Raw genomic sequence first — 55134 nt, forward strand, 5'->3', positions numbered from 1 at the left:
TCTTCCCACATGACGTGGAGTGCTCCGCAGCCGACAACCTCGGCGTCTTCGTCGCGCTCGGCCACCCAGAACTCCTGGATGTCCTCGTAAAGCGTGACGGTGGCTTTGTCGAGCAGGATCCCGTCGCGTGAGTAGGAGTCGATGAGGCGGCGTACGGCCGGTACATCGCTGGTCCTGGCCCGGCGGACGGTGAGGCCTTTTGAATGCGGAGGCATGCCGGGACGCTATCGCCCCTTGCCGGTGGCGTTCGCCCCGGGCTCATCCCCTTCGGCGGGCCCGGCTTCATCGGCCCCTTGCGGTGCCGCTTCTGCCGCGGGTTCTTCCGCCGGCGTGCTCTCTTCCGTCTCTTGTGCCGGTTGTTCCGGGTCTTCCGCCGGTTCGTCGACTTGGACCATCCGTACGGCATCGCGCAGGGCATGTCGCTGTTCCGGCGACATCATGCCGAAGAAGGCGACAAGAGCGGCCGCGGGGTTGTCGCTGGCGGACCATGCCTCGTTCATCAGTGCGGCCGCGTAGGCGGCGCGAGTGGAGACCGCCTCATATCGATAGGCGCGGCCTTCTGCTTCGCGGCGCACCCAGCCCTTCTGGTGAAGGTTGTCCAATACGGTCATGACCGTGGTGTAGGCGATGGACCGTTCCTTCTGTAGGTCTTCCAGGACCTCGCGAACGGTGACCGGGCGGTTCCACTCCCAGACCCGCGTCATGACCGCGTCTTCCAGATCACCCAAGCGTCTCGGCACACAAGAACAATAGTGGGAGATGTCGTGAATGCCCGTTGATCTCGTTGCGTTTGTGCCGGAAAAAGGATGTACGACCCGGGACGGTCGATCCCGGGTCGTACGGTGCGCGCGGGCCGCCGAAAGGGCGGCGGGCGGCTCAGGCGCCGTGTGCCGTGGGCTCCTGACCGGCGGATTCGGCTCGCGCCAGGGCGGCGTCCACGGCGGCGTCCTCCTTGGCCTTGTTCTCGCCGCCCTGGCTCTTGATGATCGTCACGATCAGGGCGGTGAAGGCCACGGCCATCACTACGGGCGGGAGCAGCGCTGCGACGTAATCCATGGCGTTTGGCCTCCTTTGGGGCGTGAGATTCCAGAGTACGCAGCGCTCAGGCGGTGCGGCTCTCGGGGGGCGGGGCGGGCTTGCGGCGGGGCGGGAAAACCTCGCCCGGCGTGGGGATGGGCCGGTCCCGCTGCGGGCGCTTGGGCTGCGGCGCCGGCGCGGGCTCCGGTTTGCGCTCCGGCTTCGGCTCCCGCTCGGGCTCCGGCTCCCGCCCGCCGCGGGTCGCCGAGCGGCCGCCTGGCAGCGCGCGCAGCCGGGTCCGTACGGATTGTTCGGCGAGCTGCTCGCAGTGGCGCAGCAGGGCGCTGCGGCGCTCGCACTCGGCCTTTCCGCCGGAGCGCGGCAGCGAGCGGAGGGCGGCGAGATCGTCGGGGCCGGGGACATGGCCCACTGCCAGCGCCTCCTTGAGCTGCGCGAGATAGCCGGTGGCCGAGCCGGGCAGGGCCGCGCGATAGCGGGCGAGGTCGGCGAGGAGGAAGGTGCGCAGCCGGCCGCCTTCGCGGACCGCCTCGTCGACCGCCTCGGCCAGCCGGAGGTATTCCTGGATGTCCTGGGACCACTCGGGCCCGAGGGCGCCGAGCGGGGCGGACGGGGACGTCGTCTTCAGGGCATGGGCGAGGGCGCGACGGAGCACACGCAACTCATCGGCGCTGAACGCCATGCCGCCGCGGGTTCCGTTTGGCATTGGCATGTGGCGACTTTACGACCAATTCCGACAAAAGCCGCTTAATTCGTGAACGGTGGCGCGGCAGCGAGCCGCACCACCGATCATCCGGCGCGGGAATGGCGTCCGCGGACCGGGCGGTTTCCGCTAGGAGCGGGCGATATTCCGCTCGTAGACCAGCCGCAGACCGATCAGGGTGAGCCACGGCTCGTGCTCGTCGATCTCCGACGACTCACCGAGCACCATCGGCGCCAGCCCGCCGGTGGCGATCACGGTCACGTCGTCGGGGTCGTCGGCCAGCTCCCGCGCCATGCGCTGGACCACCCCGTCGACCTGACCCGCGAACCCGTAGAGGATGCCGGACTGCATGGCCTCCACGGTGTTCTTGCCGATGACGCTGCGCGGCCGGGCCAGTTCGATCTTGCGGAGCTGGGCGCCCTTGACGCCCAGCGCGTCCACGGAGATCTCGATGCCCGGGGCGATCACGCCGCCGACGTACTCGCCGCGCGCGCTGACCGCGTCGAAGGTGGTGGCCGTACCGAAGTCGACGACCACCGCGGGCCCGCCGTAGAGCTCGACGGCTGCCAGGGCGTTGATGATCCGGTCGGCGCCGACCTCCTTGGGGTTGTCCATGAGGATCGGCACGCCCGTCTTGACGCCCGGCTCGACCAGGACGGCCGGCACATCGCCGTAGTAGCGGCGGGTGACCTCGCGCAGCTCATGGAGGACGGAGGGCACCGTGGAGCAGATGGAGATGCCCTCGATGCCGTCGCCCAGGTCGTCGCCGAGCAGCGGGTGCATCCCCATCAGGCCCTGGAGCAGGACGGCGAGCTCATCGGCGGTGCGCCGGGCGTCGGTGGAGATCCGCCAGTGCTCGACGATCTCCTCGCCGTCGAAGAGGCCGAGAACCGTATGGGTGTTTCCTACGTCGATGGTCAGGAGCATGGCGGTCAGCGGTCCTCACGCACATCGTCGGCTGCGCCCCGGTCGCCCTGCCCGTCGTCCTCGCACAGGTCGAGGCCGATGTCGAGGATCGGGGAGGAGTGGGTGAGGGCGCCCACCGCGAGGTAGTCGACGCCGGTCTCGGCGTAGGCACGGGCGTTGTCGAGGGTCAGCCGGCCCGACGACTCCAGCATCGCCCGGCCGGCGACCAGGGCCACGGCCTCCCGGGTCTGCTCGGGGGTGAAGTTGTCCAGCAGGATCAGGTCGGCACCTTCGGCGAGGATCGGCGGGATCTGGTCGATCCGGTCGACCTCCACCTCGATCGGCACCCCGGGGAACTCGGTCCGTACGGCCGTGAACGCCTCGGCGATGCCGCCCGCCGCGACCACGTGGTTGTCCTTGATCAGCGCCGCGTCGGACAGCGACATCCGGTGGTTGACGCCGCCACCGCAGCGCACCGCGAACTTCTCCAGCGCGCGCAGCCCCGGCGTCGTCTTACGGGTGTCGCGGACCTTGGCCTTCGTCCCTTCGAGGACGTCCGCCCAGGCCCGGGTCGCGGTCGCGATGCCGGACAGCAGGCACAGCAGGTTGAGCGCGCTGCGCTCGGCGGTGAGCAGGTCGCGGGTGCGGGTGGTGACGCTCAGCAGCTTGGTGCCGGCCGCGACCCGGTCGCCGTCCTCGACGTGCCGCTCGACCGCGAACTCTTCGGTGCAGACGAGGGACAGCACCGCCTCGGCGATCCGCAGACCGGCGACCGTGCCGGCCTCGCGGGCGGTGAAGTCGCCGGTGGCGACGGCGTCCTCGGGGACGGTCGCCACGGTCGTGACGTCCACGCCCTGGTCGAGGTCCTCCTCCAGGGCGAGATGGGCGATCTCCTCGACCTGGACGGGGTCGAGGCCGGCGGCCACCAGGAGCGCGGCCAGGTCGGGGTCGAGACCGCAGCTCAGCGGGTCGAGTTCGAACGAGCTGTCGTCGCCGCCGCAGCCGCAGGCATCGCCGCAGCCACCGGCGGAGGCGCCGCCGGTGGGCCCGCCGATCTGGAGGAGGGGGAGGTCGTCGGGGGTGCTGCTCACGGGGTGGGCTCCGTATTCGGGGAGGTGGGGTGTGCGGTGCGGTCTGTCTTGGCGGGCGGTGGGAGCGGTGGCTACGAGGTGGCCGTCGGCGGGAACTCGGCGGTCGCCGTCGTATGCAGGGTCAGCGCGCGGTCCGCATCCAGGGTGATGCGGAAATGGCGGCGCCAGGAGACATCGTCCCGGTCCGGGTGGTCCTCGCGCCAATGGCAGCCGCGGGTCTCCGCCCGGCGCTGCGCCGCGGCGACCAGCACCCGGGCCACGCACAGGAGGTTGGTGGCCTCCCAGGCTTCCACGCCGGGCTCGGGGGCCTTGCGGTCGGCGGGGCGGGCGGCGCTCCCGGTGGCGGCCGCACCGGCCGGTTCGCCGCCGGCCGGCGGGACGGCCGCCGGGCCGCCCGCCACGGTCGCCTCCCGGTGGAGACGGTCCAGCTCGGCGGCCGCACGGGCGAGGCTCTCCGCGCTGCGCAGCACTCCGGCACCAGCGGTCATGATCCGCTGCACGGCCGTACGGGCCTCCGGGGCGAGCAGCGGGAGGGCGGTGCGGGGCGCGGACGGGGCGGGCTCGGGCGCGGGGCGCGCGCCGTCCGCCGGGGCCTGCGGGGCGGGGGTCCCGGCGATGTCCGCGGCGATCCGCTCCGCGAACACCAGGCCCTCCAGAAGGGAGTTGGAGGCCAGCCGGTTGGCGCCGTGCACGCCGGTGCAGGCGACCTCGCCGCAGGCGTAGAGGCCCGGGACCGTAGTGCGCCCGCGCAGATCGGTGCGGACGCCGCCGGAGGCGTAGTGCGCGGCCGGGGCGACCGGTATCGGCTCGGTGACCGGGTCGATGCCATGGCTGCGGCAGGCGGCGAGGATGGTCGGGAAACGGGTCTCCCACATCTGCGCGCCGAAGTGTCGGCCGTCCAAATACATGTGCTCGACGCCCTGTTCGTGCGCCTGCCGCATGATCTCCTTGGCGACGATGTCGCGCGGGGCCAGCTCGGCGAGTTCGTGCCGGCCGACCATGAAGCGGGTGCCGTCGGCGTCGACGAGGTGGGCTCCCTCGCCCCGTACGGCCTCGGAGATCAGCGGCTGCTGGCCTTCCGCTTCCGGCCCCAAATACAGGACGGTGGGGTGGAATTGGACGAATTCCAGGTCGGAGACCTCGGCGCCGGCGCGCAGCGCCAGGGCCACCCCGTCGCCGGTGGAGACCGCCGGGTTGGTGGTCGCGGAGAAGACCTGCCCCATGCCCCCGGTGGCGAGCACCACCGCCGGGGCGTGTACGGCCCCGACCCCGTCGTGCTGGCCCTCCCCCATGACGTGCAGGGTGACACCGGCCGTACGGCCCTCGGCGTCCGTGAGCAGGTCGAGGACCAGCGCGTTCTCGATGGTGCGCAGCCCGGCGGCGCGGACCGCCTCGACGAGCGCACGGGAGATCTCGGCCCCGGTCGCGTCGCCGCCGGCGTGCGCGATACGACGGCGGTGGTGGCCGCCCTCCCGGGTGAGCGCTATCTCGTCGCTGCCCGGTGCGGTGTCGAAGCGGGCTCCGGTGCCGATCAGCCGGTGGACGGCGTCCGGGCCTTCGGTGACCAGGGTGCGTACGGCGGTCTCGTCGCACAGTCCGGCGCCCGCGACGAGGGTGTCGGCAAGATGCTGCTCCGGGGTGTCGCCGTCGCCGATCGCGGCCGCGATCCCGCCCTGTGCCCAGCGCGTGGAGCCGTCGTCCAGACGGGCCTTGGTGACGACGACGGTCCGGCGGCCGGCCGCGGCGCAGCGCAGCGCGGCGGTCAGCCCGGCCACCCCGGAGCCCACCACGACGACATCCGCCGTGATGGACCAGCCGGGGGCGGGGGCGGTCATGCGTATGCCGGTGCCTGCTGCGGGGCCGGGGCCGGTGCCTGTTCCGGTGGCGGTCATCGAGTCGCTCCGAGGGGGCCTTGGTGGGTGGGGGGAGGTGTGGCGGGTGCGTCGGAAGGGGCGGCGTCCGTGCCGGTTCCGTCCTGGTGGGCGGGCGTCGGTCCGGAGCGCCCGGCTCCGAAGTGGAGACGGATGTTGTCGATCAGCCGGGTGGTGCCGACCTTTGCGGCGACCGCGAGGATGGCCTCGCCCTCGTAGCTGTCCGGGATCTCGGTGAAGTCGGACGGGTCGACCAGCGCCAGGTAGTCCAGGGCGAGCGGCGGTTCGAGCCGGGCGGCGTCGTCCAGGACGGCATGGGCCGCGGCGCGGGCCACGGACGGGCCGTGCGGGGGTCCCGCGGCGGCGTAGGCGACAGCGTGCGCGTCGGCGGCGGCCCGGTCCTCGCCGAGGGCGGCCAGCGCCGCGGCCCGGTCCTGCGCCGCGTGGCCCGTGGAGACGGCGCGGGCGCGCAGCGCCTCCTCGGCGGTGAGCCGGTCGCGGGCCGCGAACAGCGCGGCGGACAGCGCGAGCGCGGTGCGCCGCTCCGGGGCGGAGAGGTAGCGGTTACGGCTGGAGAGGGCGAGGCCGTCCTCCTCGCGCACCGTGGGGACACCGATGATCTCGACGGGGAAGTTGAGGTCGGCGGCCATCCGTGTGATGACGGCGAGCTGCTGGGCGTCCTTCTGCCCGTAGAAGGCGAGGTCCGGCGCGGTCAGATGCAGCAGCTTGGCGACGACGGTAAGCACCCCGTCGAAGTGCCCGGGGCGGCTGGCGCCTTCCAGGAGGGTGCCCATGGGGCCCGCGGCGACCCGGATCTGCGGTTCTCCGCCCGGGTAGACCTCGTCGACGGACGGGGCGAAGACGACGTCCGCGCCCGCGGCGGCCGCCAGCTCCGTATCGGCGTCCAGGGTGCGCGGATAGCGGTCCAGGTCCTCGCCCGCCCCGAACTGGAGCGGATTGACGAAGACCGTGACGACGACCTGGCCCTGCGGGCCGACCCGGCGGCGGGCGGCGCGGATCAGGGTGGCGTGGCCCTCGTGGAGCGCGCCCATGGTCATGACGACGGCGCGGGCGCCGGTGCCCCGGGGCTGCTCGCGGAGGGCAGCGGCGGTGTGGAGGAGCTGCACGGGCTGGGTGCGGGCCGGGGTCGGGCGACTCTCGTCCATGGGCTGGTCCGGCTCCTGGTTGACGGGCTCCTGGTGCACGGACATCTCCGGTGCCGGAGCGGCGTCCGGGTGGGGGCCCGGCTCGGGGGGCGGGCTCAGGGGCGAGGCGGTCATCGGTCGCCTTCCTCGGGGCCGTGGCCGGGGGCGTCGGGGTCCGGGCCGGAGGGGTCGGGGGCGCCCGGGGCGGTGCCGGGGCCGTCGCCGGAGTCGGCGAGCACTTCGAGCAGGTCCTCGGCCAGCTCCGGCTTCAGCAGACCGTGGACCAGCGCCCGGTCCGCGGTCGTACGGGCCATCGCGAGATACCCGGCGACGCTCTGCGGCGCGTGCCGGCGCAGCTCGGCGATATGGGCGGCGACGGTCCCGGCGTCCCCCCGGGCGACCGGGCCGGTCAGCGCCGCGTCACCGGACCGGAGCGCGTTGTCCAGGGCGGCGCCGAGCAGCGATCCCAGCATCCGGTCCGGGGCCTGCACCCCGGCCTGGTGGAGCAGTTCCATCGACTGGGCAACGAGCGTGACCAGGTGATTCGCGCCGATGGCCAGCGCTGCGTGGTAGAGCGGACGGGCGGATTCCGCGATCCACTCGGGTTCCCCGCCCATCTCGATGACCAGCGCCTCGGCGGCCATCCGCAGCTCGTCGGGCGAGGTCACCCCGAACGAGCAGCCGGCCAGCCGCTGGACGTCCACGGAGGTGCCGGTGAAAGTCATGGCCGGGTGCAGGGCGAGCGGCAGGGCGCCGGCGCGGGTGGCCGGGTCCAGGACCGCCGTTCCGAACCGCCCCGAGGTGTGCACCAGCAGCTGGCCGGGCCGTACGGCACCGGTCTCGGCGAGGCCGCTCACCAGGCCGGCCAGGGCGTCGTCGGGGACGGTCAGCAGGACCAGGTCGGCGCGGGCGAGGACCTCGGCCGGGGGGACCAGCGGAACGTCGGGCAGCAGCTCGGCGGCGCGGCGTACGGAGGCGTCGGACACGCCCGAGACGGCAACCGGGTGGTGCCCCGCGAGCTGAAGCGCAGCGGCCAGGGCGGGCCCGACACGGCCCGCGCCGACGACCCCGACGGTCAGCCGGGCGGGGCGGTCCTGGGCCTCGAGGGGTGGGAGTGCATTCACGCGGCGATGGCCTTCCGTTCCAGTCCGCGGGGGGTACCGGACGATTCATCGCCATGCTACGCGAGTGTTTCCGGTGACTTTCAGAGCTCTACGGAAGGTGAGACCGGGGTCTCTTCCGGGAGTTATCCACAGGGGTCGCGGCGTCGCGCGGGGCTGGGCGACCATCGATGCGACGGCGCGCGAAGGCGCGGGGCAAGGGCAGGACCGGGGGTGCGAGGCGGATGAGGGAAGCAGGCGGGCGCGGCACGGATGAGGGCTCGCGGGGGGCTTCGGGCGGGGCGCCGGGCGGGACACCGAGCGGGGCTTTGAGCGGGGTCGCGCGGGAGGAGTCGGGCGGGGGCTCGGAGGGCGGCGGGGTCGGTGCGCCCGGCGGCGCCGCGGCAGGGGGCGCTGCGGCGGGCGGCGCCGCGGCCGGGGCGGGTGGCGCTCGCGTGGGGCCGGAGCGGTTGCGAGCGGCGTTCCGCGGCGCGCGGCGGGTGCTGCCGGCCGGCGGCAGGGAGACGGTCCGCGAGCGGCTGGACCGCCTGGTGGCCGCGGCCCCGGCCGCCTACGACCTGGACGACTGGACGGACCTCTACGGCAACGACGACGGCATCATCGGCGAGCTGGAGCGCCGGACCGCCGGCGCCCTGGGCACCGAGGCCGCCGTCTTCTTCCCGACCGGCACGATGGCCCAGCAGGTGGCGCTGCGCTGCTGGGCGGGGCGTACGGGCAATGCGACGGTCGCCGGCCATCCGCTGTCGCACATGGAGGTGCATGAGGGCGATGCCTGGGCGGTGGTCAGCGGGTTGCGTATGGTGCATCCGACCCACGCGCCGCGGGCGCCGACCGCCGCGGAGATCTACGACCTGCCGGAGCCTTTCGGGGCCCTCGCCCTCGAACTTCCGCTGCGGGACGCCGGCTTCGTGCTGCCGACCTGGGACGAGCTGACCGCGACGGTGCAGGCCGCACGGGACCGTGAGGCGGTGGTGCACTTCGACGGGGCCCGCCTGTGGGAGTGCGGCCCGCACTTCGGCCGCCCGCTCCCGGAGATCGCGGCCCTCGCGGACAGTGTGTACGTCTCCTTCTACAAGTCGCTGGACGGCATCTCGGGTGCCGCGCTCGCGGGCACCGAGGACTTCGCCGAGGAGGCGCGGGCCTGGCGGCACCGGTACGGCGGCCGGCTGTACCAGCAGTGGCCGGCCGCGCTGGCCGCCCTGGCCGGGCTGGACCGTGAGCTGCCGCGGCTGCCCGAGTACGTGGCCCACGCGAAGGTGGTGGCCCGCGCGCTGGGCGAAGGCCTGGCCGAGGCCGGTGTGCCGTGGTTCCGGGTGCACCCCGGGGTGCCACACACCCACCAGTTCCAGCTGTGGCTGCCGCACCCGCCCGACCTGCTGAACGAGGCCGTCGTGCAGCAGGCGGAGCACACCGGAACAGCGCTGTTCCGGCACTGGGACGAGCCCGGGCCGGCCGGCCCGCCCGGGGTGGCGATGACGGAACTCATGGTCGGCGCCGGTGCCCTGGACTGGACGGACAACGACATCCGGTCGGCGACCGGGGAGTTCGTGGACTTCGTGCGGCGCGCGGGAGGGGGTGAGGCGGGCGGGCGTGACAAGGGCTGAGGTGGGTGGGCGCGGCAAGGGGTGAGGTGGGCATCAGGAACCGAGGCGAGGCGTCAGGAGCTGAGGCGGGCGGGCGCGCCGTCCCGGGCTCCGGCGGCGCCGGTCTCCCGGCGGAGCAGGGCCGTGGCGGCTGAGCGTACGGCACGGCGGATGCGGGACGGCAGGCGGTCGACGGGGGCCGTGACGACGGCTCGGAAGTGGTGCCACTGCTGGATCTCGCGGGCGGTGCGGACCGCGTGGGTGCCCGGGGCGGGCGGTGCGGCTTCGCCTCGCTGGGCGGCGCGATAGAGGTCGAGGAGGTGCTGCTGACCGGCGTTCATGTGCCTCACTGTGCGGCGGTCCGGCCGCTCGGGGCGCGTCGATTGACGAGAGCCGTCAATCGGCGTCCGCGCAGGTGGGAGCCTCGCGCATGATGGGCGCATGGCCAACGTCATCGACATCACCGGGCTGCCGCCGGAGCGCGTCGTCTTCACCCCGTCCCCCTTGGCGGAGCTGGGCGCCGCACTGCATGCGCTGTCCGAGCCGGGCCACCACCCCGGGCTGCACGGCTGGGTCACCGCCACCAACGCGGCGCTGAAGACCGACCTCGCCGACCGGCTGTGCGAGGCGGACATCCTGTGGCGGTCCTCCCGTTCCGACATCCTGCTGCCGGCCCGCCCCGGGGCGACGCTGGCCGAGGACCTGGACGAGCTGGACAAGATCGACGACGAGCGGTTCGTGGCCGCCGCTTTCGAGATCACCTGCTCCCCGCGCTACACCCGCCCCACCCCGTCACCCCTGGTCGACGCGGGCGAGCGGGCGCGCATACGAGAGATGGCCGCCGCGCGCGGCCCCCGGCAGGCGGCCTTCACCGACCGGATGCTCACCGACCCCGACGGCCTGCGGGTATGGCTGCGCCGCCTGTTCGAGGACTGCGAGGAGGCGTTCTTCGGGGACATCTGGCGACGGGTGGGCATCCAACTGGCGGCCGATGCCCGGCACAAGACCGAGTTGCTGCGCCGCAAGGGCCTGGCCGAGACGCTCCGTGCGACCTCACGGGCACTGTGGCTGGAGGGCGCGCACGACGGCGGCGGCAGCGCCAGCACCCGCATCGTCCTCGACAAGCTGGCCCAGGGGCGTACGACGGCCTTCGCGGACCCCGCGGATCCGGGCGTCACCTTCCTGCCGACGTCGTTCGGCTGGCCGCATCTGGTGTTCGCCCATGCCCAGGGCTGGCGCCCGGTGCTCCAGTACCCCGTCGCGAGCCCGGAGTTGCCGGCGCCGGCCGCGCTGGAACTCGTCCAGCAGCGGCTGGAGGCGCTGGGCCACCCGATGCGGATGCAGCTGTGCCGGACGCTGTCGCGGGGGCCGCATTCGACGGGGGAGCTGGCGGAGGCGTTCGGCATCACCTCGCCGGAGGTCTCCCGGCATATCGCGACGCTGAAGAAGGCCGGGCTGATCCAGACCCGGCGCCGCGGGCGCTATGTGCTGCACCAACTGGACCTCCAGGTGGTGGCCCGCCTGGGCAGCGACTTCCTTGAGGGTGTGCTCCGCTGAGCACGAGGGCCTGGGGCGGACACGCCCTAGCCGGCTCCGGCTCCGGTGCCACGCCCAACTGGCACCGCGCCGCCGGGGCCCCTACCGCCCCTGGCCACTCGACGCCGGCCCAATGACGTCAGCCCCTAGAAGCGGGCCCCTAGCTCCCCGTCCCCCCGGCCCGCACCAATCCCGTCTCATAGGCGAGCACCACCGCCTGGACCCGGTCGCGGAGGCTCAGCTTGGTGAGGATGCGGCCGACATGGGTCTTGACCGTGGCCTCGGAGAGCACCAGACGGGCCGCGATCTCGCCGTTGGACAGGCCCTGGGCGACCAGTAGCAGTACCTCCCGCTCGCGATCCGTCAGCCGGTCCAGTTCGGGGCGGGACGGTTCGCCGGAGGTGGCGGGCAGCATCGGCGTGAAGCGGTCCAGGAGCCGGCGGGTGGTGGACGGCGCGACGACCGCGTCGCCGCTCTCCACCGCCCGGATCGCGGCGAGCAGTTCGCTCGGCGGCACATCCTTGAGCATGAAGCCGCTGGCCCCGGCCTTCAGCGCGGAGAAGGCGTACTCGTCCAGGTCGAAGGTGGTCAGGATGAGCACCTTCGGGGCGTCCTTCTTCTGCCCGCCCTCGCAGATCCGGCGGGTGGTCTCCACCCCGTCCAGATGCGGCATGCGGACGTCCATGAGGATCACATCGACCTGGGCGCCGCGCAGCACCTCCAGGGCCTCCACACCGTTGCCCGCCTCCGCGACGACCTCCATGTCGGGCTGTGCGGCCAGCACCATCCGGAAACCGGTGCGCAGCAGCACCTGGTCGTCGACGAGCATCACGCGGATGGTCATGTGCAAGGGTCCCTTCGGACAGGAGTGGGGCTGAGGGTACGGGGTGGGTGCGAGTGGCGGGTGCGTCGGTGGTCCGCACCCAAGGACGCCGTCCCGGCCGGACCGGTTGGCATCCTCACCGGGCCGATTTCAGCGGGAGCACGGCGCTGACCCGGAAGCCGCCGCCCGGCCGGGGCCCCGCGGTCAGGGTGCCGCCGACCATGCCGACCCGCTCGCGCATCCCGATGAGGCCGTGGCCGAGGCCGTCCGCCCCGCCCTCCTCGTAGAGCTCGCGCTGCGCGCCGCGCCCGTCGTCCTCGACGAGCAGATCGAGATCGTCGTCCCGGTAGGAGAGCCGGACGGTCGCGCCGACATGGGGGCCACCGTGTTTGCGGGTGTTGGTGAGCGCTTCCTGGACGATGCGGTACACGGTCAGTTCGACACTGCTGGGCACCTCGCGGGGTTCGCCCTCCCGCCGGAAGTCGACCGGCAGTCCCGCGCTGCGCACCTGGTCGATGAGGTCGGTGAGCTGCTCGACGCCCGGCTGGGGGACGTATTCGCCGCTCTCGGGCTGCTCGCCGGTGCGGAGGACGCCCAGCAGGCGGCGCATTTCGGCCAGTGCCTGGCGGCCCGTGCCGGAGATCGTCTCCAGGGCCTGGCGGGTCTGTTCGGGCGCGGTGTCGAGCACATAGGCGGCGCCGTCGGCCTGGACGACCATCACCGAGACGTTGTGGGCGACGACATCGTGCAGTTCGCGGGCGATACGGGCGCGCTCGGCGGCGACCGCGATCCGGGCCTGTGCCTCGCGCTCCTTCTCCAGCCGGGCGGCCCGCTCCTCCAGCTGGGCCCAGTAAGCGCGGCGGGTGCGCATGGAGTCGCCGAGCACCCAGGCCAGCACGAAGGGCACGGTGAGCAGCACGGTGACGAACAGGCTCATCCCCACGCCCGCCCGGCCGTAGGCGCTTTCGCCGAAGCGCCAGAAGGAGAGGGCGGGACCGAAGACGGCGCCGACGAGCGCACAGCGGGAGGCCCAGCGGGGGACGGTGGGCTCGGACGCGACGGTGTAGGTGATCACGAACATCGCGGCGTCGCCGGGGATGGTCTCGATCCCGAAGACCAGTTGGCCGACGCCGATGGCGGCGGTCAGCAGCAGCATCTGCACGGGGGCCTTGCGGCGCAGCGCGACGACGAGGCTCAGGCCGGCCGTGAAGACCGCGAGAAAGAAATCCAGGCCGCCGAACCACAGGCTGGTGAACCCGAACAGGAGCACGGCCCAGAAGGTGTCCACCCCTGTCGGGTGCCTGCGGAGGAAGTCGTAAAGGCGCTGCACGTAACCCAGCGTAGGCACCGTGAATACGTGTACGAGTCAACCGCACGAGCGATCCTGGGCGCCGGGCCTACTCCCCAAGGTGGAGGCCCTCTGCACCAAATGTGGCGGACCTCTGGACGGACGGCACCTCGTGCCGCCGGTCCGGCCGGCGCCCGCCCGTACCGTGGGGCAGATGACGAACGAGTGGTGCGGGTGGCGCGAGGCCACGGAGCGGGCGCTGTACGGCCCGGAGAACGGCTTCTACACCCGGCCCGGCGGCCCCGGCCCGGCCGGCCACTTCCGGACCTCCGTGCATGCCTCCCCGCTCTACGCGGGCGCCGTCGCCACGCTCCTGTGCCGCGTCGACACCGCGCTCGGCCGGCCGGACGAGCTGGCGCTGGTCGACGTGGGCGCGGGGCGCGGCGAGCTGCTCACGGGCGTGCTGGCCGCGCTGCCCGCGGAGGTGTCCGCACGGGTGCGCCCGTACGCCGTCGAGCGCGCCGCGCGCCCCCAGGGGCTCGATCCGCGGATCGACTGGCGGGGCGAGCTGCCCGCGCCGGGCTCGGTCAGCGGGCTGCTGTTCGCGAACGAATGGCTCGACAATGTGCCGGTCGACGTCGTCGAGACGGATGAGGACGGTGTGCCGCGCCGGGTGCTCGTCCGCGCCGACGGCACGGAGCGGCTGGGCGAGCCGGTGGACGGCGCGGACGCGGACTGGCTCCGCCGCTGGTGGGCCCCGCCCCTGACTGCCGACGCCACCGGAGGCGGCTCCCCCGGACTGCGCGCCGAGATCGGCCGCCCCCGGGACGAGGCCTGGGCACGGGCCGTCCGTACGCTGCGCGCCGGGCTGGCCGTCGCCGCCGACTACGCGCACGAACGGAGCGGCCGTCCGCTGTTCGGCACGCTCACCGGTTTCCGCGACGGCCGCGAGGTGCCGCCCGTACCGGACGGCAGCTGCGACATCACGGCACATGTGGCGCTGGACGCCTGCGCCGGGCCGTCGGCGGAGCGGCTGACCCAGCGCGCGGCGCTGCACGCCCTGGGGGTGACCGGCCGGCGCCCGCCGCTGACCCTGGCCGCCGACGACCCGGCGGGCTACCTGCGGGCGCTCAGCACGGCCGGCGCGGCGGGGGAGCTGACCGACCCGGCGGGCCTGGGCGGTTTCGGCTGGCTCATGGAGCCGGTGGGCGGGGAATGTGCGGGGCTGCTCAAGGGGTGGGACGCCTGAGGGCCAGGGCTTCTGCCCGGCGGGGGTGCTGCAAGACTGTTCCCATGACGGAGACGACGGTCGGCATCGGCGGCGCGGCGGAGAGCACCGACATGGTGCTGAACATCGGCCCGCAGCATCCCTCGACGCATGGCGTGCTGCGGCTGCGCCTCGTCCTGGACGGCGAGCGCATCCAGCACGCCGAGCCGGTGATCGGCTATATGCACCGCGGCGCCGAGAAGCTCTTCGAGGCGCGCGACTACCGCCAGATCATCATGCTCGCCAACCGGCACGACTGGCTGTCGGCGTTCTCCAACGAGCTGGGCGTGGTGATGGCCGTCGAGCGGATGCTGGGCATGGAGGTGCCCGAGCGTGCCGTCTGGACGCGGACCCTGCTCGCCGAGCTGAACCGCGTGCTGAACCATCTGATGTTCCTCGGCTCGTACCCCCTGGAGCTGGGCGGCATCACCCCCGTCTTCCACGCCTTCCGGGAGCGGGAGGAGCTCCAGGCCGTCATGGAGGAGATCTCCGGCGGCCGGATGCACTACATGTTCAACCGCGTCGGCGGCCTCAAGGAGGACCTGCCGGCCGGCTGGCTCGGCCGGGTCCGGCAGGCGGTGGCCGATGTGCGCTCCCGTATGGACGTCTACGACAACCTGGTCCTGGGCAACGAGATCTTCCGCGGCCGCACCCGCGGCGTCGGTGTGCTCGCGCCGGAGACGGTGCATGCGTACGGGGTCTCCGGGCCGATCGCCCGCGCCTCCGGTGTCGACTTCGACCTGCGGCGCGACGAGCCGTATCTGGCATACGGGGAGCTCGGGTCCACGCTCGACGTCGTCACCCGGCAAGAGGGCGACTGCCTGGCCCGCTTCGAGTGCCTGCTGGCGCAGAGCCACAATGCGCTCGATCTGGCCGACGCCTGCCTGGACCGCCTCGCGGAGCTGCCGCCGGGCCCGGTCAACCAGCGGCTCCCCAAGGTCCTGAAGGCCCCCGAGGGCGCGACCTACGCCTGGACCGAGAACCCCCTCGGCATCAACGGCTACTACCTCGTCTCCAAGGGCGACAAGACCCCCTACCGCCTCAAGCTGCGCTCGGCGTCCTTCAACAACATCCAGGCCCTGGTGGAACTCCTCCCGGGCACCCTGGTCGCCGACATGGTCGCCATCCTCGGCTCGCTGTTCTTCGTGGTCGGGGATATCGACAAGTAGGGGCCCGCTCGCACGCGCCCCCGTCCACACCCTGTGGACAGCGAGCCGCCGCCATCCCACGCGGAAGGCCGCCCCCCGGAAACAGTCCGGCCCCGGAGCTGAGGAACGCTCCGGGGCCGGTTCGCCGTGCGGTCGACCGTGCGGTCGGGTCAGGAGATGGCGGTGCGCAGGGGGGCGAGGTCGAGTTGTTCGGTTTCGTCGTGGGCGGTCAGGTCGATGACCTCGCCGCTGCCGGTGGTCGTCGCCCCGTCGGTCTGCGTGTCCTCGGCCGCGGCGGGCTCCGCCGGCTGCGTACGGGCCGACTGTTCGGCGAGGGCCTCTTCTCCGACGACATCCGCCAGATCCTCCTCCAGCGGGGCGGCCGGCTGCCGGGGGCCGGTCGCGTTGCCGAAGAAGTCGAAGCCGCCCGTCGCACGGGACGCGGCGGGGCGGGACGGGGCGATGGCGGCGGCGGTGGCCGGCACCGGGCGGAGCGCGGGTCCGGCGGCGGTGGCCGTACGGGCGGAGTCGGCCTCGCCCGTGCGCTGTGCGGCTGCCGCCGGGGCCTTCCCCCGGCCCTTCTCACCGTCCTGGCCGCCCTGGGCTTCGCGGGCCGCGGGCGGTCCGGAGCGGGCGGCCCCGTCGGCCCCGGCACCGTTCTTCGACAGCTGCGCGGCCTTCTGGGCGGCGCGCTGCCGGGCGGCGTTGCGCGCCAGCCGGCGCAGCGCCTGGTCGGCCTGCACGAAGGTGGCGGGGGCCGGGCGGTCGGGGTTCGTGGCGGGCGCGCGCCGGGCCGGCACGGTGGTCGCCCCTGGGCGCGGCGCTCCGCCCTGCGCGGGGCCTTCGCCCTTGTCCGAGCGCAGGGGGGAACTGGGGTGCGGGGTCGCGAGCTTGGGGGACGCGTGCAGCGCCAGGGAGAGGCCGGCGACGGCCGGCAGCGCCTTGGCGGGGGCGGCGGCCTCGATGGCGAGCAGCCGACGGCCCTCCAGGGCGCTGGCCCGCTCGGTCTCGGCGGTGGCGTACCGGCGGAGCAGATCGGCGTGTTCGCTGCGCAGCCGGGCCAACTCCGCGCGCTTGGAGCGCAGTTTGGCCTCCAGGCCGGCCCGGATCTCGCGGGTTTCCTCGACGTCCGTTTCGAGTTCGGCTATCCGCTCCTCGGTACGCCACTCGTCGCGCACCCGGGCGCGGTTGAGTTCGGCGACCTGCCGGCCGGCCTTACGGTCCCAGGTCCGCAGAAGGACGGCGCCGGTCAGTGCGGCGGCGGCCGCGCCCGCGGCGAGCACCCGTTGCACCAGATCGTCGCCGACAAACCACGCGCCCGCGGCGCAGGCGATTGACGCACCGGCGACCGTCGCGGGAGGAAGCAGCCGGTGGAGGGGTGGGGATTGGCGGTGGCGTCCTCGTGGCATGGCCAGAAACTTACCGTGCGTGCGGGACCTGTGGGGCCCCGCACGCCGATCCGTTTCCCGCTGGTTACTTCTTGACCAGATTCTTGGACTCCACATAAGCCTGTGCGACATCCGCGGGCTTGAGTCGTTCGGCATCGACCTTGCGGTTCAAGTTGATCAGGTCTTCGGTCGTGAGCGTACGGGTGAGCTTCCCGAGGGCGGCGGCTATCTCCTTGTCTCCCGCGCTCTTGGCATTCACCACCGGCAGCACATTGTCGGCGTTCTGAAGCTTCTTGTCGTCCTTCAGAAGCACCAGGCCGAAGGTGTCGAGCGTGGCGTCCGTGGTCGTGGTGAGCACCAGTTGGTCGGTGCCGTCCTTGACCGCCTGCTTGGCCTGCGGGGTCCCGACGCCCTTGGGATCCAGCTCCCTGATGTCGATGCCGTACGTCTTCTCCAGGCCCGGCTTGCAGAACACCCGGGTCTCGCACTCCTCCCCCGCGGCGAGCTTCACCTTCTGCTTCGATTTACCGAGGTCGGAGAGGGTCTTCAGGGTGTTCTCGGTGGCGAATTCCTTACTCACCGCGAACGCGTTCTGGTCCGTCGCACCGCCGGCCGGCAGGACCTTGAGCCCGCGCGATGAGGCGAGCTTCTCCAGGGCCGTCACCGTCTTGTCGATGTCACTGGAGGCGACGGGCTTCGCCTTGCTGCCGTTCTCCTTCGCGTTGAGGAATTCGGCGAGGGTGGAGGCGTATTCCGGAACGACATCGATCTGGCCCTTCTCCAGAGCCGGTTCATACAGCTCGCGATTGGCCAGGGTCTGCACCCGCGTGCGGTATCCGGCATCGGCCAGGACTCTGGAATAGATCTCGGCGAGCACCTTCGACTCGGTGAAACCGGCCGAGCCGATGACGAGCTCGCCCTTGCCACCGCCCTTCCCGCCGCCGCCCTTCTCCTCCAGGCTCTGGCCTCCGCACGCGGCCAGGCCGGCCGCCAGGGTGATCACTGCGCCCGCGGCCACCGCGGTGCGCGCCACACGCGACGTGCTGCTCATGGATGCCACCATTCAGTCCGTTCGGATCAGGTCCGGTCGAAGTCGTGCCGGATCAGGGTCGGGTCGTCGCCTTGGGGGTGGTTGCCGAGGTCGGTGCGCCGGAGGCCGGTGGGCCGGAGGCCGGTGCGCCAGGGGCCCTGCCCGGGCCCGCGCCCTTGGTGAGGTGCGAAGCCGTACGCGCGGCACGCCGCCGCCCCCGCATCGGGTCGAGGAGCCGCTCCGCCAGGACGAGGAGGCCCTCCACGGCCAGGGCCAGTACGGCCACCAGCACCGCGCCCGCGACCACTTGCGCGGTGTCGTAGTTGCCGAAGCCGGCGGTGATGATCCGGCCCAGCCCTCCGCCGCCGGCCAGCGCGGCCAGCGTCGCGGTCGCGATCACCTGCACCGTGGCCGACCGCAGACCGGTCATGATCAGCGGATAGGCGAGCGGTATCTCGACCCGCAGCAGCAGCTGCGGCCCCGACATGCCCATCCCACGCGCCGCCTCGACCACATCGCGGTCCGCCTCCCGCATGCCCAGATAGGCGTTGGTCAGCAGCGGCGGCACCGCGAAGAGCACCAGCGCGATGACCGTGGGCCATTCGCCCTGCCGGCCCAGCGGACTGAGCGTCAGCAGCACCAGGACCGCGAAGGTCGGTACCGCGCGCCCCACATTGGAGAGATTGACCGCCAGCGCCCCGCCCTTGCCGAGGTGCCCCAGCCAGAGCGCCACCGGCAGGGCTATCAGACAGGAGAGGACCAGGCACAGCCCGCTGAGCCAGAGATGCTCGGCGAGCCGGTGCCACACCCCCTTCTCCCCGGCCCAGTTGGCGGCCGTCGACAGCCACTGCCACGCGCCCGTGATCGCGCCCATCGCTCAGCCCACCGCCTTCGCCGTACGGGCGCCGCGCCGCGCACCGGCCTTCGCCCGCCCCTGCACCCGCGTCCAGGGCGTCAGCAGCCGCTGGAGCCCCAACAGCAGCAGATCGGCGAGCAGCGCCAGCAGCACGCACAGCACCGAGGCCGTCAGCACCTCCGCCTTGAAGAAGCCCGCCATGCCGTCGGCTATCAGATTGCCCAGGCCCCCGTAGCCGACGACGGAGCCGATGGTCGTCATCGCCACCGTCGAGACCGTGGCGATCCGCAGTCCGGCCACCAACGCGGGCAGGGCGAGCGGGAGTTCGACCTCGTACAGCAGCCGCGCCGGGCCGTAACCCATCCCCCGGGCGGCCTCCCGGACCTCGGCGGGCACGGCCTGAAGACCGGCGAGGATGTTGCGCACCAGGATCGTCAGCGAATACAGCACCAGGCCCGTCACGACCACGGCCGCCGAGACTCCGAAGACCGGGGTCAGCAGCGCGAACATCGCCAGCGAGGGGACGGTGTAGAGGACCGTCGTCAGCCCCAGGACCGGTCCGGCGGCGCCCCGCCACCGGCGGGCCACCAGCGCCAGCGGAAAGGCGACCAGCAGGCCGAGCACCACGGACACGGCCGTGATGCCGAGATGCTGGACCGTCGCGTCCACCAATTCCTGGCTGCGGGTGCGCAGATACTCACCGCAGATCCAGTCGTTCGCCTCCAGGCAGCTCGGCCCGGCAGCACCACCACGCATGGCGCGTCACCTCCCCCGCCCCGGTCGCTCACCGATCCGGTGACTGTCTGCGACCCTAACCCCGACCACTGACAACCGGTCCGCTCCCGCTGCTCACCGGCCGCTTCGCCATGCACCCGCAACACCGCGTTCACGACCGCCCGGCCACAATGGCCGTACACCACTGGGGGGATGCATGATCCGCTTCGAGCACGTCACCAAGAGTTATCCCGACGGCACCACGGCCGTGGACGACCTCTCGTTCGAGGTCGCCGAGGGCGAACTGGTCACGCTCGTCGGGCCTTCGGGCTGCGGCAAGACCACGACGATGAAGATGGTCAACCGGCTCATCGAGCCCACCAGCGGCCGCATCCTCCTCGACGGCGAGGACATATCCGCCCTGGACCCCGTCCAGCTGCGGCGCCGTATCGGCTACGTCATCCAACAGGTCGGCCTGTTCCCCCACAAGACCGTCCTGGACAACACCGCCACCGTCCCGCACCTCCTCGGCCGGCCGCGCAGGGAGGCCCGGGCGCGCGCCGCCGAACTCCTGGATCTGGTCGGCCTGGACCCGGCCACCTACGGCGACCGCTACCCCGAGCAGCTCTCCGGCGGGCAGCGCCAGCGCGTCGGGGTGGCCCGTGCGCTCGCCGCCGATCCGCCCGTCCTGCTGATGGACGAGCCGTTCGGCGCGGTCGACCCGGTCGTGCGCGAGCACCTCCAGAACGAGTTCCTGCGGCTTCAGTCCACGCTCCGCAAGACGGTCCTCTTCGTCACCCACGACCTTGAGGAGGCGGTCCGGCTCGGTGACCGGATCGCCGTCTACGGGGCGGGGCGCATCGAGCAGTTCGACACCCCGGCGACGGTGCTGGGCGCCCCCGCGACCCCGTACACCGCCGAGTTCGTCGGCGCCGACCGGGGGCTGAAGCGGCTCTCCGTCACGCCCGTCGAGCCCGGCGACCTGGAACGGCCCCCGGTCGTCCGCCTCGACGACCCCGCGGACCGCGCCGCCGGGCGGCTCGCCGCCGACGGTGCCTCCTGGGCGGTCGTCCTGGACGCCGACGGGGCGCCGCACGGCTGGGTCCCGGCCGCGGCGCTCACCAGCGCCACCACGGCGTCGGCGGACGGAGCCGGGCCGGACCTCGGGAAGCCCGCTCCACGGGGCGCCACCGTCCGCGAGCACGCCCGGCGGATGGACGCCCGGCTCCCGCTCGGCGCCCCGCTCAGGCAGGCGCTGAGCACGATGCTTCAGCATGACGCGGGCTGGGTCGCGGTCCAGGACGGCGACCGTTTCCTGGGGGTCCTCACCCCCGCGCGGCTGCACACCGCGCTGCGCCGTGCCACCACGGCGGACGCCGCGCAGGTCCCGCGCGGCGAGGTCTCACTCGATACGGTCCCGGGCCCCGGTGTCCCGGCCCCGGGCTCGGCCGGCTGATCGGCACGGCGGCCGCTGCGGCGCCCGGCCCGCCCCGGTGCAGCAGGACCGCGCCTCCGGGCCCGGGCCGTGCCTCCCCGGGCTCAGACCACGCCTCCCCGGGCCCACCGCGGCGTCACAGCGCCGCGTCGACCCCGCCGTTCCCGTTGCCGTCGTCCTCGGGCAGCTTGCACACCCGCTCCAGGAAGATCGCCGCGGCGACCACCGCGGCCCCGGCGAGCACCGACAGCGCGGCGTAGATCGCCTGGTCGCGGCGCGGTGCGACATCGAGACCGGAGGTCAGCAGAAAGACGCCGACACCGGCGTACAGCCCCGCGACCAGCGCCGCCACCAGCGCGCTGGCCTGCCCGAAGACCACCGCACGGGCGGCCACCAGCGGCTCGACGCCCTTGGCGTCCGGCCGCCGCTCGCGCTGGGCGCGCAGCCGCGAGCGGAACGAGAACGCGGTGGCGGCGAGCACCGCGGCGATCAGTGCCAGCACGATCGGGGCGGCGACGGGAACGCTGGGCAGGGTGCCGAACGAGTCCCACAGCCGGGCGCCGCCCCAGGCCAGCACCCCGGCCGCCAGAAACAGCCCGACCAGCACCTTGATGTGTAGCTGCTTCACCGAGCGATCGCCCCTCGCGCCGTCATGACCTTCCTTGCCGTCACGGCCGTCCTTGTCGTCCTGGCCGTCTCGTCCGGTCCGTACGGATGCATCCCGCAGGGAGCCGACCCGCAACCATAACGACTACTCCGGCAGCCGCAGTTCCAGGTCCGCCCGCGGTTCGACACCGTCGCGGCCCACCGCGGACAGCAGTTCGGCCACCGCGCCGCGGCCGGGGACCACGGCCTCCGGGTCGATGTCATGCCACGGCACCAGCACGAACGCCCGCTCATGGGCGCGCGGGTGCGGCAGCGTCAGCCGCGGGTCGTCGGAGACCACGTCCTGATACGCCAGGATGTCGACGTCGATGGTGCGCGGGCCCCAGCGCTCGTCGCGGACCCGCTCGAACGCCTCCTCGATCGCCTGCCCGCGCTCCAGGAGGGAGGACGGCGGCAGCGTCGTCTTGATCAGCACCACGGCGTTGAAGTACGAGGGCTGGGAGCCGGGGTCCACGCCCCACGGCACGGTCTCGTAGACCGGGGAGACCGCCTTGACCCGCAGCCCGGGGGTGTCCTCCAGCGCGTCGACGGCACCCTGGAGGATCTCCAGGCGGTTGCCGAGATTGCTGCCGAGGGAGATCACGGCGCGTTTGGGGTTGGAGAGCGTCACATCGGCGGCGTCCACCTGCTCCACTACGGAGGCGGGCACCGGCTGCACGGTCGGATCGCCCATACCGGGATGCCCGGCGGCGGCCCCGTGCGGAGTGGTGGTCGGGTGGCGGGTGGGCTTCATACTCGGCTCCGAGTGATGGTGATGGTCACGTCGTCGAAGGGGACGGTGATCGGCGCGTCCGGCTTGTGCACCACCACCTCCACCTCCTGCACGCCCTCGTGCTTGAGGCACTGCTCGGCGATGCGCTCAGCCAGGGTCTCGATGAGGTCGACGGGCTCGCCCTGGACGACGGCCACCACCTCCTCGGCCACGACGCCGTAGTGGACGGTCTTCGCGAGATCGTCGCTCGCCGCGGCCTGGCGGGTGTCCAGACCGAGCACCACGTCGACGATGAAGGTCTGGCCTTCCTCGCGCTCCCGGGGAAACACCCCGTGGTGGCCCCGGGCCTTCAGCCCACGCAGCGCGACACGATCCACGCGAATCACTCCCACTGGTCCACGGCACCTCTGGCGCCACTGTTCGTCGGATTCCGGGCAGCCACCGGAGCGATCCGGCAGCACTGCCCCGCCGTCGAATCTACCTTCGAGTACCGGCAGTCCTCGCCCACGGGGGCTATGGACAAGACCCCGTCCTGCTGCTAAGCGCTGCCTGGCGGGGCAGCAACCAGCAGGCCGGGAGATCGTCCGCGCGGCCCTCTTACCCCCCTGCCCACGCCCCACCCCTACCCGTGCCCCACTTGGCTCGAACGGGTGCGCCCCACCCGGATGGCTGACGTCCGCCCCGACGGCCGCGGAGCCCGTCACCCCGGATGCAAGGGCAGGCGGCCATGGCAAGGCTCACACCGGCCGGCGCCGGGCCCGCCCGTCCGGCCCCCGGCCCCGGCTTCCGGCCCCGGCACCAGGGAAGGCGCTCAGAGGGCCTCCTCGCCGCCCTCGCCGGCTCCCCCGTCGTCGTCCTCGTCCTCGTCGTCGCGGTCCGCCAGCACCGGCGAGCCGTGGTGCGACCACACCCGCCAGCCGTCCTCCGTACGCCGGAAGACATTGGTCGCCACGACCAGCTGGCCGATCAGCGGCCCCACCGAGCCGTCATCCTCGGCGGGCCCGCCGCTGAGGATGTTCTCGGTGCAGGTCACCAGCGCGGTGTCCCCGATGACGTCGATCTCCACATCCGTGAGGAAGAACTGGATGTACTCGGTGTTCGCCATGATCAGGGCGTACGAGCGCAGCACCTCGCCGCGCCCGCGCAGCACCGGCCATCCCGGGTGGACCACACTCACCTGGCCGTCCAGCCACAGTTCGGACAGCGCCTCGTGATCGCCGCGCTCGATGGTCTCGTACAGGGTGGTGTTCGCCTGCTCGACCAGTTCGATGTCCGTCCGTGGGCCCAAGCCGCTCACACCGTTCCCGTCGTCTTCGCCGTCGTCCCGCTCGCCTCACTGCCGGCGGCCGTCGCCGCCGTGGCACTACTGCCGGCCGCTGCCGCGCCCTCCACGGCACGGGCCACCCGTACCGCATCCGCGCTCGCCCTGACCTCGTGCACCCGCACCGCCCAGGCCCCCTCTCGCGCCACGATCGCCGATACCGCCGCCGTCGCGGCATCCCGCTCCCGGGCCGGCGGTGGGGCGGCTCCCTCGCCACCTGCCAGCACCCTGCCCAGGAACCGTTTCCTCGATGCGGCCACCAGCAGTGGCCGGCCCAGCGCCCGCAGCCGCGCCAGCTGGGCGACCAGCGCGAGATCGTGTCCGGCCTGCTTGGCGAAGCCCAGGCCGGGGTCGATGACGATCCGGTCCGGGTCGATCCCGCCGGACACCGCGCGCTCCATGCTCTGCCCGAGCTCGTCGACGACCTCGGCGACCACGTCCCCGTAGACGGCGCGGTTGTTCATGTCGATGGACTGGCCGCGCCAGTGCATCACGACGAACGGGACGTGGTGTGCGGCCACCACCGGCACCATCGCCGGGTCGGCGGCGCCCCCGCTGACGTCGTTGACCAGCCGCGCCCCGGCCGCCACGGCCTGTTCGGCGACCGAGGCCCGCATGGTGTCCACGGAGACCACGGCACCGGCCGCGGCCAGCTCCCGGACGACCGGAACGACCCGGCGCAGCTCCTCGGCCTCGTCCACCCGCGCCGCGCCCGGCCGGGTCGACTCGCCGCCCACGTCCACGATGTCGGCGCCCTGCGCCACCAGGTCGAGACCGTGTTTGACGGCGAGTTCGGTATCGAACCAGTCGCCGCCGTCGGAGAACGAATCGGGCGTCACATTGACGACGCCCATCACCGCGCAGCGGTCCCAGTCCGGCAGTCCGGCCACCCGGCCACGCAAGGTACTCATGGCACCAGCGTAGGCCGTGTGCCGACCGGCCGGATTGCCGCCACCGCATGCGGGGACTTCAGGGGCGCCGGCCCGCCGGAGGCCGTCCGGGCGGGCCCGGTCGCCCGGCCGGCGGGGCCGTTGGTCAGGCGGCCCGCTCGACGGCTTCCGGCGCGGCGGCCGGCCGCGGCATATGCGCGCACGGCCGCGGCTCCACGGTCTTCCGGCGCCGCAGTACGCGCGGCAGCCCCAGCTCCAGATAGCCCTCGGCCTGGAGCGCCGCCAGGCCGATCCGGGGGATGTCGCGGCTGTTGCGGAAGACCACGAAGCGGGGCTCCCAGCGCGGCCGGAACTTGTCGTTGAACTTGTACAGCGACTCGATCTGGTACCAGCGGGACAGGAAGATCAGCATCCCGCGCCAGACCCGGATGACCGGCCCCGCGCCGAGCTTCTCGCCGCGCTCCAGAGAGGAGCGGAAGACCGCGAAGTTCAGCGAGACCTGCTTGATCTTGAGATCCGGGGCGGCCTGAAGCGCGGCGACGATCAGCAGCTCGTTCATCCCGGGGTCGGCGCTGCGGTCGCGCCGCATCAGCTCCAGGGAGATCCCGCTGTCGCCCCACGGCACGAAGTGCTGCATCGCCTTGAGGTCGCCGTACGGGCCGGGCTCCTCGCCGTCGGCCGCCGGCAGATGCGCGGTGGCGATCACCGCGTCACCGTCGGCCACCGCGTCGATCCGGCCCAGCGCCATGGAGAAGCCGCGCTCGGTGTCGGTGTCCCGCCAGGCGTCCGCGGCCTTCTGGAGCTGGGCCAGCTCGTCCGGCGCCAGGTCGCGCACCCGCCGCACCCGCGTCTCGTAACCGTTGCGCTCGATGCGCTTGACCATCTGCCGTACGTTGCGCATCGCGCGACCGGTGAGGGTGAAGTCGGCGACGTCCACGATCGCCTCGTCACCGAGTTCCAGCGCGTCCATGCCGGTCTCCCGGGTCCACACCTGACCGCCGGTCTCGCTGCAACCGGTGACCGCCGGGGTCCAGGAGTGCGCCTTCGCCTCCTCCATGAAGCGCTCGATGGCGCCCGGCCAGGCCTCCACATCGCCGATCGGGTCGCCGCTGGCGAGCATCACACCGGAGATCACCCGGTAGCAGACCGCGGCCTTGCCGGTCGGGGAGAAGACCGCGCCCTTGTCACGGCGCAGCGCGAAGTAGCCGAGCGAGTCCCGGGCGCCGTGCCGGTCGAGCAGAGCGCGCAGCCGCTGCTCGTCCTCGTCGGTCAGCCGGGCCGCCGGGTGCTCGGGGCGGAAGGCGAGGTACGCGGTGGTGGCGACGGTCAGCAGGCCGAGCGCGCCGAGCGAGTAGCCGACGGTGTAGTCGACGTGGTGGGTGTAGGCGACCGGGCCCTCGAAGCCGAACAGGCCCCACAGGACGTGCTCGGCGCGCTCCCAGAGGGAGGGCGAGCCGATGGTCTTGTGGGGGTGCGAGCTGACGATGACCAGGCCGATGCCGAAGCTGACCCCGCCGAGGACGACGAGGTTGGCCAGCGCCTTCCAGCGGCTGCGCGGGTCGGGCAGGGCCGCGAACTCCCGCCGGTGCCACACCAGGAACACCAGGAGCGCCAGCGAGAGCACCGCCCCGAAGACGGAGTGGCGGTAGACCAGCTGGGCGGCGATCCCCACCGGCAGCAGCGCCACGGCCGCTCCCCAGGCCCGCCGCTTACGCCGCTTGAGGCCGTGGGCCAGAAGGAGCAGCAGGATGCCGACGACGATGGAGGCGGCGGCCGCCAGCGGGCTCACCGCGCCCGGCAGCACCTCTGCCAGGGCGTGCATCCGGCTGTGCCGGAACCGCGGGAAGACCCCTGCCGCCAGGTTCAGCAGGCCGACGACCACGCCGGCCGTACCGACGATCCCCGGCACCGCTTCGGGCCGCGGGCCACGGAGCCAGCGTGGTCCACGCCACGCAACCGTCTCCGACTTTTCGCCATCTAGCCTGTCAGACATCACTTTCCCGTCGCCCCGGTCGAGAGAACGTGCGAGCCTTGTCGCAGCATCTGGACTTTTTGCGCCCTGTATGACGGCGTTTCAGGGCTCGGGGTTCCACTAGCGGTACGGATGGCCCGGCCGCCCGGAAGAAAGCACCACATGGGTCTCACCAGTCAGAAAGTGCTGCTTCTTGCCGTCCTCGTCGCGGTGGCACTGTTCGTCCTCACGATTTGGCTCTGGCCGCGCCTCTCCAAGGGGAACTGGCGCGCCGTGCTCGGGCGTATCGGGCTGCTGGTGGCGACGCAGCTCTCCCTTTTCGCCACGATCGGTCTGTACGCCAACAATTCCTTCGGGTTCTACGCGTCCTGGGCCGACCTCTTCGGCCAGGAGCAGGAGCCGGGCGTGGTGACCGACTACCAGACCGGCCCGAACGGCACCAAGCTGCGGATGCTGGGCACCGAGCGGGTCAGCGTACAGAACGGCTCCCGGCCGGCGACCGGCGGCCGGATCGACAAGGTGCTGGTCCGCGGCGAACACTCGCAGATCGCCAGCCCCGCGTATGTCTACCTGCCGCCGCAGTACTTCCAGAAGAAATACGCCGGGAAGAAATTCCCGGCGGCCCTGGTGCTCACCGGCTACCCCGGCACCGCCGAGGCGCTCTACAAAAAGCTGCATTTCCCGCAGACCCAGCACGAACTGCTCAAGAAGCAGAAGATGCGGCCGACGGTCCTGGTCATGATGCGCCCGACCGTCGCTCCGCCGCGCGACACGGAGTGCATGGACATACCGAACGGCCCGCAGACCGAGACCTTCTTCACGAAGGACCTGCGCGCGGATATCTCCGAGCACTACCGAATAGGCCGCGAGGCCAAGAGCTGGGGTGTCGTGGGTGACTCCACCGGCGGCTACTGCGCGCTGAAGATGACCATGCGCCACCCCGAGGCGTACTCCAGCGCCGTCGCCCTCTCCGGCGCCTACAAGGCCCCGCGGGACGCCACCACCGGCGATCTCTTCGGCGGCAACCGGCAGCTGGAGCGCGAGAACAATCTGCTGTGGCGTCAGCGGCATCTGCCCGCGCCCCCGGTGAACCTGCTGGTCACCAGCAGCAAGCAGGGCGAGGGGAATTACCAGCAGACGCTGCGGTTCATCGAGCAGACGAAGTCGCCGAGCCGGGTCTCGTCGATCATCCTCGACAGCGGCGGCCACAACTTCAACACCTGGCGCCGCGAGATCCCCGCCGCCCTGGAGTGGCTGGGCAACCACCTCAGGGCCTGACCGGCGGGCACCCCGCCCCCCGACCGGCGACGGCCGGGTCCCTCCTGCGAGGGGCCCGGCCGTCCGGTGTCTGTGAGGGGGACGCGCGGCGGACCGGCCGTACGGGCCCGCGGTCCGGGGCCTCAGCGGGCCAGTATCAGGCTCATCGCCTCGGCGCGCGTGGCGGCGTCCCGCAGCTGGCCGCGCACGGCCGAGGTCGTCGTCTTGGCACCCGGCTTGCGCACCCCGCGCATGGTCATGCACATGTGCTCACACTCGATGACGACGATCACGCCGCGCGGCTCCAGGATCTCCATCAGGGAGTCCGCGATCTGCGTGGTCAGCCGCTCCTGGACCTGCGGGCGCCGGGCGAACACATCGACCAGCCGGGCCAGCTTGGACAGGCCGGTGATCTTGCCGTCGGTGGACGGGATGTAGCCGACATGGGCCACCCCGACGAACGGGACGAGGTGGTGCTCGCAGCTGGAGACCAGTTCGATGTCCTTGACCAGCACCATTTCGTCGTGGCCCAGGTCGAAGGTGGTCGTCAGCACGTCTTCCGGCTTCTGCCACAGCCCGGCGAAGATCTCCCGGTACGCCCGTGCCACCCGCGCCGGCGTCTCCAGCAGCCCCTCACGGTCCGGGTCCTCGCCCACCGCGATGAGCAGCTCGCGTACGGCGTTCTCGGCGCGCTTCTCGTCGAAAGTGCCGATCTTGCCGCCGACGTCCAGCGTCACAGGGTCCGTCATGTGGTGCCTCGTTCCTTCTGCGCCCGCTCGAATCGCGGTGGAAACGCGGAATGCCGCGCCCCCCAAGGCTAAACCTGGGGGGCGCGGCATTTATTCCGGGGCCCCTGAGGGCCACGGGATCAGCTCTCCGGGCGCTGCTCCTCGGGTGCTTCCGCCTTCTCCGTGGAGACGGTGGCGGTCGTGGTCACCGCGCCGTTGGCCGGGGCCAGCTCCTTCGGCGACAGCACCGGCGGGCGGCTGGAGGGCGTACGGCGCGACGAGCCGGTCCACGCCGGGCGGGCCGGACGCTTGACCACGTGCTTGAAGAGCTCGGCGATCTCCTCCTTGCCGAGGGTCTCCTTCTCCAGGAGCGTCAGCACGAGGTTGTCGAGCACATCGCGGTTCTCGACCAGGATCTCCCACGCCTCGTTGTGCGCGGTCTCGATGAGCTTCTTGACTTCCTCATCGACCAGCGCGGCGACCTCTTCCGAGTAGTCGCGCTGGTGACCCATCTCACGGCCCAGGAAGGGCTCGGAGTTGTCGGTGCCGAACTTGATCGCGCCGAGCCGCTCGGTCATGCCGTACTGCGTGACCATCGCGCGGGCCGTGGCGGTGGCCTTCTCGATGTCGTTCGCGGCACCCGTGGTCGGGTCGTGGAAGACCAGCTCCTCCGCCGCGCGGCCGCCCAGCATGTACGCCAGCTGGTCGAGCATCTCGTTGCGGGTGGTGGAGTACTTGTCCTCGTCGGGCAGGACCATGGTGTAGCCCAGAGCCCGGCCGCGGGACAGGATCGTGATCTTGTGGACCGGGTCGGAGTTCGGTGAGGCCGCCGCGACCAGGGCGTGTCCGCCCTCGTGGTACGCGGTGATCTTCTTCTCCTTCTCGGACATGATCCGGGTCCGCTTCTGCGGGCCGGCCACGACGCGGTCGATCGCCTCGTCCAGGAAGTGGTTGTTGATCAGCTTCTCATCGCTCCGGGCCGTCAGCAGCGCGGCCTCGTTGAGGACGTTGGACAGATCGGCACCGGTGAAGCCGGGGGTGCGCTTGGCGACGGCCGAGAGGTCGACGTCCGGCGCGACCGGCTTGCCCTTCTGGTGGACCTTGAGGATCTCCAGACGGCCCTGGAGGTCCGGACGGTCGACGGCGATCTGCCGGTCGAAACGGCCGGGACGCAGCAGCGCCGGGTCGAGGATGTCCGGGCGGTTCGTGGCGGCGATCAGGATCACGCCGCCCTTGACGTCAAAGCCGTCCATCTCGACCAGGAGCTGGTTGAGGGTCTGCTCACGCTCGTCGTGGCCACCGCCCAGACCCGCACCGCGGTGCCGGCCGACGGCGTCGATCTCGTCGACGAAGACGATCGCCGGGGCGTTCGCCTTGGCCTGCTCGAAGAGGTCACGGACCCGGGAGGCACCGACACCGACGAACATCTCGACGAAGTCGGAACCGGAGATCGAGTAGAACGGGACGCCCGCCTCGCCGGCGACGGCACGCGCCAGCAGCGTCTTGCCCGTTCCGGGCGGGCCGTAGAGCAGCACGCCCTTGGGGATCTTGGCGCCGACGGCCTGGAACTTCGCCGGCTCCTGGAGGAACTCCTTGATCTCGTGGAGCTCCTCGACGGCCTCGTCCGACCCCGCGACGTCCGTGAAGGTCGTCTTGGGGGTGTCCTTGGTGATCAGCTTCGCCTTGGACTTCCCGAAGTTCATCACCCGGGAGCCGCCGCCCTGCATCTGGTTCATCAGGAACAGGAAGACGACCACGATGAGGACGAAGGGGAGCAGCGAGAGCAGCACACCGACGAACGGGTTCTGCTTCGACGGGGAGACGGTGTACCCGTCCTTGATCTCGCCGGTCTGGTACTTGGCCTGAAGGTTCTTGGCCACGTCGACGCCCTGGTCGCCGATGTAGCTCGCCTGGAGCTTGTTCGAGCCCTCAACCTTGTTGGAGCCCGACAGCTCAATCTTGATCTTGTTCTCGTCACCGGTCGTCAGCTCGGCGGATTTCACCTTGTTGTCAGCGATCGCCTTGACGACCTGACCGGTGTCCACCGTCTTGTAGCCGCCGGACGAGCCGACGACCTGCATCAACACGACCACGGCGAGGACGGCCAGCACGATCCACATGACCGGCCCACGGAAGTATCGCTTCACGTCCATCCATACGGAGCCGCTGAGGCCCCGTCCCTCCTGCCACAGTGAGGCACAACGCCCTTGGGAGGGCTGGTCGTGCGTACGGTGTATTACTGGCCCGAAAAAGAACTGCCTTCGGACGGTACCCCAGCATTGTCACCCGGCGCCTGCGCCGACGGTGAACATGCAGCCGAGGATTCCGCTCTCCCTGCTCCAACGGCGGGAGGCCCCGAAGGGTTCCCGCCGGGCCGCAGCGGACGGTACCGGGCTCGCCCGGCCACCGCGGCCGGACGAGCGCGGGACGCCCTCAGCCGCCGTAGACGTGCGGCGCGAGGGTACCGACGAACGGCAGATTGCGGTACTTCTCCGCGAAATCGAGGCCGTATCCCACGACGAATTCGTTGGGGATGTCGAAGCCGATCCACTTCACGTCGATGGCGACCTTCGCCGCGTCGGGCTTGCGCAGCAGCGTGCAGACCTCCAGCGAGGCCGGCTCACGCGAGCCGAGGTTCGACAGCAGCCACGACAGCGTCAGACCGGAGTCGATGATGTCCTCGACGATCAGGACGTGCTTGCCCTTGATGTCGGTGTCGAGGTCCTTGAGGATGCGGACCACGCCGGAGGACTGGGTGCCCGCGCCGTACGACGACACGGCCATCCAGTCCATCGTGACGGGGGTGGACAGCGCGCGCGCCAGGTCCGCCATCACCATCACGGCGCCCTTGAGGACACCGACGATGAGCAGGTCCTTGCCCGCGTACTCCGCGTCGATCTTCGCGGCCAGCTCCGCCAGCTTCGCGTCGATCTCTTCCTTGCTGATGAGTACCGACTGAAGGTCGGAACCCATGTCCTTGTCGTCCACCCGTGCCACTCTCGCTCTGTTCGGTGTTCGCGTCAGTCGTGAGACTTCGGTGCGGGGCAGCGTCTGCGGCTCAGCCCTGCCGAATGACCAGTCTGCCACCCTGCCGGCGCACACCTACGCGCCCGGGGAGGTTGATGGCCCCCTGCCCCCGCCAGGCGGTGATCAGCCGGTCCACTTCCTCGATGTGGCGGGCGAAGAGCGAACCGGCTGGTGAACCGGCGCCGATGACCGCCCGGCGCAGCACCCGGCGGCGCACCGCGGGGGGCAGGGCGAACAGGGCGGCGATGTCGAGGGAGCCGCTGTCGTCAAGGACCGAGCCCTCGGCGTCGGCGGCCCAGGCGTCCAGGGCGTCGGCGTCGTCACGGGAGAGCTGGGCGGTACGGGCCAGCGCCTCGACGACGCCCTTGCCGAGCGCCTTCTCCAGGGCGGGCAGGCCCTCGTGGCGCAGTCGTGAGCGGGTGTAGGCGGGGTCGGCGTTGTGCGGGTCGTCCCAGACGGGCAGCGCCTGGATCAGACAGGCTTTACGGGCGGTCTGGCGGTCCACGTCGAGGAAGGGCCGGCGATAGCGCCCGTCCCGGCCGCTGGTCGCGGCCATCCCGGAGAGCGAGCGGGTCCCGGAGCCGCGGGCGAGACCGAGCAGCACCGTCTCGGCCTGGTCGTCGCGGGTGTGGCCGAGGAGGACCGCGGTGGCGCCATGGCGCTCGGCGGCGGCGTCCAGGGCGGCGTAGCGGGCGTCACGGGCGGCGGCTTCCGGTCCGCCGGACTGCCGGCCGCCGCTCCCGCGGTATCCGGTGCCGTGCGCCACCCTGTTCGGTTCGTCCACGTCGACGGCGACGGCCTCTGCGGGGTCGAGCCCCAGGGCCCGCAGCCGCAGGACGACCTCGGCGGCACGGAGGTCCGAGCCCTCCTGGAGGCCGTGGTCGATGGTCACGCCCCCGGCGCGGACCCCGAGCTTGGGGGCCTCGAAGGCGAGGGCGGAGGCGAGCGCCATCGAATCGGCGCCGCCGGAGCACGCGACGAGCACGAGCGGGGGCTCGTGCCGGTCCTGCGCGCAGTGGTGGGTGAGCACGTCGTGGAGTACGCGGCGGACCGCCAGGCGTATCGCGGCGACCGCTGGATGGGGACCCATGTCCGTTTCCAATCGTTCAGCTGGGGAGCCTCGGGCCGTGGACGGCTTCGTCACACAGAGTGCCTAGATGGTGACAGAGGCGAGCGGTTCCCCGAGCATTGCACGCCTATCCCTCGGTAACGGTCCCTCAGACGGGTGATTGAAGGGGCGCTCTACTGCCACGCGGCGTGCCCAGCTCACACCATTCGCTTACGGTGCCCCGTCCGCTTTGCGGTGCACCCGCGCGATCCAGTCCGCCGGTTTGGCGATCTCTTGTTTGGTCGGGAGGGTGTTCGGCGACGTCCACACCCGGTTGAAGCCATCCATGCCCACCTCCTCGACGACCGCGCTGACGAACCGCTCGCCGTCGCGGTACTGCCGCAGCTTGGCGTCCAGGCCGAGCAGCTTGCGCAGCGCCTGGTCCAGCCGGCCGGCGCCGCTTGCCCGACGCTTCTGGAACTTCTCCCGGATCTCGGCGACCGACGGCACGACATCGGGCCCCACACCGTCCATCACATAATCCGCGTGCCCCTCCAGCAGCGACATCACCGCGGTCAGCCGGCCGAGGATCTCGCGCTGCGCGGGCGTCTGGACGAGATCGACGAGGGAGCGGCCCTCGTCCTCGCCCTCCTCGCCCTCGGGCTTGGCGCCGGCCAGCGACTGGGCGGCCTCGCGCAGCCGCTCCAGGAGGGCGCCCGGGTCGATGTCCGTCTCACCGAGGAACGACTGGATCTCGCCCTCGATGTGGTCCCGCAGCCACGGGACGGCGGTGAACTGGGTGCGGTGGGTCTCCTCGTGGAGGCACACCCACAGCCGGAAGTCGTGCGGGGCCACTTCGAGCTCGCGCTCCACATGCACGATGTTCGGCGCGACGAGCAGCAGCCGGCCGCCCTGCGCCGCGGCCGGCAGATCCCGGGAGGCCGGGGCGAACGTCTCGTACTGGCCGAGGACCCGCGAGGCCAGGAACGACAGCAGCATGCCCAGCTCCACGCCGGTCACCTTGCCGCCGACCGCGCCGAGCACCGCGCCCCCGGGGACCGTCGAGCGGCGGTCCTCCATCTTGGCCAGCAGCGGCTTGAGCACGGCCCGGAACCCCGCGACATTCGCCTTGATCCAGCCGGGCCGGTCCACGACGAGGACCGGGGTGTCATGCGGCTCCTCGCCCGTCGCGTCGGGCTGTGCCATCCGCGTGAACGCCCGGACATGTGCCTCGGAGGACTTGGCGTGCTTGCGCAGCTCGGCGACGATCGCGCGCGCCTCGTCCCGGCTCACCTCTGGCCCCGGCCGCACGAACCGGGTCGCGGTCGCGACCGCGAGGTTCCAGTCGACCATCTCGGTTCCACCGATGCTCGTCATGGGTTCACCGTACGTGGGCGCATGGCCCGGGGGTAGCGGACTGGTGAGCTCTGCCGCACCGAACCACCCACGAACACCCCCACCAACATCACAACAACCCCCCAACGGGAGGGGACGGGCCGGAGGGGCAGGGGTGTGGGACGTAAAGCGAAGCAGTCCCACACCCCTGCCCCTCCGGCCCGTCACCGCACCCGACAGCCCCGCGCAGCGGACCGGCCCGCCGCAGGCGCAACGGCGGGGGCACCGCGCAGCGGGCATCAAACGGCGAGCAACCCCCACGGCGGGAAGGCCGACAACGTGGGACTCAGCGGCAACCGCAATTGGCTACTGCCGAGGCGAGTTTGTCGAGGGCGTTCTGGGCCCCTTGGGGATCGGTCGTGCCGGTGGTCATGAAGGAGAAGGCAAGGAGGCGGCCGTCGGCGTCGACGACGGTGCCGGCGAGGGTGTTCACGCCGGTGAGGGTGCCGGTCTTGGCGCGTACGGCACCGGCGCCGGCGCTCTGGCCCCGGTAGCGGGTGCTGAGGGTGCCGGTGAAGGCGGCCACCGGGAGGCCGGTGACGACGGGGCGCAGGGCCGGGTGGTCGGGCGACGAGGCGTGCAGCAGGAGGCGGGAGAGCAGGCCCGCGGTGACCTTGTCGTCGCGGTCCAGGCCGCTGCCGTCCTCGAAGACGGCGCCGGACAGCGGGAGGTGCTCCCGCTGGAGGGCGGTGCGGACGGCCTTGCCGGCCCCGGCGAAGCTGGCCGGCTGCCGGGAGGCGAGGGCGGTCTGGCGGGCCAGTGCCTCGGCGATGTCGTTGTCGCTGTAGGTGAGCATCCGCTCGACGAGCGCGGACAGCGGCAGGGAGTGCACGGCGGCGATCCGGGCGGCCTTCTTGGGGGCCTTGGCGCCCTCGGGGTCGCCGTCGACGGTGATGCCGCGGTCGTGGAGCAGATCGGCGAAGGTGCGGGCCGCCGTGTGGGAGGGGTCGGTGTCGCGGGGGGCGGTGCCGTGCTCGGAGTCGTCGAGGCGGGCCTCGTCGGTCATCAGCGCGGTGACGGGGGCGATGTTCTCGTTCGGGCCGATGGGGTGCTGGACGGGTCCCGAGTACGCGGCGGCGTCATAGGCCAGGCTGATCTTGGTGAGGTGGCGCTTCTTGAGGGCACGGGCGGTGGCATCGGCGAGGGTGCGCAGGTTCGCGGGGTGTTCCTCGGCGCCGTGCCGCGGGGCGCGGGCGGTGAGGGTGGGGTCGCCGCCGCCGACCAGGACGAGGCGGTTCTTGCCGGTCAGGACCACGGTGGTGTCGATGCGGTGGTCGGGGCCGAGCGCGGAGAGCGCGGCGACGGCGGTGGCGAGCTTGACGGTGGAGGCGGGGGTGGCGGCCTTGCCCTGGCCCTCGCCGAAGACCTCCCGGCCCGCGGCCACGTCCAGGACGGAAGCCGTCCGCAGCGGGCCGAGCGCCGGGTCCTTCAGCAGCGGGGCGAGTGCGTCAGCCAAGCCCGCGTCGGTGGGGGCGGGCGCGGCGCCACGGCCCGCGGCACCGGGCACCCGGCCGCCGAGCGCGGGCAGCACCGGGGGTGCGCTGGGCGCCGGCCGGGCCTCCGGAGCGTGATGCTCGCCACTGGCACCGTCCATCTCGGCCGCCTCCGCCCGCTCGGCCGTACGCTGACCCGAGTCCCACGGCCCGGACGCCGCCACCGCGACGATCGCGACCGCAAGGCCGGTGGCTGCGGAAACCGCCGTCAGCCGCCAGGTCTGCTGGGTCTGGCGGGGTGTGGCCTGCCAGGTCTGCCGCGTGGCATCGACCGCCGTCTGCGCCCACCGGACCGCCGCGCGCGTCGCCGCCCGCGCGGACCGTTCCGCCGACTGCCATCTGACCTGCCACTTTCCGGTCTCGGGCACCTCGGACCAGCCCCTTTCGCCACCACACACCTGCGTGGGGGACACTTAATCACCAGACGTATGTGTTGATCATGGAGGAGCCACCCGTGGAGTTCGACGTCACCATCGAGATCCCGAAGGGTTCGCGGAACAAGTACGAGGTGGACCACGAGACCGGTCGGATCCGCCTGGACCGTCGACTCTTCACCTCGACCAGCTACCCGGCCGACTACGGCTTTGTCGAGAACACCCTGGGCGAGGACGGCGACCCGCTGGACGCGCTGGTCATCCTGGACGAGCCGACCTTCCCCGGCTGCCTCATCAAGTGCCGCGCCATCGGCATGTTCCGGATGACGGACGAGGCCGGCGGCGACGACAAGCTGCTGTGCGTGCCCGCGTCCGACCCGCGCGTGGAGCACCTGCGGGACATCCACCACGTGTCGGAGTTCGACCGCCTGGAGATCCAGCACTTCTTCGAGGTCTACAAGGACCTGGAGCCCGGTAAGTCCGTCGAGGGCGCCAACTGGGTCGGCCGCACCGAGGCCGAGGCGGAGATCGAGGCCTCGTTCAAGCGCCTTGAGGCGCAGGGCGGCGCGCACTGACGCAGCGTCGTCGGCCCGGCGTCCGGCGGGGATTCCCTGACCGCGGCGCCCGGGTCCGCGCGCGCTGATTTTCGTACGCGAACGGGCGGCACCCAGTCGGGTTGCCGCCCGTTCGTGCGTGCCGGGGCCGGGTCGGCGGCCCCGGCACGACCGCTCAGAAGCCGCGGGTGCGCTTGGCGGCCCGGCGTCCGATGCCGGCCTCCTCGACCCCGGGTGCCCGCAGGAACAGCCGCGCGACCTCGGCACCGAGGTTGACTCCCACCGCGATGGCCAGCGCCAGCGAGACGGCCTGCACCAGGGAGGTGAGGCCCTCCGGCAAGTGGCCCTGGGCGAAGTTGAGCAGCCCGAAGTACGTGGCACTACCGGGCAGCAGCGGGCCGATGGCCGCGGTGACGTACGGCAGGGCCGACGCATAGCGGTAGCGGGAGAGCAACTGGCCGAAGAGGCCGACCAGTCCGGCCGCGATGGCGGTGGCGGGCACGGGGTTCATCTCGGCGACGTAGTGGAGGGCGCCGTAGACGACCCAGGCGACACCGCCGTTCAGGGTCGCAAACGCCACGGTGTGACGTTCCTGCTGGAGCAGCACACAGAACGCCAGTGCCAGCAGCATGGATGCGGTGATCTGCACCAGCGGCTCGTTGTACGCCCCCAGCGCCTGCTCGGGGTTGAGCCGCCGGAGGCCGGGGTTCAGCTGGAGTCCGATGTAGAGCACGCTGAGGACGCCGACGACGATGCCGACGATGAGGTAGCCGACCTCCAGCAGACGGGCGGCGGCGGTGATGTAGTAGCCGGTCAGCCCGTCGTGGACGCCGGCGACCAGCGCCCGCCCCGGGATCAGCGCGAACAGCCCACCGGTGATCACCGCGGACGCCTGCACATTGGCGTGGGCCAGACCGAAGGCGACGCCCACCGCCGCGGGCGGCATCGCCGCCACCACGAACTGGTAGAACTCCGGCAGCCCGCGCCCGGACGCGAGCCAGGCCAGCCGGTCGCCGAGCATCGAGCCCAGCGCGGCCGCGAGGAACACCAGCAGCTCGCCGCCGACCAGCATCGAGGCGGCACCGGACAGCAGCCCGGAGGCCACTGTCAGCGCCCAGCTCGGGTACGGGTGGCGGTTACGGCGGATCTCGGCGAGGCCGCGGTAGGCCTCTTCGAGGGTGATGCCCTCGGAGGTGATGTCGTCGACGAGCCGGAAGACCGCGGACAGCCGGGTGTAGTCGACGCCACGGCGCCGTACCGTCCGGCTGGCCGTGACCGGGTCGTCGACCAGCGACGGCTGGTAGGAGATCGACAGCAGGGTGAAGGTGACGGTCGGCTCGACCCGCTCCAGCCCGTAGGCGTGCCCGACGCCGAACATCGCGGCCTCGACGTCCTCCGCGCCCTCACCGCCGGCGAGCAGGATCTCGCCGATACGGAGCGTCAGGTCGAGTACGCGGGGGACGGCCGGGCCGGTGTCTTCGTCGCCGCGCTCCAAGCGCTCGGGGACCGGGCGCTCGTGGACCGGCATCCGGAGCATGGTCCGCATCCGGTCCTGCCAGGGAGCTTCCTTGGTGAGGCTGACGGCGGGGATGCCGTGCGGCGGGGTGAAGGCGAGACTCATCGCCGTGGCGCCCACGGGGGCGGGCAGCGGAGTCTGGCCGGTGGTGCTGCTGGGCCGGGTGAAGGCCGAGCCCTCCTGCTCGGTCGGCGCCTCCGGGCGCAGGCCCGCGGGCAGCGCGAACTCGGAGGTGGGGTGCTCGTCCTCGGGAAGCGGCGGGTAGGGCACGCCCAGTGGCGGGGTGAAGGCACTGTGCGCCTCGTCCGACTGGGGCTTGCGGTCCTCGGGACCGGTCTGATCCGAGGCACCGCTGCCGCCACCGCTGCCGCTCGTGCCGCGCTGGCCGCGCTGGCCTCGCTGTGGGTCCGACACCACGGGTCTTCGCTCTCCTCGTAAGCCTCCTGACGGATGTCAAGGACACGATGCCTGATGAGGATGCGGGGCGCTTGCACGGGGGGCACGAATTCCGGGCTCACCACGTGGTCGGCTGTCCCGCCGTGGTGGTTTCCCGCCGTGGCGCCTGCGGCGGGCTTGGGCCGCTGCGGGCTTCTCGTCGGCCCACGTGGTCGGCTGTCCCGCCGTGGCGCCTGCGGCGGGCTTGGGCCGCTGCGCGGGGCCGTTGGGTGCGGCGACGGGCCGGTGGGGCCGGGGTTCAGGACTGCTTCGCTTTACGTCCTGAACCCCGGCCCCACCGGCCCGTCGCCTCCCGTTGTGGGTGAGGGGGAAGGGTTGTGGGGGCCGGGCTGTGTGGCCCTCGCCCGGCCGGTGTGTGGCCTTCTCCCGGCCGTTGTCAGCGCTTGGCGTGGCGGCCGCGGCGGGGCTCTGTGGGGGCGCCGTGGGGGCGGTCCGTGGGGTGGGGAGGGGCGGGCTGGTCCTTCTTCGACTTGCTGCGGGCGCGGAGGTACTCGATGACGATCGGGATCACGGAGATCAGCACGATCGCGACCAGCATCATCTCGATGTTCTTGTGGACGAACTCGATGTTCCCGAGCAGCGCGCCGAGCAGGGTGACGCCGGCGCCCCACAGCGTGCCGCCGATGATGTTGAAGGTGATGAAGGAGCGGTAGTTCATCCGGCTCACACCGGCGACGATCGGCGTGAAGGTCCGCACGATCGGCACGAAGCGGGCCAGGATCAGCGACTTGGGGCCGTACTTCTCGAAGAATTCATGCGCCTTCTCGACGTTCTCCTGCTTGAACAGGCGGGAGTCGGGGCGCTTGAAGAGCGCGGGCCCGACCTTCCGGCCGAAGAGGTAGCCGGCCTGGTCGCCCAGGACCGCGGCCAGCACGACCAGCGAGCACACCAGCCACAGCGGCTTGTCCAGCTTGTTCGTGGTCACCAGCAGACCGGTGGTGAACAGGAGCGAGTCACCGGGCAGGAAGAAGCCGATCAGCAGGCCGGATTCCGCGAAGACGATGACCAGGACGCCGATCAGGCCGAATGTCGCGATGAGATAGTCCGGGTCCAGCCACTGGGGGCCGAGCGCGAGAGTATTCACGGGGTGAAGGCTCCTGGGTCGAGGGCGCCGGATCGTGCGGTGCGTGGGGGCGAAGCGACGGGATGAAGGCGCGTGTGCGGCCAAAACTATCAACGCCGGGTGGCCCGCCTTGGTTCCAGGCGGGCCCCGGCCCCACCCGAGCCCCCCACCCGACGGCCCCCGACCGCTGGCCGCTCCCAGCGGGCCGGGTGATGCTGGCCGTAAGGAGGTGCGCGCCATGGGCATCGAGGAATACGGCGGTGGACAGCATGCGCAGTCCGACGTCCTGGTGGTGACGACCAACGACGTCCCGGGGTTTCACGTGGAACGGGTGATCGGCGAGGTCTTCGGCCTGACGGTGCGCTCACGGCACCTCGGCAGCCAGATCGGCGCGGGCCTGAAGTCGATGATCGGCGGCGAGCTGCGGGGCCTGACCAAGACCCTGGTGGAGACCCGTAACCAGGCGATGGAACGGCTGGTGGACCAGGCCCGCTCGCGTGGTGCGAACGCAGTGCTGATGTTCCGCTTCGATGTCACGGAGGCCGCCGACGTGGGCACCGAGGTGTGTGCCTACGGAACGGCCGTGGTGCTCTCCCCGCAGAGCTGACCCCGTAGGCGCTCCGTACGGGCCGGGGGCGCGCTCCCCGGCCCGTACGGATCACTGGTGACGGGCCGCGTTGGCCAGGATCGCGTCCCGCAGATACCCGGCGAGGCCGGCCCGGATCGCCTCGTAGGTGGCGGTGAAGCGCTCGTCCGCGACATATATCTCGCCGAGGCAGGTGTGCTGCTCGTGCGAGCACTCGTAGTACGCGCCACAGATGAACTGCCGGTGCTCCTCGGCGACATCCATGGCCACCACGGAATCCGCCGCCACCCCCTCGGCGAGCAGGTCCGCCATCTTCCGGTGGAGGGCGTCGAGCTGCGCCGTCAGCCGCTTCCAGTCGTCCTTGGTGTACGCGGCCGTCCTGCGCTGCGACTCCTTGTAGGCATCGGTGTGGCCCCAGCGCTCCTCCACCTCCGCCGCGTGCTCGTCCGGGTCGAAGTCCCCGAAGACCTCGAACTTCTCCTCCGGTGTGAGCCGTACGTTCATCCTGCGTGCCTCCATCGCGTGTTCGACGGCGGCGGCCATCTTCTGGAGCTTCTCGATCCGTGTGGTCAGCAGGTCGTGCTGGCGCCGCAGATGCTCCCGCGGGTCCACGTCCGGATCGTCCACGAGGGCCGCGACCTCATCGAGCGGAAACCCGAGCTCCCGGTAGAACAGGATCTGCTGCAACCGGTCCAGGTCGTCCTCGCCGTAGCGCCGGTGACCTGCGTGATTGCGCTCGCCGGGCTGGAGCAGCCCGATCTCGTCGTAGTGGTGCAGGGTGCGCACCGTCACACCGGCGAAGGCCGCGACCTGCCCTACCGAATAGCTCACTTCCGCTCCCTTCTGGGTACGCGCACCACGATGTGGCCTCACGCCGCGTGAGGTGCAAGTCCGCATCATGAAAACCCGTGAGGCGCCGGAGCGGCGGGTGAGATCCTGCGCCCCATGCTGGGGATAACGGATCTGTCCACGTATCTGGTGGGGCTTGCGCTGATCATTCTGCTGCCGGGCCCGAATTCGCTCTACGTCGTGTCGGTGGCGGCCCGGCGCGGTCCGCGGGTGGCGTACCGGGCGGCGGCCGGGGTGCTGTGCGGTGACACGGTGCTGATGACGCTGTCGGCGGGCGGGGTGGCCTCGCTGCTTCAGACCACGCCGGTGCTGTTCGCCGTGGTCAAGTTCGCCGGTGCGGGCTATCTGACGTGGCTGGCGGTCGGGATGCTGCGCGGTGCCTGGGCGTTGTGGCGGGGCCGGGAGGCCCGCCGGGCCGAGCGGGCCGAGGAGAGGGCCGGGGCGCCGAAGGAGGCCGTGGAGCGGCCGTACCGCAGGGCGCTGGTGGTCAGTCTGCTCAACCCGAAGGCGATTCTGTTCTTCATCTCCTTCTTCGTGCAGTTCGTGGACCCGTCCTATGCCCATCCGGTGCTGTCGTTCCTGACGCTGGGCGCCTGGGCGCAGCTGTTCAGCTTCACGTATCTGACGGTCCTGATCTTCAGCGGGACGTTTCTGGCGGCGACCTTCCGCCGCCGCAAGCGGCTGACCGCCGGGCTGTCCGCGGGCGCCGGTGCGGCGTTCCTCGGCTTCGCCGCGAAGCTGTCGCTGGCGAGCGCGAACTGAGCCGGCGCCCGGCAGCCGGCGCGCACCCACGGGCGGGTGGCGGTCCTCAGGGGCGGCCGCCCGCCCGTGGCGCTTCCACTGGGTGAACCCTGGAGGCCACGTACCCCCTATGCCCTTATTGTCGGGTTCGAGGAGGTATGTCGATGCCCGTGCATGACGTCCATGTCGCCGTCATCTACTACTCGTCGACCGGTACCGTCGCCGAGCTCGCCCGGCTGATCGCGGACGCCGCCGAGCACGCAGGGGCGGATGTACGACTGCGCCGGGCCGCGGAACTCGCCCCGCAGACCGCGATCGACGCCAACCCGGCCTGGGCCGCCAACGCCGCGGCCACCGCCGACATCATGGAAGCCGCCCACGAGGACGTGCTCTGGGCGGACGCGGTGATCTTCGGGACCCCCACCCGCTTCGGCAATGTGACCTCGCAGCTCAAGCAGTACCTCGACACCCTGGGCGGCCTCTGGCAGCAGGGCCGGCTGGCCGACAAGGTCTACAGCGGCTTCACCGCGAGCGCCACCAAGCACGGTGGCCAGGAGTCCACGCTGCTGGCGCTCTACCACACCGTCCACCACTTCGGCGGCATCCTCGTGACGCCGGGCTACACCGACCCGGCGAAGTTCACCGACGGCAATCCCTACGGCACCTCCCATGTCGGCGGCCCCGACACCCCCCTCGACGACGACGCACGCACCGCCGCCCGCATCCAGGCGGAGCGCGTGGTGAAGTTCACCAAAGCCATCAAACACGGCCTGGCACACGCCAGTTGACGGGCAGGCGCGACAGATGACTCTGCACAAAGGCGCATCACCATCCGACCGCAAGCAGACCGGGCACCCGGTCAACCCCTTCTACGGCGAGGCCGACCCGGTCGCCGGAATGGAGACCGCCCCGCCCCGGCACACCCTGCCCGACGGCCCGCTCGCCCCGCACGCCGCCTATCAGTTCGTGCACGACGAGCTGATGCTGGACGGCAACTCCCGGCTGAACCTGGCGACGTTCGTCACGACCTGGATGGAGCCGCAGGCCGGGGTCCTGATGGCGGAGTGCCGGGACAAGAACATGATCGACAAGGACGAGTACCCGCGCACCGCCGAACTGGAGAAGCGGTGCGTGGCGATGCTCGCCGACCTGTGGCACGCCCCCGACCCGTCGTCCGCCGTCGGCTGCTCCACCACCGGGTCGAGCGAGGCCTGCATGCTCGCCGGGATGTCCTTCAAACGGCGCTGGATGCAGCGCAACCAGGACCGCTATCCGGGCAGCGCCCGGCCCAACCTGGTGATGGGCGCCAATGTCCAGGTCTGCTGGGAGAAGTTCTGCAACTTCTGGGAGGTCGAGGCGCGCACGGTCCCGATGGAGGGCGACCGCTTCCATCTGGACGCGGCCTCGGCCGCCGAGCAGTGCGACGAGAACACCATCGGCGTCGTGGCGATCCTCGGCTCGACCTTCGACGGATCGTACGAGCCGGTGGCCGACATCTGCGCGGCGCTCGACGAGGTCCAGAAGAAGCGGGGCTGGGACATCCCGGTCCATGTGGACGGCGCCTCCGGCGCCATGATCGCGCCCTTCCTCGACCCGGAGCTGATGTGGGACTTCCGGCTGCCCCGGGTCGCCTCCATCAACACCTCGGGGCACAAATACGGGCTGGTCTACCCGGGCGTCGGCTGGGCGCTGTGGCGCGACACGGAGGCGCTGCCCGAGGAGCTGGTCTTCCGGGTCAACTACCTGGGCGGCGACATGCCGACCTTCGCCCTCAACTTCTCCCGGCCCGGCGCCCAGGTCGCCGCGCAGTACTACACCTTTCTGCGGCTCGGCCGGGCCGGTTTCCGCGCCGTACAGCAGGCGACCCGCGACGTGGCCGGCTCGATGGCCGAACGGATCGGCGCACTGGGCGACTTCAGGCTGCTCACCCGGGGCGACCAGCTGCCGGTCTTCGCCTTCACCACCGCGGACGACGTCACCGCGTTCGACGTCTTCGACGTGTCCCGGCGGATGCGGGAACGCGGCTGGCTGCTGCCCGCCTACACCTTCCCCCCGAACCGCGAGGACCTGTCCGTCCTGCGGGTGGTCTGCCGCAACGGCTTCTCCATGGACCTCGCCGATCTGTTCCTCGCGGACCTGGAGCAGCTGCTGACCGAACTCCGCCAGCAGTCCGGCCCGATGCAGCGCCCGGAGAGCGTCGCCACGGCCTTCCACCACTGACGGACATGCGGCCGAAACGGCCGCCGGCGGGCCCCGCCGCCCGCCCGGCGGAGCGGGGCATGCCGGACGCGGTCAGCGAGCCTCCGTGGCGGCGCCGCCGTCGCCTGCGCCGTCCCCCGCCTCCTCCGCGTCCGTCGTCGCGTACGGATTCTCCTGCCCCTCCGCCAGCACGCCCACGAACGGCTCCCCCTCGCCGGCGAAGACATACGCCCCGCCCTCGATCCGCTCGATCAGCCCCTGGGTCCACGCGGCGCCGCTGTCCGCGGCGTGCACCCACATATGCATGATCTCGCCGATGTGCCCGAGCTGTGCGGTCCCGCCCTCGGGGGTGTAGTAGCCGGTGACCGTGCCACGCCATTCCCGCAGCGCCCGCACCCGCTCCTTGAGCAGCGCCACCGCCTCGGCCCGCGGCAGATCGACGACGAAGCCGATGCCCGCGCTGAGCATGTCGATCTTCTGGTCGTACTGGGAGAGCGCGGCACGCAGCAGCGCGAAGTACTCCGTCTCGCCCGCCGCCGTCAGCTCGTACTCGGTACGCGGCGGGCCGCCGACGGTGCTGGGCGCGATGTCATGCGCACGCAGCAGCCCTTGCTTGGCCATCTGCTTGAGCGCGTGGTAGATCGAGCCGGGTTTGGCGTTGGACCACTCATGGGCGCCCCAGTACTCCAGGTCGTTGCGCACCTGGTAGCCGTGCGCCCGGCCGTGCTGCCGCACGGCGCCCAGTACCAACAGCCGGATCGCCGACATCGTCTCCTCAATCCCTCGCGCGCCCCTTCCGCCAGCCTAAGGGCGCGCGCGGACCCCGCCCGCTACCCCTCCCGGGCGGCGCGCTCCTCGTCCACCAGCTCGAAGGCCGTCTTACCGTCGAGGGACTCGCGGAGGATGTCGGCGTGGCCGGCGTGCCGGGCCGTCTCCTCGATCAGGTGCAGCATCAGCCAGCGCATGGACTGCCGGGCCTCCGGCGGGAACCACGGCGCCTCGGGCAGCGGGAAGGTGTCGTTCAGGCTGGGCACGGAGCGGATGAACTCCTCCGTCCGCTTCGCCACCCGCTCCCAGAACGCCAGCACCTCGGCCAGGGTCTCGCCCTCGGCCAGCTGGAAGCTCAGGTGCCAGGTGTCCTGGGTCCGCTCGATGGAGTGCGGCAGTTCCTGCGCGGTCTCGACCCAGCCCTGCTCGGTCTCCGCGACATGCTTGACCAGTCCGGCCAGCGACAGCTCACTGGCGCTCGGCCGCTGCGTCGCCCGGTCGTCGGTCAGCCCCAGGACCGCCCGGCGCAGCCCGCCGCGCTGGGCCTCCAGGAAGGCCAGCAGCGCGCCGGTCTCGTCGCCGTGGGCCTCGGCAAGAACGTGAGTGGGCATGGGATCCACCTTTCGTGACGTCCCCCGGCGGCCGGCCCGTCGCCGTCCGCCTTCCGACAGCACTCAACGTAGGAGCCCTTGCGGTCAGCTTCTGTCCGCAACGCGCCACGGGTCGTCCCCGATCCCTCGGGAGGGGCCACACACCTCAGAACGGGAACTGCGACCGCCCGTGCTGGATGGAGATCCACTTGGTCGTGGTGAAGGCCTCCACCATCGCGTCGCCGTTCAGCCGCCCCACCCCGGAGCTCTTCTCGCCGCCGAAGGGCACGATCGGCTCGTCGTGCACGGTGGCGTCGTTGACGTGGAACATCCCGGTGTCGATGCGCTTGGCGAACCGCACCCCGCGCTCGATGTCACCGGTGTGCACGGCGCCGCTGAGTCCGAACGAGGTCGCGTTGGTCAGCCGCACCGCCTCCTCGTCACCGTCGAACGGCACCAGCAGCACGACGGGCCCGAAGATCTCCTGCCGCAGCAGCGGGGAGTCCTCCGGCAGCCCGCTCAGCACGCTCGGGGCGACCAGCGTGCCCCGGGTCTCGCCGTGGAGGAGCGCCGTGGCGCCGTCCTCGACCGCCCGGTCCACCAGCGCGGAGATCGCCTCGGCCTGGCCCTCGTTGATCAGCGGGCCGATATGGGTCTGCGGGTCGGTGGGGTCCCCCACCTTGAGCGAGGCGACCTTGGCGACGAACTTCTCGGTGAATTCCCGCTCCACGGCGCGGTCCACCAGCACCCGGTTCGCGGCCATACAGACCTGGCCCTGGTGGACGAAGCGGCTGAAGACGGCGGCGTCCACCGCGTAGTCGATATCGGCGTCGTCGAGGACGACCAGGGCGCTGTTGCCGCCCAGCTCCAGCACCGTGTGCTTGAAGTTGGCGGCGGCGACCGTCGCGACATGCCGGCCGACCTTCTCGGAGCCGGTGAAGGAGATGGTCTTGGGCACCGGGTGCTCTATCAGCGCATCACCGATCTCCGCGATGTCCGTGACGACGACGTTCAGCAGCCCGGCCGGCAGCCCGGCCTCCTCGAAGATCTTGGCGACCAGACCGCCGCCGCAGACCGGGGTGTTCTGGTGCGGCTTGAGGACGACGGCGTTGCCGAGCGCGAGGGCCGGCGCGACGGACTTGAGCGACAGCAGGAAGGGGAAGTTGAAGGGGCTGATGACGCCGACGACCCCGACCGGCAGCCGGTAGAGGCGGTTCTCCTTGCCGTCGATGGGCGAGGGCAGGATGCGGCCCTCGGCACGCAGCGCCAGCTGTATGGCCTCGCGCAGGAACTCCTTGGCCAGATGGAGCTCGAAGCCCACCTTGGCGAGCGTCCCGCCGACCTCCGCGGCGATCGTCTCGCCCAGCTCCGCCGCACGGTCGTCGATGATCCGCAGCGCGCGCTCGAAGACCAGCCGCCGGGTGTACGGATTGGTGGCGCCCCACTCCCGCTGCGCGCGTTCGGCGGCACGGTAGGCCTGGTCGATCTCCGCTACCGTGGCGACGGGTATGGAGGTCAGTTTCTCGCCGTTGTACGGATTGAAATCGACGATGTCCCACGAGCCGCTGCCGGACCGCCACTCACCGTCGATGAACTGATACGCCAACTCGTCGAAGTAGGACATGCCATCCCGATCTGGAGAACAGGGCGCTCAGGGCGCCGCATTGGGGGGTGCTGACTCCTGATGGTGCGCCATCCTACCGACGCGTCACATGAGTTGGAGCAGCCCGCGCAAGAGGTCCCTGGTCTCCGCGGGATTCGGGCCCTCTTCCTGAAGGCGGTCCATCACCCGTGCGTACTGGGCGACTTCCTCGGGCTTGTCCACATACAGCGCGCTCGTCAGCTGCTCCAGATAGACGACGTCCGGCAGACCCGACTCCTGGAAGCCGAGCATGGTGAACGCCCCGCTCTCCCCCGCGTGCCCGCCCAGACTGAACGGCATCACCTGGAGCCGCACATTCGGCCGCTCGGACACCTCGATCAGATGCTTCACCTGCTCGCGCATCACCGCGCGTTCGCCGTACGGGCGCCGTAGCGCGGCCTCGTCCAGCACACAGTGGAACTGCGCCGACCGCTCGGCCACCAGCAGCTTCTGCCGCTCCATGCGCAGCGCGACACGTCTCTCTATCTCCGCGGTCCCGGCGTCCGGCATGCCACGTCTGACGACGGCCTGCGCATAGCTCTCGGTCTGCAACAGCCCGTGGACGAACTGGACTTCATAGACCCGGAGCAGGGACGTGGCGCCTTCCAGACCCACATACGTCTGGAACCACCCGGGGAGCACATCGCTGTAACTGTGCCACCAGCCGGCGACATTCGCCTCCCGCGCCAGGGAGAGCAGCGCCTCGCGCTCCTGGGCGTCACCGACCCCGTACAGGGTGAGCAGATCCTCCACATCCCGTGCCTTGAAGCTCACGCGGCCCAACTCCATGCGGCTGATCTTCGATTCGGACGCACGGATCGAGTAGCCGGCCGCCTCGCGGGTTATCCCACGCGATTCACGCAGCCGGCGGAGCTGCGACCCGAGCAGGATTCGCCGCACCACCGACCCGCTCGACTCACTTGCGGACACCTCTCAGACCCTCCTGTGACCCCACCCCGTCCAACAGAGGGCCGCAAGTCTGCCACGTTCGGGCTTCGTTGAGTGCTCATCCGGTTACGGATACGTGAGGCCCCCGCAAGCCCTCCACAAGAAGTGGTAGGAAGAATTCCGTGCAAATCGGTGCACGTCCCCGCAATCACGTCACGTGCACGTGCATCTGCCCTTGCATCTGTCTCGCGCATTGGGAACCATAGGCGTCGCACGCATGCACGCTCGTGAAAGATCCGCCAGACCCGGCTGCCCGGCCAGGGTCATGACGTCCGCGAACGCCAGGAGTGCCTCGCATGGGGACCAAGGTTTTGACCATGCTCGAGCCGTTATGGCAGGGCTTTCCTCCCGTCGACCCCCTGGCCGTCTCCGGATCCGCATCCCGCACGCTCCCACCGCGCTATGAATCGGTGCGCTGCGCACGGGCGTTCACTCGCGAGACCTTGCAGGGCTGGGAGCTGGACGAACTCTTCGACTCGGTCGCCCTGGTCGTCTCCGAACTCGTCACGAATGCTCTGCGGCACGCGATCCTCGCCGCCCCGGAGCACACCGACGCCACCCCGCCCGCCCGGCTGCATCTGATGCGCTGGTCCTCCCGGCTGGTCTGCGCCGTACGGGACCCGAGCGATGACTCGCCGGTCGCCGGTGAGGCGGATTTCGCCGCGGAATCCGGGCGTGGGCTGTATCTCGTGGACTCCTTCAGCGACAGCTGGGGCTGGCATCCGCTGGCCGGCGCCACCCACGGCAAGATCGTCTGGGCGCTCTTCCGGCTGCCGTAGCCGTGTCGTACGCCGGGCGCACCGCGATCCGCGGGCGCCCGGTTTCCCTGTGCGGGCGCCGCACCGCTTACGGGCGCGCGCTCTCCGCCGGCCGCCCGGCCCCGTCGGGGGGCTCAGTCCCGGACGAGATGGTCGAACTCGCCGTCCTTGATGCCGAGCAGCATCGCCCGCACCTCGGCCGGCGTGTAGATGAGCGCCGGGCCGTCCGGGAAACGGGAGTTGCGCACCGCGATGTCACCCCCGGGCAGCTTGGCGAACTCCACGCAGGAGCCCTGGGAGTTGCTGTGCCTGCTCTTCTGCCATGCCACATCACGGAGATCTGTGGCGGCCATGCCGTTGTATGCGTGGGGCACAGGGGTCTCCCGGTGATAAATGGTGTCAACTGCCCGGGATCATAGCTGCGTTCACATGCGGATGCATGCGCAGATGCACGTGCACGACACCCGGTACTGAGGCCGTCACAGCTCGTCGAACGCTGTCACCGAGCCCTCACGGAGGGTCAGCCACCGGCCGCCGCCCCTGACGCGATACGCCGTCACCTGGTACGGATCGACGGGCCGACGCTCTCAGCCACAAGGACGAGACGTGTGCCACGCCCTCCGGGTTCCGCCCTCGGGCCCTCCGTCCGCTCGGCACGAGAGCCCTCCCCCTGCGCACACCCCCGCACAAACGAAGGAGCTTCCCTACGCACCGGACGTAGGGAAGCTCCTGCCCGTCACCGGACGGCGGCCGTCACCGCGACGCGTAGGGGAGCAGCGCCATCTCCCGCGCGTTCTTGATCGCACGGGCCAGCTGCCGCTGCTGCTGTGCGGTGACGTGGGTGACCCGGCGGCTGCGGATCTTGCCGCGGTCCGAGATGAACTTCCGCAGAAGATCGGTGTCCTTGTAGTCGACGTAGGTGATGCCCGCCGCGTCCAGCGGGTTGCGGCGGGGCTTGGACGGGCGGCGCGGGTCGTGCCGTCGGGGCATGGGAGAGCTTCCTTGTACGTGCTGAGGGGGCCGGTTCCGTGCGTACGGTCACGGCCCGTCTTACGAAACGGGGTCGAGGAGGGCGTCGAAGGCGGGCGGCAGGCTCTTCCAGGCCGGCGGGCCGCCGGCGAACTCGGCGTCGGTGAGCAGACAGGAGTCCAGCAGGGACCGCAGGTTCTCGCGGTCCAGGCCCGGCGAGGTGAAGACCAGATGCTGGGTGCGGTCGCCGTGCTCGGGGTGCCAGTCCAGCGCGGCGGCGGCCCGGCGGGCCGGCGGCACCATCTCCCAGGCGGCGTCCGGCAGCGCGGCCAGCCACGGCCCGGCGTTCTCCACACAGAGCGCGCCGCCGGCCGCGTCCCAGGACAGCAGGGTGTCCGGGCGGTCGGCCAGCCAGAACCGGCCCCGGCTGCGCGCGGCCGCACAGGTCAGATCTTCCAGCGCGGCATAGAGCCGCTCCGGGTGGAAGGGCCGGGACCGCCGCCAGACGAGCGTGCCGACGCCCTCCGCGTCGGCCTCCTGCGGCAGCAGCGCACAGGCCGGGTGCTGGCGGTCCGCGGCCGCGGCCACATCGAACCCGGCCGTCGCGGCGGCCGCCAACTCACCTGATTCCACGGATACCTGGTGTGCCATCGGGTGCAGCTGGCCGAGCAGCGCCAGGTCGGCCGGTTCCGCCGGCTCCTCCCCCGTCGCGATCGCCAGTACCGGCGCGTACTCCAGCTGCCGCGCCCAGGTGTCGGCGACCGTGCGCTGGTCGGAGGCCGCGGCGGCCAGGCCCGCCTCCGCGAGGTCGTCGCCGCAGCCGAGGTAGGGCAGCAGCAGGGCCGGGTCGACGGCGGTGAGCACACCCGTCAGCGCGAGGTTCTCGCTGCCGCAGGCGGTGACCACTTCGGCCATCGCCTTGGGCTCGACCGAGTCCCACAGCTCGACGACCGCCAGCCGGCAGGTCCGGCCGGCGGCCAGCCGCTCCAGCTCGGGCACCAGGTCCTCGCGCAGCGCACAGCAGGCGCAGTCATTGACCAGCGGAGCCTCACCGGTGTCGAGCGTGCCACCCGCGTCACGGACGGTGCGCCGCACGGTGCCGTCGGCGGCCGAGGCGAGGTCGTGGTGGAGGGCGACACTGCCGGGGACGCTCCGCAGCAGCCGCTCGACGGCGGCCCGCCGCGCGTCCGCGTGCAGGCCGCCCACCAGCACGACGTCGAGCCGCTCCATCAGCGGGTCCCGCGGTTGCCGTACCGGCGCTCGAACCGCTCGACGCGGCCCGCGGTGTCCAGCACCCGCGCGGTGCCCGTGTAGAAGGGGTGGCTCGCCGAGGAGATCTCGACGTCGATGACGGGATAGGTCCCGCCGTCCTCCCACTCCACGGTCTTCTCACTGGTGGCGGTCGAGCGGGTCAGGAAGGCGAAGCCACCGGCCCGGTCGCGGAAGACGACCGGCCCGTAGGCGGGGTGGATTCCAGGCTTCACGGTGCTCAGCGCTCCTCTCGGAAAGCGACGTGCCGGCCGGCCACCGGGTCGTACTTGCGCAGTTCCAGGCGGTCGGGGTCGTTACGGCGGTTCTTGCGGGTCACGTAGGTGTAGCCGGTGCCGGCGGTGGACCGGAGCTTGACGACCGGGCGTAGTTCGTTGCGGGCCATGGGGTTAGTATACGGAAATGGTTTCCATTTTCAATAGGCTCTCATCAGGGCCGACGACCGAAGGGATCGCACCGTGTCCGCCCACTGCCAGCTGACCGGCCGCTCGCCGGGATTCGGCAAAGCCGTCTCCCACTCGCACCGCCGCACCCCCCGCCGCTTCGACCCGAACATCCAGCGCAAGCGCTACTGGCTGGAGAGCGAGGGCCGGCACATCCGGCTCACGCTGAGCGCCAAGGGCATCAAGACCGTGGACACGATCGGGATCGAGGCGGCCGTCGCCCGCATCCGCGCACGAGGAGGAAAGGTCTGATGGCGAAGCAGAGCAAGATCGCCAAGAACGAGAAGCGCCGCGCGACGGTCGCCCGCTACGCGGCCCGGCGCGCCGTCCTCAAGGCCGTCATCCGCAGCCCGCACACGCCGGAGGAGGAGCGCACCGCCGCCCGGCGCGAACTGTCCCGCCAGCCGCGGGACGCCAGCGCCACCCGGGTACGCAACCGCGACAGCGTCGACGGCCGCCCGCGCGGCTACTTCCGCGCCTTCGGCCTGTCCCGCGTACGGCTGCGCGAGCAGGCCCACGCGGGCTATCTGCCGGGCGTCCGCAAGTCCAGCTGGTAAGCCGCGCCACCGGCCGTCCGGCCCGGGACATCCCCTGGACCGGACGGCCGGACCCTTCGGGTAATACTGGACAGAACGTCCGTCGCCCCCGACGAAAGCGAGGCGCCCGTGCTCCGCAACGCCTTCGAACCCTGGCACCTGATCCTGATCCTCGCGGTCCTGGTGCTGCTCTTCGGCTCGAAGAAGCTGCCCGACATGGCGCGCGGCCTGGGGCGCTCGATGCGCATCCTGAAGTCCGAGGCGCGGGCCCTCAAGGACGACGAGCGGCCCGAGACGCCCCGTACGGCCGAGGCGCCCCGCCAGGAGGCCGCGACACCCCGCCAGGAATCCGCCGCCCGGCACTGACCCGGAGGGGCTGTCCCCTCAGTGGTCGCCGCCCTCGTCGATCAGCCGTCGCACCTCGCGGTCGATCAGCCCCAGCCGGGCCTCGGCGACCAGCGGCACCGCGCGGCGCTGCCGCCGCGCCTCGGCGAGATCGATCTCCACGGCGACCAGCGCGGGCTCCCACTTGGGCGCCTGCGCCACCACGGCACCCCGCGGGTCCACCACCCGCGAGCCGCCCCAGAACGCCGCCCCGTGCTCATTGCCCACCCGGTTCACGAAGACCACCCAGCACTGGAGCATCTTCGCCGTATAGGACAGCAGGGTGTCCCAGTACAGACCGGTGTCCATCGCCTCCGGGTCCAGGCTCGCCGCGCTGTTGGTCGGCACGAACAGCACCTCGGCGCCGTCCTGCACCGCCAGCCACGGCAGCGCCGGCTGCCAGGCGTCATTGCACACCAGCGTGGCCCCCCGGCCGCCGCCCCTGGCCCGCTTCAGCTCGTACGCCCGCAGCGACTGCCCCGGGCTGACGTGCTTACGCTCCTCCCAGGCCAGGTAGTTGGGGAGGTACAGCTTGCGGTGTGCGTGCACCAGCTCACCGGCCGCGTAGTGGGCCGCGGTGTTGTACGCCCGCAGACTGGTGTGCTCATGGAAGCCGACCAGCACATCGGGGCCGCGGGTGCTGAGCTCCAGCAGCCGGGGGTCGTTCGCCTCCAGGGACTCATCGCGCCGGAGCGCGCCCAAGTGATAGCCGTGCAGGCTGAGTTCGGGAAAGACGACCAGGTCCGCGCCCTGCGCCGCCGCCTGCTCGATCTGCTCGCGGGCGATATCGAGGTTCTCCTCCACGTCACCCAGCACACAGTCGGTCTGCGCCAGCGCAATGAGCATGGCCCCACCTCATCGACTCATCACATTTGCGGCCTTCACCCCAATTTTGCCAGAGGCCGGAGGCTGCGGCACGGCCCCGCGGAGCATCCGGTTCCGCCCCGCTTCAAACACCCGGAAGACGGGTCCCCACCAATGAGCGAAAGAACGATCCTTCCCGTACCGGACACGGGCTTCAGCCGTTGATCCGCACGACGTCGTACCCCGCAGGGACGCTTCCAGCCGCAGCTCCCCGGCGACCGCGGTACGACGGTCCACGGTCGAGTCGTCCGGCGATGCCGACGGCCGGCCCGACCGGGCGGCCCCGGCCGAGCGGCCCGCCGGACCCGCTCGGCCGGCCGCCGACCCCCGGTAACCGCCCGGCGCCCGCCCGCTCATCTGCGGCGCGTACGGCCCCGGCGCAACAGCAGCGCCCCGCCCACCAGCAGTCCGCCACCGGTCGCGGCCAGCGCGGCCAGCTCATCCGCCCCGGTGGCCGCCAGCAGCGCGGAGCCCGCTGACGCCCCGGCCCGCGCCACCGCGTCCACCCGCGGCCGCTGCGCCTCCTGCGCGGGCTGCGGGGCGGGCCGGGCGTGCCTGGGGGCGCGCCCGGGGGTGTGCTCCACCGGCGCCGGGGCCGGGCGCTCGGCCCGCTCCGGGACCGGCCGCCGTACCGGCTCGGGGCGCCGTTCCGGCCCCGGCCCCGTCCAATGCACTCCCGGCGCCTGCTCCGCTCCCGGTGGCCGCTGAGCCACCGGCGGATGCGGTCCGGGCTGCTGCCGCACGGCCGGCGCGGGCGGCGCACCGTTCCCGCACGCATTGCCCATGGCCGGGTTGAGCGCCGCACCCGCGTCCACCGAGTTGCCACACGCATTGACCGGGGTGTCCACGGTCACCTGGATGCTGTTCCCGGACAGCACCCCGGGAGAGTTTCTCGCTCCTCCCCCGGCTCCGGCATCCGCGTACGCCGCGCTGCCGCTCGCACCGAGCACGCCCGACGCCGCCGCTGCCACGAACGCGCATGTCTTCAGGCTCTGTCGCATCTGTCATCCCTCCTCTGCGGTCCCGGCGTACGGGCCGCGCCCGCACCCCGCGCCGCTCACACGGCCGGGCGGCCGGCAGCGCGAACGCGGCGCCGACCGCCCGGAGACGCAAGCGGTGATACGGCCGAGGCCGTTGGCCGTCAGTGGTTGCCGATACCGTTGCCCGAGAGGATCGGGATGCTGTCGAGGATGTGCGACAGCGGATCGTCGCCCTTTGCCTGCACCGAGTTCTCGGTGCACTGCTGGTTCTGTGCGCTGGACAGCACATTGATGTCCTGCAGCGCGATCGGCACCGCTCCGGGAATGACCTGCGCGACCACCTTGCCCACAGCGAGGCAGGGCTTGTTCAGCGAGCCCTGGATGAGCCCGAGCTGGGTGCTCAGCTTTCCGTGCGTGGCGGAGTTGCCGAACACGCTCCTCGTCCCGTTGCCGTTGACCGTGCTGGTGCCCTCTTGGTCACCGATCGCCATCGCCTGCGGAGCGGCCGTAGCGGAAATCCCGATCAGCGACGCCGCCACAGCCGCGCCCGCGATCATCTTGTTCATCACGAAACCCTTCAGGAGAAGGAACTCCCGGCACGGGAGCCCTATTTGAACAACCCGCTATACCGGCTTGAGTTCCGCATCGTCACCCGAATAGCTGGCACCGGGTATGCAACGAGTGATGCCGGCTCTCCTTTGACATCGCTACAGCGCCCGCAATTCGCTTACCGACAATGCGATTTGTCACTCCGGGGCACAATTCCCTGCCGTGTTTCCCTCGGCACGGCGCAGGGCCCGCGATACCGGTCAACGGATTCGCAGGCCCTGCTTCGATACGGACGGCATACCAATGCCCTGGCAGCCCCATCAAACTTGCCAGGGCATTGGCACGCTTCCCTCCACACATCATTCCCAACGATCCGGTGCGCCGAAATTCCGTCACGAGCGAATAACATTTCCGCTCCGATGGCGGCCGGACAGCGGAAACCCGGGCCGCCCGCAAGGAGGAGGACGGGGCGGCCCGGGACGCGCTCAGCCGGTCAGTGGTTGTGGGCGCCGTTGCCCGAGAGGATCGGGATGTTGTCCAGAACGTGCGACAGCGGGTCGTCGCCCTTGGCCTGGGTGGAGTTTTCGGTGCACTGCTGGTTCTGCGACGACGACAGGAGGTTGATGTCCTGGAGCGCGATCGGAGCC

At 71.7% G+C, this 55134-nt stretch carries 59 protein-coding genes (2 of these 59 running past the window's edge); 15 read left to right on the forward strand and 44 right to left on the reverse strand.

Annotated elements, in window-relative coordinates; all coding sequences use genetic code 11:
* From TU31_RS05665 to TU31_RS05705, 9 genes are all read right to left on the reverse strand, one after another.
* Positions 1–215, reverse strand: partial view of an amino-acid N-acetyltransferase gene (locus TU31_RS05665; RefSeq protein ID WP_042150254.1) — the start only. 304 nt of this gene lie to the left of the window's left edge; the window shows 215 of its 519 coding nt (coding positions 1–215); its start codon is at positions 213–215; its stop codon lies beyond the left edge, outside the window.
* Positions 216–224: 9 nt separating this feature from the next.
* Positions 225–740, reverse strand: a complete 516-nt coding sequence (locus TU31_RS05670; protein WP_078885573.1) for a BlaI/MecI/CopY family transcriptional regulator — start codon at positions 738–740, stop codon at positions 225–227.
* Between the two features lie 136 nt (positions 741–876).
* The gene (locus TU31_RS05675; protein ID WP_042150260.1) at positions 877–1056 is read right to left on the reverse strand and encodes a hypothetical protein; all 180 of its coding nucleotides are present in this window, start codon (positions 1054–1056) and stop codon (positions 877–879) included.
* Between the two features lie 46 nt (positions 1057–1102).
* Positions 1103–1717, reverse strand: coding sequence for a hypothetical protein (locus TU31_RS05680; protein ID WP_042150264.1), 615 nt, complete (start codon positions 1715–1717; stop codon positions 1103–1105).
* A 150-nt stretch (positions 1718–1867) separates the two neighbouring features.
* Positions 1868–2665, reverse strand: coding sequence for a type III pantothenate kinase (locus TU31_RS05685; protein ID WP_042150267.1), 798 nt, complete (start codon positions 2663–2665; stop codon positions 1868–1870).
* A gap of 5 nt (positions 2666–2670) precedes the next feature.
* Positions 2671–3735 (reverse strand): carboxylating nicotinate-nucleotide diphosphorylase, encoded by a 1065-nt coding sequence (gene nadC / locus TU31_RS05690; RefSeq protein WP_042150271.1) that lies wholly within the window; start codon positions 3733–3735, stop codon positions 2671–2673.
* 71 nt (positions 3736–3806) lie between these two features.
* Positions 3807–5627: an L-aspartate oxidase gene (locus tag TU31_RS05695; protein WP_042150275.1), complete on the reverse strand. Its 1821-nt coding sequence runs from the start codon at positions 5625–5627 to the stop codon at positions 3807–3809.
* On the reverse strand, positions 5624–6772 hold the full coding sequence (panC, locus tag TU31_RS05700; RefSeq protein ID WP_042151672.1) for a pantoate--beta-alanine ligase: 1149 nt from the start codon (positions 6770–6772) through the stop codon (positions 5624–5626). The genes TU31_RS05695 and panC overlap by 4 nt, the downstream gene beginning before the upstream one ends.
* A gap of 110 nt (positions 6773–6882) precedes the next feature.
* A complete protein-coding gene (locus TU31_RS05705) occupies positions 6883–7875 on the reverse strand; it encodes a Rossmann-like and DUF2520 domain-containing protein (RefSeq protein ID WP_042150278.1) in 993 nt (330 codons plus the stop codon).
* A 446-nt stretch (positions 7876–8321) separates the two neighbouring features.
* Between TU31_RS05705 and TU31_RS05710 the strand changes: the two genes are divergently transcribed.
* Positions 8322–9476, forward strand: coding sequence for a threonine aldolase family protein (locus TU31_RS05710; protein WP_042150283.1), 1155 nt, complete (start codon positions 8322–8324; stop codon positions 9474–9476).
* A gap of 53 nt (positions 9477–9529) precedes the next feature.
* Here TU31_RS05710 and TU31_RS05715 read toward each other — a convergent pair whose 3' ends face one another.
* Positions 9530–9796 carry a hypothetical protein gene (locus TU31_RS05715; RefSeq protein WP_042150286.1) on the reverse strand — a complete coding sequence of 89 codons (267 nt, stop codon included), beginning with the start codon at positions 9794–9796 and terminating at the stop codon, positions 9530–9532.
* Between the two features lie 100 nt (positions 9797–9896).
* On the opposite strand from TU31_RS05715, the gene TU31_RS05720 reads away from it, so the two are divergent.
* Positions 9897–11012, forward strand: coding sequence for a DUF5937 family protein (locus tag TU31_RS05720; RefSeq protein ID WP_042150289.1), 1116 nt, complete (start codon positions 9897–9899; stop codon positions 11010–11012).
* Between the two features lie 139 nt (positions 11013–11151).
* On the opposite strand, the gene TU31_RS05725 is transcribed toward TU31_RS05720, so the two are convergent.
* Both TU31_RS05725 and TU31_RS05730 read right to left on the reverse strand, forming a co-directional pair.
* Complete coding sequence (locus TU31_RS05725) at positions 11152–11835, reverse strand: response regulator (protein ID WP_042150292.1); 684 nt, start codon at positions 11833–11835, stop codon at positions 11152–11154.
* Positions 11836–11950: 115 nt separating this feature from the next.
* Entirely contained in the window at positions 11951–13144 is a 1194-nt protein-coding gene (locus tag TU31_RS05730) for a sensor histidine kinase (protein ID WP_042151674.1), read from the reverse strand.
* Between the two features lie 172 nt (positions 13145–13316).
* Between TU31_RS05730 and TU31_RS05735 the strand changes: the two genes are divergently transcribed.
* Both TU31_RS05735 and TU31_RS05740 read left to right on the forward strand, forming a co-directional pair.
* Positions 13317–14351, forward strand: a complete 1035-nt coding sequence (locus TU31_RS05735; RefSeq protein WP_042151675.1) for an SAM-dependent methyltransferase — start codon at positions 13317–13319, stop codon at positions 14349–14351.
* A gap of 44 nt (positions 14352–14395) precedes the next feature.
* Positions 14396–15538 (forward strand): NADH-quinone oxidoreductase subunit D, encoded by a 1143-nt coding sequence (locus tag TU31_RS05740; protein WP_042150295.1) that lies wholly within the window; start codon positions 14396–14398, stop codon positions 15536–15538.
* A gap of 149 nt (positions 15539–15687) precedes the next feature.
* On the opposite strand, the gene TU31_RS05745 is transcribed toward TU31_RS05740, so the two are convergent.
* From TU31_RS05745 to TU31_RS05760, 4 genes are all read right to left on the reverse strand, one after another.
* Complete coding sequence (locus TU31_RS05745) at positions 15688–16926, reverse strand: hypothetical protein (protein WP_245698432.1); 1239 nt, start codon at positions 16924–16926, stop codon at positions 15688–15690.
* Positions 16927–16990: 64 nt separating this feature from the next.
* A complete protein-coding gene (locus TU31_RS05750; protein WP_042150299.1) occupies positions 16991–17956 on the reverse strand; it encodes an ABC transporter substrate-binding protein in 966 nt (321 codons plus the stop codon).
* A gap of 52 nt (positions 17957–18008) precedes the next feature.
* Positions 18009–18809, reverse strand: coding sequence for an ABC transporter permease (locus tag TU31_RS05755; protein WP_042150302.1), 801 nt, complete (start codon positions 18807–18809; stop codon positions 18009–18011).
* Between the two features lie 3 nt (positions 18810–18812).
* The gene (locus TU31_RS05760) at positions 18813–19547 is read right to left on the reverse strand and encodes an ABC transporter permease (RefSeq protein ID WP_042150305.1); all 735 of its coding nucleotides are present in this window, start codon (positions 19545–19547) and stop codon (positions 18813–18815) included.
* A gap of 175 nt (positions 19548–19722) precedes the next feature.
* On the opposite strand from TU31_RS05760, the gene TU31_RS05765 reads away from it, so the two are divergent.
* On the forward strand, positions 19723–20961 hold the full coding sequence (locus tag TU31_RS05765; RefSeq protein WP_042150309.1) for an ABC transporter ATP-binding protein: 1239 nt from the start codon (positions 19723–19725) through the stop codon (positions 20959–20961).
* 115 nt (positions 20962–21076) lie between these two features.
* Here TU31_RS05765 and TU31_RS05770 read toward each other — a convergent pair whose 3' ends face one another.
* The 6 genes from TU31_RS05770 to TU31_RS05795 all read right to left on the reverse strand — a co-directional run bounded on the left by TU31_RS05770 (position 21077) and on the right by TU31_RS05795 (position 26522).
* Complete coding sequence (locus TU31_RS05770) at positions 21077–21568, reverse strand: DUF3180 domain-containing protein (protein WP_042151678.1); 492 nt, start codon at positions 21566–21568, stop codon at positions 21077–21079.
* A 123-nt stretch (positions 21569–21691) separates the two neighbouring features.
* Positions 21692–22339: a 2-amino-4-hydroxy-6-hydroxymethyldihydropteridine diphosphokinase gene (gene folK, locus TU31_RS05775; RefSeq protein ID WP_370682704.1), complete on the reverse strand. Its 648-nt coding sequence runs from the start codon at positions 22337–22339 to the stop codon at positions 21692–21694.
* Complete coding sequence (folB, locus tag TU31_RS05780; RefSeq protein ID WP_042150312.1) at positions 22336–22695, reverse strand: dihydroneopterin aldolase; 360 nt, start codon at positions 22693–22695, stop codon at positions 22336–22338. Before folB ends, folK begins: the two co-directional genes overlap by 4 nt.
* A 434-nt stretch (positions 22696–23129) precedes the next feature.
* Entirely contained in the window at positions 23130–23606 is a 477-nt protein-coding gene (locus tag TU31_RS05785; protein ID WP_042151684.1) for a nuclear transport factor 2 family protein, read from the reverse strand.
* Positions 23607–23611: 5 nt separating this feature from the next.
* Positions 23612–24550: a dihydropteroate synthase gene (gene folP / locus TU31_RS05790; protein ID WP_181018550.1), complete on the reverse strand. Its 939-nt coding sequence runs from the start codon at positions 24548–24550 to the stop codon at positions 23612–23614.
* A 124-nt stretch (positions 24551–24674) separates the two neighbouring features.
* The gene (locus TU31_RS05795) at positions 24675–26522 is read right to left on the reverse strand and encodes a phosphatidylglycerol lysyltransferase domain-containing protein (protein ID WP_042150317.1); all 1848 of its coding nucleotides are present in this window, start codon (positions 26520–26522) and stop codon (positions 24675–24677) included.
* A 141-nt stretch (positions 26523–26663) separates the two neighbouring features.
* Between TU31_RS05795 and TU31_RS05800 the strand changes: the two genes are divergently transcribed.
* Complete coding sequence (locus TU31_RS05800) at positions 26664–27779, forward strand: alpha/beta hydrolase (protein WP_042150320.1); 1116 nt, start codon at positions 26664–26666, stop codon at positions 27777–27779.
* 122 nt (positions 27780–27901) lie between these two features.
* Here TU31_RS05800 and folE read toward each other — a convergent pair whose 3' ends face one another.
* From folE to dacB, 6 genes are all read right to left on the reverse strand, one after another.
* On the reverse strand, positions 27902–28507 hold the full coding sequence (folE, locus tag TU31_RS05805; protein WP_042150323.1) for a GTP cyclohydrolase I FolE: 606 nt from the start codon (positions 28505–28507) through the stop codon (positions 27902–27904).
* A 119-nt stretch (positions 28508–28626) separates the two neighbouring features.
* Entirely contained in the window at positions 28627–30639 is a 2013-nt protein-coding gene (gene ftsH, locus TU31_RS05810; RefSeq protein ID WP_042150327.1) for an ATP-dependent zinc metalloprotease FtsH, read from the reverse strand.
* Positions 30640–30919: 280 nt separating this feature from the next.
* Positions 30920–31459 carry a hypoxanthine phosphoribosyltransferase gene (gene hpt / locus TU31_RS05815; protein ID WP_030077134.1) on the reverse strand — a complete coding sequence of 180 codons (540 nt, stop codon included), beginning with the start codon at positions 31457–31459 and terminating at the stop codon, positions 30920–30922.
* 85 nt (positions 31460–31544) lie between these two features.
* A complete protein-coding gene (gene tilS / locus TU31_RS05820) occupies positions 31545–32603 on the reverse strand; it encodes a tRNA lysidine(34) synthetase TilS (RefSeq protein WP_042150330.1) in 1059 nt (352 codons plus the stop codon).
* A 189-nt stretch (positions 32604–32792) separates the two neighbouring features.
* Complete coding sequence (locus TU31_RS05825) at positions 32793–33938, reverse strand: Rv3626c family coenzyme F420 biosynthesis-associated protein (RefSeq protein ID WP_042150331.1); 1146 nt, start codon at positions 33936–33938, stop codon at positions 32793–32795.
* 304 nt (positions 33939–34242) lie between these two features.
* Positions 34243–35817 (reverse strand): D-alanyl-D-alanine carboxypeptidase/D-alanyl-D-alanine endopeptidase, encoded by a 1575-nt coding sequence (gene dacB, locus TU31_RS05830; protein ID WP_042150334.1) that lies wholly within the window; start codon positions 35815–35817, stop codon positions 34243–34245.
* 86 nt (positions 35818–35903) lie between these two features.
* On the opposite strand from dacB, the gene TU31_RS05835 reads away from it, so the two are divergent.
* Positions 35904–36398: an inorganic diphosphatase gene (locus TU31_RS05835; protein ID WP_018090094.1), complete on the forward strand. Its 495-nt coding sequence runs from the start codon at positions 35904–35906 to the stop codon at positions 36396–36398.
* 154 nt (positions 36399–36552) lie between these two features.
* Here TU31_RS05835 and TU31_RS05840 read toward each other — a convergent pair whose 3' ends face one another.
* On the reverse strand, positions 36553–38310 hold the full coding sequence (locus TU31_RS05840; protein ID WP_042150339.1) for a threonine/serine exporter family protein: 1758 nt from the start codon (positions 38308–38310) through the stop codon (positions 36553–36555).
* Between the two features lie 415 nt (positions 38311–38725).
* The gene (locus TU31_RS05845; protein ID WP_042150342.1) at positions 38726–39433 is read right to left on the reverse strand and encodes a DedA family protein; all 708 of its coding nucleotides are present in this window, start codon (positions 39431–39433) and stop codon (positions 38726–38728) included.
* A 217-nt stretch (positions 39434–39650) separates the two neighbouring features.
* Between TU31_RS05845 and TU31_RS05850 the strand changes: the two genes are divergently transcribed.
* Positions 39651–40019 (forward strand): YbjQ family protein, encoded by a 369-nt coding sequence (locus tag TU31_RS05850; RefSeq protein ID WP_042150344.1) that lies wholly within the window; start codon positions 39651–39653, stop codon positions 40017–40019.
* 51 nt (positions 40020–40070) lie between these two features.
* Here TU31_RS05850 and TU31_RS05855 read toward each other — a convergent pair whose 3' ends face one another.
* Positions 40071–40829, reverse strand: coding sequence for a MerR family transcriptional regulator (locus TU31_RS05855; protein WP_042150347.1), 759 nt, complete (start codon positions 40827–40829; stop codon positions 40071–40073).
* Between the two features lie 114 nt (positions 40830–40943).
* Between TU31_RS05855 and leuE the strand changes: the two genes are divergently transcribed.
* The 3 genes from leuE (at position 40944) to gad (ending at position 43808) form a co-directional block, all read left to right on the forward strand.
* The gene (gene leuE, locus TU31_RS05860) at positions 40944–41609 is read left to right on the forward strand and encodes a leucine efflux protein LeuE (RefSeq protein WP_042150350.1); all 666 of its coding nucleotides are present in this window, start codon (positions 40944–40946) and stop codon (positions 41607–41609) included.
* A gap of 143 nt (positions 41610–41752) precedes the next feature.
* Positions 41753–42376, forward strand: coding sequence for an NAD(P)H:quinone oxidoreductase (gene wrbA / locus TU31_RS05865; protein ID WP_042151689.1), 624 nt, complete (start codon positions 41753–41755; stop codon positions 42374–42376).
* Between the two features lie 16 nt (positions 42377–42392).
* Entirely contained in the window at positions 42393–43808 is a 1416-nt protein-coding gene (gene gad / locus TU31_RS05870) for a glutamate decarboxylase (protein WP_042150353.1), read from the forward strand.
* A 72-nt stretch (positions 43809–43880) separates the two neighbouring features.
* Here gad and TU31_RS05875 read toward each other — a convergent pair whose 3' ends face one another.
* The 4 genes from TU31_RS05875 to TU31_RS05890 all read right to left on the reverse strand — a co-directional run bounded on the left by TU31_RS05875 (position 43881) and on the right by TU31_RS05890 (position 47717).
* Positions 43881–44555, reverse strand: a complete 675-nt coding sequence (locus tag TU31_RS05875) for a PadR family transcriptional regulator (RefSeq protein ID WP_042150356.1) — start codon at positions 44553–44555, stop codon at positions 43881–43883.
* A 62-nt stretch (positions 44556–44617) separates the two neighbouring features.
* Positions 44618–45166: a DinB family protein gene (locus tag TU31_RS05880; RefSeq protein WP_042150359.1), complete on the reverse strand. Its 549-nt coding sequence runs from the start codon at positions 45164–45166 to the stop codon at positions 44618–44620.
* A gap of 145 nt (positions 45167–45311) precedes the next feature.
* The gene (locus tag TU31_RS05885) at positions 45312–46769 is read right to left on the reverse strand and encodes an aldehyde dehydrogenase family protein (RefSeq protein WP_042150362.1); all 1458 of its coding nucleotides are present in this window, start codon (positions 46767–46769) and stop codon (positions 45312–45314) included.
* A gap of 84 nt (positions 46770–46853) precedes the next feature.
* Positions 46854–47717, reverse strand: a complete 864-nt coding sequence (locus tag TU31_RS05890) for a Sco1979 family transcriptional regulator (protein WP_078885574.1) — start codon at positions 47715–47717, stop codon at positions 46854–46856.
* A gap of 314 nt (positions 47718–48031) precedes the next feature.
* Here TU31_RS05890 and TU31_RS05895 point away from each other — a divergent pair, with 314 nt between their 5' ends.
* The gene (locus TU31_RS05895) at positions 48032–48514 is read left to right on the forward strand and encodes an ATP-binding protein (RefSeq protein ID WP_042150365.1); all 483 of its coding nucleotides are present in this window, start codon (positions 48032–48034) and stop codon (positions 48512–48514) included.
* Positions 48515–48627: 113 nt separating this feature from the next.
* Here TU31_RS05895 and TU31_RS05900 read toward each other — a convergent pair whose 3' ends face one another.
* The 5 genes from TU31_RS05900 to rpmG all read right to left on the reverse strand — a co-directional run bounded on the left by TU31_RS05900 (position 48628) and on the right by rpmG (position 51116).
* Entirely contained in the window at positions 48628–48867 is a 240-nt protein-coding gene (locus tag TU31_RS05900; RefSeq protein WP_042150368.1) for a DUF397 domain-containing protein, read from the reverse strand.
* A gap of 379 nt (positions 48868–49246) precedes the next feature.
* The gene (gene rpsR, locus TU31_RS05905; RefSeq protein ID WP_018090080.1) at positions 49247–49483 is read right to left on the reverse strand and encodes a 30S ribosomal protein S18; all 237 of its coding nucleotides are present in this window, start codon (positions 49481–49483) and stop codon (positions 49247–49249) included.
* Between the two features lie 60 nt (positions 49484–49543).
* Positions 49544–50692 (reverse strand): CobW family GTP-binding protein, encoded by a 1149-nt coding sequence (locus TU31_RS05910; RefSeq protein WP_042150372.1) that lies wholly within the window; start codon positions 50690–50692, stop codon positions 49544–49546.
* Complete coding sequence (locus tag TU31_RS05915) at positions 50692–50946, reverse strand: type B 50S ribosomal protein L31 (RefSeq protein WP_042150375.1); 255 nt, start codon at positions 50944–50946, stop codon at positions 50692–50694. The genes TU31_RS05910 and TU31_RS05915 overlap by 1 nt, the downstream gene beginning before the upstream one ends.
* Before the next feature lie 5 nt (positions 50947–50951).
* Complete coding sequence (gene rpmG, locus TU31_RS05920) at positions 50952–51116, reverse strand: 50S ribosomal protein L33 (RefSeq protein WP_006604069.1); 165 nt, start codon at positions 51114–51116, stop codon at positions 50952–50954.
* Positions 51117–51189: 73 nt separating this feature from the next.
* On the opposite strand from rpmG, the gene rpmB reads away from it, so the two are divergent.
* From rpmB to tatA, 3 genes are all read left to right on the forward strand, one after another.
* Entirely contained in the window at positions 51190–51426 is a 237-nt protein-coding gene (gene rpmB, locus TU31_RS05925) for a 50S ribosomal protein L28 (RefSeq protein ID WP_042150378.1), read from the forward strand.
* Entirely contained in the window at positions 51426–51731 is a 306-nt protein-coding gene (gene rpsN / locus TU31_RS05930) for a 30S ribosomal protein S14 (protein WP_030077087.1), read from the forward strand. Before rpmB ends, rpsN begins: the two co-directional genes overlap by 1 nt.
* A 108-nt stretch (positions 51732–51839) precedes the next feature.
* A complete protein-coding gene (tatA, locus tag TU31_RS05935) occupies positions 51840–52076 on the forward strand; it encodes a Sec-independent protein translocase subunit TatA (RefSeq protein WP_042150381.1) in 237 nt (78 codons plus the stop codon).
* A gap of 18 nt (positions 52077–52094) precedes the next feature.
* Here tatA and TU31_RS05940 read toward each other — a convergent pair whose 3' ends face one another.
* The 4 genes from TU31_RS05940 to TU31_RS05955 all read right to left on the reverse strand — a co-directional run.
* Complete coding sequence (locus TU31_RS05940) at positions 52095–52940, reverse strand: nitrilase-related carbon-nitrogen hydrolase (protein WP_042150384.1); 846 nt, start codon at positions 52938–52940, stop codon at positions 52095–52097.
* 371 nt (positions 52941–53311) lie between these two features.
* On the reverse strand, positions 53312–53959 hold the full coding sequence (locus tag TU31_RS05945) for a chaplin (protein WP_042150387.1): 648 nt from the start codon (positions 53957–53959) through the stop codon (positions 53312–53314).
* Positions 53960–54099: 140 nt separating this feature from the next.
* Positions 54100–54504 carry a rodlin gene (locus TU31_RS05950; protein ID WP_042150389.1) on the reverse strand — a complete coding sequence of 135 codons (405 nt, stop codon included), beginning with the start codon at positions 54502–54504 and terminating at the stop codon, positions 54100–54102.
* A gap of 476 nt (positions 54505–54980) precedes the next feature.
* Positions 54981–55134, reverse strand: the end of a protein-coding gene (locus TU31_RS05955; protein WP_042150393.1) for a rodlin. 254 nt of this gene lie beyond the right edge of the window; the window shows 154 of its 408 coding nt (coding positions 255–408); its start codon lies off the right edge, out of view; it ends in the stop codon at positions 54981–54983.

Source organism: Streptomyces lydicamycinicus (assembly GCF_000829715.2).
Classification (GTDB): domain Bacteria; phylum Actinomycetota; class Actinomycetes; order Streptomycetales; family Streptomycetaceae; genus Streptomyces; species Streptomyces lydicamycinicus.

What these genes read in the sequence shown, in the direction of transcription:
- TU31_RS05675 (WP_042150260.1), bottom strand. Translation starts at nt 1,056, where the DNA reads ATGGATTACGTCGCAGCGCTGCTCCCGCCCGTAGTGATGGCCGTGGCC.
- TU31_RS05680 (WP_042150264.1), bottom strand. Translation starts at nt 1,717, where the DNA reads ATGGCGTTCAGCGCCGATGAGTTGCGTGTGCTCCGTCGCGCCCTCGCC.
- TU31_RS05685 (WP_042150267.1), bottom strand. Translation starts at nt 2,665, where the DNA reads ATGCTCCTGACCATCGACGTAGGAAACACCCATACGGTTCTCGGCCTC.
- TU31_RS05695 (WP_042150275.1), bottom strand. Translation starts at nt 5,627, where the DNA reads ATGACCGCCACCGGAACAGGCACCGGCCCCGGCCCCGCAGCAGGCACC.
- panC (WP_042151672.1), bottom strand. Translation starts at nt 6,772, where the DNA reads ATGGACGAGAGTCGCCCGACCCCGGCCCGCACCCAGCCCGTGCAGCTC.
- TU31_RS05715 (WP_042150286.1), bottom strand. Translation starts at nt 9,796, where the DNA reads ATGAACGCCGGTCAGCAGCACCTCCTCGACCTCTATCGCGCCGCCCAG.
- TU31_RS05720 (WP_042150289.1), top strand. Translation starts at nt 9,897, where the DNA reads ATGGCCAACGTCATCGACATCACCGGGCTGCCGCCGGAGCGCGTCGTC.
- TU31_RS05725 (WP_042150292.1), bottom strand. Translation starts at nt 11,835, where the DNA reads ATGACCATCCGCGTGATGCTCGTCGACGACCAGGTGCTGCTGCGCACC.
- TU31_RS05735 (WP_042151675.1), top strand. Translation starts at nt 13,317, where the DNA reads ATGACGAACGAGTGGTGCGGGTGGCGCGAGGCCACGGAGCGGGCGCTG.
- TU31_RS05740 (WP_042150295.1), top strand. Translation starts at nt 14,396, where the DNA reads ATGACGGAGACGACGGTCGGCATCGGCGGCGCGGCGGAGAGCACCGAC.
- TU31_RS05745 (WP_245698432.1), bottom strand. Translation starts at nt 16,926, where the DNA reads ATGCCACGAGGACGCCACCGCCAATCCCCACCCCTCCACCGGCTGCTT.
- TU31_RS05750 (WP_042150299.1), bottom strand. Translation starts at nt 17,956, where the DNA reads ATGAGCAGCACGTCGCGTGTGGCGCGCACCGCGGTGGCCGCGGGCGCA.
- TU31_RS05755 (WP_042150302.1), bottom strand. Translation starts at nt 18,809, where the DNA reads ATGGGCGCGATCACGGGCGCGTGGCAGTGGCTGTCGACGGCCGCCAAC.
- TU31_RS05760 (WP_042150305.1), bottom strand. Translation starts at nt 19,547, where the DNA reads ATGCGTGGTGGTGCTGCCGGGCCGAGCTGCCTGGAGGCGAACGACTGG.
- TU31_RS05765 (WP_042150309.1), top strand. Translation starts at nt 19,723, where the DNA reads ATGATCCGCTTCGAGCACGTCACCAAGAGTTATCCCGACGGCACCACG.
- folK (WP_370682704.1), bottom strand. Translation starts at nt 22,339, where the DNA reads ATGAAGCCCACCCGCCACCCGACCACCACTCCGCACGGGGCCGCCGCC.
- folP (WP_181018550.1), bottom strand. Translation starts at nt 24,550, where the DNA reads ATGAGTACCTTGCGTGGCCGGGTGGCCGGACTGCCGGACTGGGACCGC.
- TU31_RS05795 (WP_042150317.1), bottom strand. Translation starts at nt 26,522, where the DNA reads ATGTCTGACAGGCTAGATGGCGAAAAGTCGGAGACGGTTGCGTGGCGT.
- TU31_RS05800 (WP_042150320.1), top strand. Translation starts at nt 26,664, where the DNA reads ATGGGTCTCACCAGTCAGAAAGTGCTGCTTCTTGCCGTCCTCGTCGCG.
- folE (WP_042150323.1), bottom strand. Translation starts at nt 28,507, where the DNA reads ATGACGGACCCTGTGACGCTGGACGTCGGCGGCAAGATCGGCACTTTC.
- ftsH (WP_042150327.1), bottom strand. Translation starts at nt 30,639, where the DNA reads ATGGACGTGAAGCGATACTTCCGTGGGCCGGTCATGTGGATCGTGCTG.
- hpt (WP_030077134.1), bottom strand. Translation starts at nt 31,459, where the DNA reads ATGGGTTCCGACCTTCAGTCGGTACTCATCAGCAAGGAAGAGATCGAC.
- tilS (WP_042150330.1), bottom strand. Translation starts at nt 32,603, where the DNA reads ATGGGTCCCCATCCAGCGGTCGCCGCGATACGCCTGGCGGTCCGCCGC.
- TU31_RS05825 (WP_042150331.1), bottom strand. Translation starts at nt 33,938, where the DNA reads ATGACGAGCATCGGTGGAACCGAGATGGTCGACTGGAACCTCGCGGTC.
- TU31_RS05850 (WP_042150344.1), top strand. Translation starts at nt 39,651, where the DNA reads ATGGGCATCGAGGAATACGGCGGTGGACAGCATGCGCAGTCCGACGTC.
- leuE (WP_042150350.1), top strand. Translation starts at nt 40,944, where the DNA reads ATGCTGGGGATAACGGATCTGTCCACGTATCTGGTGGGGCTTGCGCTG.
- wrbA (WP_042151689.1), top strand. Translation starts at nt 41,753, where the DNA reads ATGCCCGTGCATGACGTCCATGTCGCCGTCATCTACTACTCGTCGACC.
- gad (WP_042150353.1), top strand. Translation starts at nt 42,393, where the DNA reads ATGACTCTGCACAAAGGCGCATCACCATCCGACCGCAAGCAGACCGGG.
- TU31_RS05875 (WP_042150356.1), bottom strand. Translation starts at nt 44,555, where the DNA reads ATGTCGGCGATCCGGCTGTTGGTACTGGGCGCCGTGCGGCAGCACGGC.
- TU31_RS05880 (WP_042150359.1), bottom strand. Translation starts at nt 45,166, where the DNA reads ATGCCCACTCACGTTCTTGCCGAGGCCCACGGCGACGAGACCGGCGCG.
- TU31_RS05885 (WP_042150362.1), bottom strand. Translation starts at nt 46,769, where the DNA reads ATGTCCTACTTCGACGAGTTGGCGTATCAGTTCATCGACGGTGAGTGG.
- TU31_RS05895 (WP_042150365.1), top strand. Translation starts at nt 48,032, where the DNA reads ATGGGGACCAAGGTTTTGACCATGCTCGAGCCGTTATGGCAGGGCTTT.
- rpsR (WP_018090080.1), bottom strand. Translation starts at nt 49,483, where the DNA reads ATGCCCCGACGGCACGACCCGCGCCGCCCGTCCAAGCCCCGCCGCAAC.
- TU31_RS05910 (WP_042150372.1), bottom strand. Translation starts at nt 50,692, where the DNA reads ATGGAGCGGCTCGACGTCGTGCTGGTGGGCGGCCTGCACGCGGACGCG.
- rpmG (WP_006604069.1), bottom strand. Translation starts at nt 51,116, where the DNA reads ATGGCCCGCAACGAACTACGCCCGGTCGTCAAGCTCCGGTCCACCGCC.
- rpsN (WP_030077087.1), top strand. Translation starts at nt 51,426, where the DNA reads ATGGCGAAGCAGAGCAAGATCGCCAAGAACGAGAAGCGCCGCGCGACG.
- TU31_RS05940 (WP_042150384.1), bottom strand. Translation starts at nt 52,940, where the DNA reads ATGCTCATTGCGCTGGCGCAGACCGACTGTGTGCTGGGTGACGTGGAG.
- TU31_RS05945 (WP_042150387.1), bottom strand. Translation starts at nt 53,959, where the DNA reads ATGCGACAGAGCCTGAAGACATGCGCGTTCGTGGCAGCGGCGGCGTCG.
- TU31_RS05950 (WP_042150389.1), bottom strand. Translation starts at nt 54,504, where the DNA reads ATGAACAAGATGATCGCGGGCGCGGCTGTGGCGGCGTCGCTGATCGGG.